Here is a 54898-nt window from a genome sequence, read left to right on the forward strand (position 1 = left end):
GGCTCGGCGGTGAGCTCCTTGTTCGTACGGAAGGTGCCGTCGCCGTTCACCGCGCAGTAGCCGCCGCCGTAGCACCAGACGTAGCCCGCCCAGCCGGAGCTGTAGCGGCCGAGCGAGACCATGGCCTCGCGGTAGAAGCGGTTCATGTTCGGGAGGGAGTTGTTGAGCGGGCCCCATTCGCCCACGACCACCGGGACCTTGTACTCCTTGGGGTACTGGGTCACCGCCTGCTCGTAGCTCTCGATCCAGCCGGCGGCCGGGTCGTAGTCCGCGCCCGCCTCCATGCCGGTGTTGTAGAAGTGCGGGGCGTACACGACCTTGGGGTCGTCGATCCGGCCGAGGCCGGTGGGCACGCCCTCGCCGACGATCGGGGTCGGCTCGACGAAGACCCAGGCGTCGCGGTCGGCCGAACGGATCGCGTCCGCCAGGCGGTTGTACATCGGGGTGAGCTGCTCGCGCTCGATGCGGCGGGCCGCGGTGGGCAGGTCCTCGCCCTCCCGGAGTTCGCCCATGGGCTCGTTGATGGGGTCGTAGCCGATGACGGCCGGGTGGCCGGCGAAGCGTTCGGCGAGGACGCGCCACATCCGGGCCTGGGCGCGTCGCAGGTCGGCGTCCTCGTAGAGGTGGGTGAAGGCGCGTTGCACGGCGGGCTGGAAGTACTCGGAGAACCAGTCGTCGGGGTTGCGCTCGAAGGGCAGTCCGTCGGTCCGGGTGGCCCACTCGGGGATGCCGCGGTGCCCGAACGCGGGGCCGAAGACGTCCTGGTGGGCGTCGATGAGGACCTTGACGTCGTACTTCTCCGCCCAGTCCAGGATGCGTTCGATCCTGCGGAGGTAGTCCTGGCTGTACTGGCCGGGGCGGGGCTCCAGGTCGTCCCAGAAGACCAGCAGGCGGGCGAAGTTGAAGCCCTTGGCCCGCATGTCGCGGAAGTGCTTCTCGGTGATGGCGGAGAGGGCCTGCTCGCCGCGGTGGGCCTTGTCCTCGACGTTCCAGCCGCGCAGGGTGAGGGCGCGGCCCTTGGCGTCGGTGAGGACGGGGATCGTCCCACCGGTGTCGGCGTGGGCGGCGGCGGTCGGGGCGGCGGTGGGAGCGAGGAGCGCGGCGGCGAGGGCGCCCGCCACGAGAGTGGTACGCAACAAGGGGGACCTCCGGCAAGCGATGTGAGCGTTGTTCACCTTTTCGCGATGCCGGAGATCCCATCAGGACAAGCGTCCTGGTTCAAGAGGTCGGTCAGGAGGTCTTCGGAAGGTCTTCAGTCCGTCTTCAGTCCGTCTTCAGTCCGTCTTCAGTCCGTCTTCAGGACGATCTTTCCGAAGAGCTCGCCGGACGCCATCTTCTCGAAGCCCTCGCGGGCCCGGTCGAGCGGCAGCACCTCGTCGATCACCGGGCGGACGCCGGTGGCCGCGCAGAAGGACAGCAGGTCCTCCAGCTCGTCCTTGGAGCCCATGGTGGAGCCGACCACCTTGAGCTCCAGGAAGAAGATCCGGGTGAGTTCGGCGTGCGCGGGGCGGTCGCCGCTGGTGGCGCCGGAGATGACCAGGGTGCCGCCGGGGCGCAGCGACTTGACGGAGTGGGACCAGGTGGCGGCGCCGACCGTCTCGATGACCGCGTCGACGCGCTGCGGCAGCCGCGCGCCGGGCTCGTAGGCCTCGACGGCGCCGAGCTCGACGGCCCGCTTCCGCTTGGCCTCGTCGCGGCTGGTGGCGTAGACCCGCAGCCCGGCCGCCTTGCCGAGCGCGATCGCGGCGGTCGCGACACCGCCGCCCGCGCCCTGCACGAGCACCGAGTCGCCGGGCCGTACACCGGCGTTGGTGAACAGCATCCGGTACGCGGTGAGCCAGGCGGTCGGCAGACAGGCGGCCTCCTCGAAGGAGAGCTCCTTCGGCTTGGGCAGCACGTTCCAGCTGGGGACGGTGACCCGCTCGGCGAAGGTCCCCTGGTAGCGCTCGGTGAGGATGGAGCGCGGCTCGTCGGGGCCGACGCCGTGGCCGGTCTGGCCGATGACGGAGTGCAGCACGACCTCGTTGCCGTGCTCGTCGATGCCCGCGGCGTCGCAGCCGAGGATCATCGGCAGCTTCTCCTCGGGCAGTCCGACCCCGCGCAGCGACCACAGGTCGTGGTGGTTGAGCGAGGCGGCCTTCACGGTGACGGTGGTCCAACCGGGCCGCGCCTCGGGCTCGGGGCGCTCCCCCAGTTCGAGGCCGTTCAGCGGCTGGTCGCGGTCGATTCGGGCGGCATAGGCAGCGAACATGGCCCCGACCCTAGGCGCGCACCCGGTGATCGCGTAACCACACCCCGCTGTGACGCGCGTCCCTCATCCAGGCCCCGGCACGGCACGTACACGAAAGCCCCACCCACGCGAAAGCCCCGCCCGGTTCGGCCGAACCCGGGCGAGGCTTCCTCTCGACTTGCGCGGCGCACGAGGCGCGGGGCGCGATACGCGCTGCGCGTCAGCGGCGGGCGACGCCCTCCGCGCGGGCGGCGGCGGCGACCGCGGAGGCGACGGCCGGGGCCACGCGCTCGTCGAACGGCGACGGGATCACGCAGTCCGCGGACAGGTCGTCGCCGACCACGCCGGCGATGGCGTCGGCCGCGGCGATCTTCATGCCCTCGGTGATCCGGGAGGCCCGGACCTGGAGCGCGCCGGCGAAGATGCCGGGGAACGCGAGGACGTTGTTGATCTGGTTCGGGTAGTCCGAACGGCCGGTGGCCACGACCGCCGCGTACTTGTGCGCGACGTCGGGGTGCACCTCGGGGTTCGGGTTGGCCATGGCGAACACGAAGGCGTTCGGCGCCATGGCCGCGACGGCCGCCTCGGGCACCGTACCGCCGGAGACGCCGATGAAGACGTCCGCGCCGGCCAGGGCGGTCTCCAGGGAGCCGGAGAGGCCCGCCTTGTTGGTGAGCCCGGCGATCTCGCGCTTGACGTCCGTCAGGTCGGTCCGGTCGCTGCTCACGATGCCCTTGCGGTCGGTCACGGCGACGTCGCCGATGCCCGCCGACAGCAGGAACTTCGCGATGGCCACACCGGCCGCGCCCGCGCCGGAGATGACGGCGCGCAGGTCGCCCAGGGTGCGGCCGGTCAGCTTTGCCGCGTTGCGCAGGGCCGCGAGCGTCACGATCGCGGTGCCGTGCTGGTCGTCGTGGAAGACCGGGATGTCCAGGCGCTCCTGGAGCTTGCGCTCGATCTCGAAGCACCGGGGCGCCGAGATGTCCTCCAGGTTCACGCCGCCGAAGGACGGGGCGAGCCGGACGACGGTCTCGACGATCTCGTCGGCGTCGGTGGTGGCGAGCGCGATCGGAACCGCGTCCACGCCGCCGAACTGCTTGAAGAGGATGGCCTTCCCCTCCATGACCGGGAGGGAGGCCTCCGGGCCGATGTCGCCGAGGCCGAGCACCGCCGTGCCGTCGGTCACGACCGCGACGACCTGGGACTTCCAGGTGTAGTCGTTGACCAGCTCGGGCTGCTCCGCGATTGCCGTGCACACCTTGGCGACGCCGGGCGTGTACGCGAGGGACAGGTCGTCCTTGTCGCGCAGCGGCACCGTGGCCGAAATGGCCATCTTGCCGCCGCGGTGCAGCGCGAACGCCGGGTCGAAGGGCTCCTCGGGAGCCCCTTCCGTACCGGTCTCGCTGCGAGGATTGACGATCTCCGCTGCCATTGGGTTGACCCCTTAAGTCTTCTTCATTTGAGGGTGGCCACTCCCGGTTGAGGAGGGGTGGGTGGGTCCCGCGGCCGCCTTGTCTGGCAGCCGCGCGGGCGCGCCGCACAACGCGCCCTGAGCCCCGGATGAGGGGTGTAAGGATCCTTCTTACCGGACAGACGGGTCCGGAGACGAGTCGATACCTCCTCGGTGACGCGACTCATACCGAGTGCTACCGGCCCTGAACGGAGCACGGATAGAGAATGACTCGTCACTCGATGTCCGATAGGTGCCCCGAGCACCCGAATAGCCGTCTTCGTGTCGTCCGAATGGCGAGATGAACAGGAGAATTTACGGTCCCTTGGGCACCTTCCCGCAGAAGGTTTCGCCTTGGGGGGACTGGCCGCCGCGATTCGGCCACGACCCGTTATCCGATTTTGACATCCGTGGCCGTCGGTTTGAGGCAGTCCGAATGGCAAGATGCCGTAATCACACGAGGTCGCGGCACTCGAAGGTGCGTGCGCGGCCTAAGGCAACTCCCTCACCTGCCGGAGGAACCCGACCATGACCGCACGCTCCACGCGCTCGACGACCGCTGCCAAGACCCGTACGTCCCGTCTTGCCGCGGTCGCCGCCATCGCGGTCGCCGGCTCGATGCTGATGACCGCCTGTGGCGACCAGACCAACGACAGCGGCGCCACCAAGACGGGCGGTTCCTCCGCCCCGGCCGCCGACAAGGCCCCCCTCTTCTCGAAGCTCCCGGCCGACATCCAGAAGGCCGGCGTCATCAAGGTCGGCACGGACGCCTCGTACGCGCCGATGGAGTTCACCGAGGGCGGCAAGATCGTGGGTGTCGACCCCGACATCGCCGAGGCCCTGAGCAAGCAGCTCGGTGTGAAGTTCGAGTTCACCTCGGGCACCTTCGACGGCCTGATCACCTCGATCTACACCGGCCGCCAGGACCTGATCATGTCGTCCATGACGGACAACAAGAAGCGTCAGGAGGGCCTGGACGACAACGGGAAGAAGATCGGCAAGGGCATCGACTTCGTCGACTACTTCAGCTCCGGCGTCTCCCTGCTGGTCAAGAAGGGCAACCCGCAGGGCATCAACTCCCTCGACGACCTGTGTGGCAAGACCGTCGCCGTGCAGCGCGGCACGATCTACGAGGACACCTTCAAGGCCCAGGCGACCAAGTGCGGCGCCAACAAGCTGACGATCCAGGCCTTCGACACCGACGCCGAGGCGCAGACCCGCGTCAAGGCCGGCGGCGCCGTGGCCGACCTGAACGACTACCCGGTCGCCGCGTACATCGCGAAGACCTCGGGCGGCGGCAACGACTTCGAGGTCGTCGGCAGCCAGAGCGACGTCGGCCTCTTCGGCATCGGTGTGTCCAAGGACAAGACGCAGCTGCGCGACGCCGTCAAGGACGCGCTCGACGCGATCATCAAGGACGGGTCCTACGCCGAGGCCCTCAAGAAGTGGAACGTCGAGGGCAGCGCCGTGCAGTCGGCCACCGTCAACGCCGGCAAGTGACCTCCTCGTTCCACTGAAGGGCAGTCGTCGTGACTGACAAGATCTCCAAGGAGCCGTCGGACGCGCGTCCGGCCGGCTCCGGCCCCTCGGGCGTCCCGTACGAGGCGATCAAGGCGATCCCGGTGCGCCACTACGGGCGCTGGGTCAGCGCCGTCGTGGTGGTCGCGCTCCTCGGATGGCTCATCTACGCGTTCTCCCAGGGCAACATCATCTGGGACACCGTGTGGGACAAGGTGTTCGACCCGTCCGTCATCGACGGTCTCGGCAACACCGTGATCATCAGCGTCGCCTCCATGGCGCTGGGCCTCGTGCTCGGCATCCTGTTCGCGGTGATGCGCCTGTCGAAGAACCCGGTCACCGGCGCGGTCGCGTGGCTGTACATCTGGTTCTTCCGGGGCACCCCGGTGTACGTGCAGCTGCTGGTGTGGTTCAACCTGTCGCTGATCTTCCAGTACATCAACCTCGGGCCGATCTACAAGAACGAGACCGTGGACGTCATGACGCCGTTCATGGTGGCCCTGCTCGGCCTCGGCCTGAACGAGGGCGCCTACATGGCGGAGATCGTCCGAGCCGGCATCCAGTCGGTCGACGAGGGCCAGACCGAGGCGGCGCACGCGCTCGGCATGTCGCAGACGAAGACCATGTGGCGGGTCGTGCTGCCGCAGGCCATGCGCGTGATCGTGCCGCCGACGGGCAACGAGTTCATCAACATGCTGAAGACCTCGTCGCTGGTCTCGGCCGTGCAGTACACCGAGCTCCTGCGGGCCTCCTCGAACATCGGTAACACGGCCGGCGCCGTGATGGAGATGCTCTTCGTGGCCTCGATCTGGTACCTCGCGCTGACCAGCGTGTTCAGCGTCGGCCAGTACTACCTGGAGCGCCGCTTCGCCCGCGGTTCGACCCGTAACCTGCCGCCCACCCCGTGGCAGCGCGTCAAGAAGAACGTCATCATCTTCAAGCGTTCCCCGGAGGCAACGGCATGACCGGTCAGCCCATGGTCAAGGCCGAAGGCGTCCACAAGTCCTACGGCGCGGCCCACATCCTTCGCGGCATCGACCTGGAGGTGCAGAACGGCGAGGTCTTCTGCCTCGTCGGCCCCTCCGGCTCCGGGAAGTCCACCTTCCTGCGCTGCATCAACCACCTGGAGCGCATCGACGGCGGCCGGCTCTCGGTCGACGGCGAGCTGGTGGGCTACCGCCAGAAGGGCGACAAGCTCTACGAGCTGAAGGACAGCGAGGTCGCGGTCCAGCGCCGTGACATCGGCATGGTCTTCCAGCGCTTCAACCTGTTCCCGCACATGACGGCCATGGCCAACGTCATGGAGGCGCCGATCCAGGTGAAGGGCGAGTCCAAGGCGGTGGCGCGCGAGCGCGCCGAGCGGCTGCTCGACCGGGTCGGCCTGCGGGACAAGATGGGCAACTACCCGTCGCAGCTCTCCGGCGGCCAGCAGCAGCGCGTCGCCATCGCCCGTGCGCTGGCGATGGAGCCGAAGCTGATGCTCTTCGACGAGCCGACCTCGGCGCTCGACCCGGAGCTCGTGGGTGACGTCCTCGACGTCATGCGCGACCTGGCCGAGTCGGGCATGACGATGATCGTCGTCACGCACGAGATGGGCTTCGCCCGGGAGGTCGGCGACTCGCTGGTCTTCATGGACGGCGGCGTGGTGGTCGAGTCGGGCAACCCGCGGGACGTCCTGACCAACCCGCAGCACGACCGGACGAAGGCGTTCCTGTCGAAGGTGCTGTAGGCGCCGCCTGGCGCTTCGGGCGTACGGGAAGGGGCGGTTACGGGCAAGGCCTCGTACCGCCCCTTCTCGGCGTCCTGGCTCACTTCACGGCGAGGAGCAGGGTGTCGGAGGGCGAGGCCCAGACGGTACGGGCCTCGCCGAAGCCGGCGGCGCGGAGGGTGTCGGCGTGCCAGCGGGGCGCGGGCATGTCGCCGTCGGCGTGCTCGCCGTAGATCTCGAAGCGGCGGGCGGTGGGCTCGGCGAGCACCGGGTCCTTGGCGGCGAGCGCCCACCAGTCGGCCCAGTCGAGCACCCCGGCGGCCTTCTCGCGGTCCATCCGGGCGTGCCGCTGGGCGCGCTCGGCGGCGTTGATGCGGGGCGTGGAGGTGTCGATCATGTGGTCGGCGTTCATCAGGACGCCGCCGTCCCGGACGAGCCCGGCGAGCTGCCCGTAGAGCGCGGCCAGGGGTTCGCTGTGCAGCCAGTGGAGGGCGGTGGCGGTGAGGACGGCGTCGTACGTGTCGTACGGCAGCGCCTCGGTCCAGGCGGGGTCCTTCAAGTCGGCGGTCACGAGGCTGACGCGGGCGTCGCCGGCGAAGGTGCCCTCGGCGATGGCGAGGAGCGCGGGGTCGAGGTCGACGCCGGTGCTGGTCGCCCCGGGGAACCGATCGAGCAGCCGGCTCGTGATACTCCCCGTACCGCAGGCGAGGTCGAGCACGCGGGGCTCCGGTCCCACGAGCGCCTCGACCATGTCGAGCATCACGCGGAAGCGTTCCTCGCGGTCGGGCATGTACCACTCCTGCTGACGGTCCCAGCTGCGCTGCCAGGCCGCCGCCCAGTCGGCCCGGGTCCCGGCCCTGGTCCCGGCCCCGGTTCCGGTCGGGTTCGTGTCCACGGTGTCCGTCATGGCTCTGCCTCCACCCTCTTCGTAATACCCTCGAAGGGAACGCGTCGCTTACCCTTCCCCGCCCCGACCCTAGACTGCCGGAGTAAGGACTACAAGTGGAACTGGCCTATTACTCGGACTACGCCGTACGCCTGGTCAACACCGAGGAGCCGGCCCGCAACAAGGACTCCCTCACCTCGGTCGAGGCCGTCCGGGACCTCTTCGGCGCCGCGTCCCAGATGGCCCGGCGGGCCACCGACGCCGACGTGACGCGCTTCCGCTCGGTGCGCGCCCGGCTGCGCGCCGTCTTCACGGCGGCCGACGAGGGCGACCACACCGGAGCCGTGGACCTGCTGAACTCGCTCCTCCTGGAGTTCCCGGTCAGCCCGCAGATCTCCGGCCACGACTACCTCGACGAGGAGGGCCGGCCGCGGTGGCACATGCACCTCGCCGATCACCCGTCGAACGCGACCGCGGGGTACGCCGCCATCGCGGCGATGGGCCTGGCCTTCCACCTCACCGAGTTCGGCGCCGACCGCCTCGGCCTGTGCCAGGCGGCGCCGTGCCGCAACGCCTACCTGGACACCTCGACCAACCGCTCCCGCCGCTACTGCTCGGACCGCTGCGCGACCCGCGCCAACGTGGCCGCCTACCGCGCCCGCAAGCGTCAGGAGGCCCTCGACGCCGAGCGCACGGGCCTGACGGCGGAGAAGAGCCAGGAGAGCGCCACACCGGCCGACCGCTGACGCCCGGGAGTGACGGGCCGGTACCGCGCCCGCACCCGCCCGAGCACCAGCGGCTCCGGTACGACCCCGAACACCCGGCTGTCCCCCTCGGCGTCCGGATTGTCCCCGAGCACCCACCAGCCGCCGCCGCGCCGCTCGATCAGCCGCTTCACGATGAGCAGATCCTGCTGGAGCGGGTGGCGCAGCACGGCCACGTTCCCGGGCCGCAGCCGCGCCCCGTAATGCACGAACAGCTGATCGCCATGGAGCAGCGTGGGCACCATCGACACCCCCGTCACCTCGGCGATCCCGAACGGGGCCCCGGGCTCCCGCCCCGCCGTACGCCCCGATTCCACCATCCGGCACCTCCCGGTCCGATCGTCCACGAGTCCCATGGTGACCCTGGACTTTTGTCCTAAGCACCAGGGGGCACTCGCGAAAACGCGCTTCTCACCGAGTAATGTCCCACCTGAGAAGACGATCACGAGGAAGGACAGCAGAATGCTCTCCCGCCTGTTTGCCCCCAAGGTCAAGGTCAGCGCCCACTGCGACCTCCCCTGCGGCGTGTACGACCCGGCCCAGGCCCGCATCGAGGCCGAGTCCGTCAAGGCCGTCCAGGAGAAGTACCAGGCGAACGAGGACCCGCACTTCCGCGCGCGCGCCGTCGTCATCAAGGAGCAGCGCGCGGAGCTCGCCAAGCACCACGTCTCGGTCCTGTGGAGCGACTACTTCAAGGCCCCGCACTTCGAGAAGTACCCCGAGCTCAACCAGCTCGTGAACGACACCCTGAAGGCCCTGTCGGCGGCGAAGGCCTCGACGGACCCGAAGACGGGCGAGAAGGCGCTGGAGCTCATCGCCGAGATCGACCGCATCTTCTGGGAGACGAAGAAGGCCTGACCTTCCTCGCACCACCCCAGCAGACCGCACCCGGTCCGCAGTCCGCCGTCACCGGCGTTCACGGCGGCCCGGGTGCGGTCTTGTTCGCCCGGCCACAGGTGCGCGGAGATCCGCAGCGTGATGACGGCGGACGCGTGCCCGAGGACGAGCTGGACCTGCTTGACGCTCGCACCGCCGGCGATGAGCGCGGAGGCGTAGAAGTGCCGCAGGTCGTGAGTGACCATGTGCGGCAGCTCGACGGGCTTGCGGCCCTCATGCTTAGCCGCCGGCCGATGTCCCGCCGCCCGTCGAGCAGCCCTCCTGGCGGGATCTTGACGCCCCCGTCCTGCCCGCGCTGATGAACCGCAAGCGCACGGTGGAGAAGCGCGACCAAGAGAAAACCATCCGCTTCACGCGGACCGCGGTAAGCGTGATCAGCGCCGCCGCTCACCAGCGCGGTCAGAAGTTTGTCGGATTCGTCGGCGACGCCGCCCTGGCCGTCGCCCTCGGCAAGGCAGGGCTGGTCGGCAAACCGGAGGACGACCCGGTCCGCCCGCTGACCGGGACCGTCGAGGCACACCGTCGCGCTGAACCGCTTCGGCAGCAACCTCAACCAGATCACCGCAGCCATCCACCGAGGAACAGTGCCCGAACGTGCCGAGGCCGTGCTGGACCGCGTCGAGCAAGCGGCTCAGAACAGCTACCGACTGATCGACCAGCTCCTGACGGAGGGCACCTCGCATGGTTCCTGACGTCTCCACCGGCTCCGACACCCGCGGATTGATCGTCTACCTCTTCGGCCCCGGCCGCCGCGACGAATACACCGGCCCTCACAGCGTCGCCGCCTGGGACATGGCCGGCGCCCCCGACCCGGCGGCCACCTACACCCAGCTCGCCAAGCGCCTCTACCACCATGTCGACCTGCGCACTCGCGAGCTGGGCGGCAAGAAGCCACCTCGGCACGTCTGGCACTGCCCGGTCCGCACCGCGCCCGGCGACCGCTACCTCACCGACACCGAGTGGGCCGACGTCGCCCGCCGCATCGTCCACGCCACAGGCATCGCCCCCGAAGGCGACGAGAAGGCATGCCGGTGGATCGCGGTACGCCACGCCGACGACCACATCCACATCATGGCCACCACCGTCCGCGCCGACGGGCGCCCCACGCACCCACCACGACGGACAGCGAGCTCAAGCCGAATGCCGCAAGATCGAAGCCGAGTTCGGCCTGCGCCGCCTGAAGCCCGGCGACCTCACCGCGCCCCGCACCCCCACCGGCGCCGAACGCGCCAAGGCCGAGCGCCAGGGCCAGACGGTCACGGCACGGGGCAATGGCTGCGCGAGCAGGCGTCCGCGGTCGCCGCCGCCGTACGCAACGAAGCCGACGGCTTCATCGTGCTGCAGTCCCTCGGCATCAAGGTCAAGACACGTCTCGGCCCCGAGACCGGCGACGTGATCGGCTACAGCCTCGCCGCCCCAGGCGACACCAGCGCGGCCGGCGAACCCGTCTGGGCGGCGGATCGAAACCCGCCCCCGACCTCTCCATCAACCGCCTACGCGAACGCCTCCCCGACCAGAAGGTGGCCGACCACCCGCGTTATGCGGCGGACCCCGCCGCCCCATGGCGCCACACCACCACCGCCATCCAGACGGCACACTCCGTCCTCGCCTCCGGTGAGGATGCCGCCGCCCAAGGCCATCTGGCCGCCTTCGGTGATGTCCTGTACACCATCGCCAGCGCCACGACCGGCCCTCCCCGGGCGGAACTGCGGGCGGCGGCGATGGCGTTCAACCGCGCCCGCCGCTCCGCCACCCGCGCCGATCACCAGGCCGCCACCGCCCTGCGCAAGGCCGCCAAGGAACTCGCCTACGCCTCCAACGAGCCGGGCGGACTCGCCATCGCCCTGCTCTTCGCCACCGTGCACCTGGCCCGCGCCGCCGCCAAGTGGCACGAGCAACGCGGCCACGAGCAGCAGGCCGCAGCGGCCGAAGAAGCCTTCCGCCACCTCCAGGCGGGCTACCAGCAGGCCGCCGTACCCGTCTTGGCTGACCTGACCTGCCGCGCACCACGAGCCGCAACCGCCCGCCGCTTCGAGCAAGACGGGCGCGCCGCCCTCCCCGACCACGCCGACCGGATACTCACCGACCTCACTTGGACCGCCCTGACCACCACCCTCGCCCAAGCCGAGACCACCGGCCACAACCCCCGCCGCCTCCTGGCCGAGCAGGGCACCCAGCGGGAACTCGACAGCGCCGAGCACCCCGCCGAGGTCCTCAACTGGCGCATCACCGCTCAGCCGAACCGGCGGACACAAGCCGCTCGCAGCCGCAGCACCATCAGCGGAACACCGCCCATGTCCGCCACGCCACACCCTCCGGCCACACCAGTGGCTACGAGGCCCAAAGAGCGCAGTCGGCACCGCTGACCCAATCAAATGCCCTTGCACGCATTTTGGCCTGGCGCCGTCCAAGGTGTGCAGCACAAGACCTGTGGCCCAACTCGTTCTGAAACGACCAAGTACAGCACCAGAGGAACCCAAATAGCTCTTCCCTGACGAAAGCTGATCACTTTCGATCAGAAATGAGAAGTTCGGGTATCGGTGACCTTAGGATCAGAGGATGACTAACACCACCACGAAACCGGAAGAGCCGGAGCGAAAACTCGCTTCACGGGTCGTCAAGGTGACCCCCGAGATTGCCGAGATCTTCCTGGCCCAGACTTCGGTCAATAGACGCCTAGATATGGGTCAGGTGAGAGCCCTGGCCGAGACCATTCTCCGTGGCGAATGGAAGTTGACTCATCAGGGAATCGCATTCGACGAAATTGGCACGCTTCTCGATGGTCAACACCGCCTCCGTGCAATTATCGAGGCCAACACTCCAGTAGAGATGCTCGTTTTCGACGGCCTGTCAAGAGATATTTTTCCGGTTCTTGACACTGGAAAGCGCCGGAGTGCAGCAGATACACTGCTGTCGACTGGCGCGAAGTACCTGCCGCTACTTTCCTCCACAATCCGTCACGTGATTCTCTTCAAGACAATGCCGAACACTCCCTGGAGTGGTGTCCGCGCCCAGCTATCGAACGACCGGATCCTGGCCGCATACAATAGTGATAAAGACAGGTACGAGGAAGCGGTGGCCATCGGTCGCGAGCTTTCCAAGCACCTGTTCGCAAGTCAGACAGCCGTGGCAGTGGGGTTCTTTCTGACCACTGAAGTGGCGCCGGCCGCAGATGTCGACGAGTGGATCTCAGGTCTCAAGTCGGGCGCCAATTTGGATCCTAGCGATGCGAGACTTGCTTTGCGAGAGGTACCGAGGGACACACGGAAGCGGGGTTCCAGACGCAGAACGGGCATGCGAGACCAGGTGTCAATCTACATCAAGGCATGGAACGCCTGGGTTGAGCTGGATAAGGCCAGCGAATTGCGCCTTCGGCGCCTAAGGAAGGGGGAGAAGATGCCAATGCCGGTCGAGGTTAAATTTGAGCGCTAGGAAGGCTCCGGTTAGGGTAGATTGCTGCGAGCAATCACTTCCTCAGCCTCACCCAGCACAACTACTTCCCGACCCAGAGATTTGGCGAGCCGCTCGACAAAATCGCGCGAAATCGACTGCACGGACCCACCTGAACTCAGCGCTGCAATGACTACACTTTCACCCTCCCAGGAGGAGCGAACAGCATCCCATCCGATCTTTGCGAATGAGGACGCAATGAACTTCTCTTCGCTGATCCGGCGAATTTCCCGAGATGGTCGCCTCGGTACCCCGTCTGACCGTAACGCATATCTCTCGATCTCCGCCATACGGTGATCGAGCTGCCGGGAGATGAGAAGGATCTCCTCCGTCATGTCAGCTTCGGATCGCTGCACCTTATTCGAAATGTTGTCCTTCGACGAGATTTCCCCAACGCCCCTAATGCTGTTCTCGAACTCAGGCCAACTTCTCTGGAAGGCGCGCTCCAACCTTTCACGCGGGATTGCCAGGCCGCCCGAGACGTCATTGATGTCGAAGAGAAGCTTCTGCACATCATCCTTACTGCTTCCAATGACGGCCTGGAACTGACTGAGAGGGCTGATGAGATCGGTAGTTTTCATACCGATCAGGAACGGGACAACGTAGCCTCCCTCGACCTGCTTGGAAAGGGCTCCGGCTTCGAAGTTGATCCAGGTGGAAGTTTGATTCTCCGGGGTCACGCAAATGATCCCGAAATTTGTTTCAGAAAGCTCGTCCGTAATCTCTCGTACCCCTCTCCTCCCTGCAGAAATGTCCAGACTGGAAAGCCAGGGGTCGACATATTGGAGAACGTCCGGCAACCAGGACCATAAGGTCTCAGCAGTCTTCTTGGAGCGCTCTCCAGACCAGCTCAGGAATAGCTTGATAGCAGCCTCCGTCCATTTTAACCAGCGCGCCTATTACTGGATCCGATCCGGTTCTCATCGCGAACTGTTTTGAGGAGGAGCGCATGTTCCGCCTTGAGTGAACCGTACGACTCGCGAACGTAAGACAGGAACCTGCTTCCCGGATGGCGGACCAGTGTGGATTTGCTTGGCCCAGCTCCGCCCCAGTTCGCCAGAAGGGCTTCATAGGTCGCCGCGTGCGCACAAAATTCCAGGACCACGGGCGGCATCTCCCCCTCGACGATCAGATCGCCCCGGGTAGTAATAACCTCCCGCATTTTCTGGGCTGCCGGCGCGAACACTGCTTCCACCCACGTGCGCCACCGCGCTTCTTCCAATTCTGACAACGGAACAGCAGCCGGGCCTACACCAGTGGGCGTGATATAGCGTCTACAGTACTCACTCCACGCCTTCTCGTTGGTTTCTGTCAGAACGAGAAGTGGACCGTAGAGATCCCTTAACTGGCTGCTCACCCGGTCGATTCGCGCCTCCCGCTGAGATCTTCGACTCTCACCTTGATGGTTCAACCAGTAGGCAATGATGGCAATCAGGATGCTGGCACAGGCCGTTACGATTGCTGTGATCATCGGAGTCTCCATGACGCTGCTTCGCGTGGTATTGAAGCATGACATAGGAGGATCCTGCCACCCTGCAAGCAGCACCTTCTCAGCACTCAAAGTGGAAATCGCGAAGAATCTCTAATAGCATCTTCCTACTTTTTGCCGCGATGGTTCCATCCGTCGCGACACCGTTGCATATTTGGCAAAGTCCTCTTGGAACTCCGGGAGTACGCCGTCTCAACGCGCCTCATCAGGCAACTACAACCCTCTATGCGGGTTCGCTTCAGGCTGCCTAGGTTTCGTTCGGAGCAGTGGGGTAACAGACCGAGCAGCGAGAAGCCGCGCCGCCCACCGGGCCTCTGCCAAGTGTTCGGCCTGGAGCCCGGCGCAGGGGTCAGGTTGGATCAGGAGAGTCGCGGCCCCGCGGTTGGTCCGCTCTGCGGCCCAACCGTGGTCGAGGCCGGTGAAGTCGTCGTCGATCCAGACGGCGGGGGCGTCGCCCAGCTAGGCGTCGACGTGGTCGCGCTTCCACAGGTAGCCGTTGGGGTGGCTGGTGGTGATCTGCGGACGCGGGAGATCGACGTACAACAGGGTTGGAAGGCCGAGGAGCGGGCCGATGAGGGTGGTGGCGTCCTGGCGCCAGCTGGTGCACCAGACCGGGGTGACCAGGCCGGTGCGGATCACGTCCATGAGCATGGGGCCGTGGGCAGGGTCGAGCCAGACGGTGACCGGGTTGTCGGCGCTCCGGCCGGTGGGGACGACGTCGTGGCGGGCGTGGGTGGCCGGGGCCGAGCCGTCCGCGTTGGGGAAGGGTATGAGGACGCCGTCGATGTCGAGGAGCAGGTAGGGCGGGCGCATCGGTTCCTCCGGGGGAAGCCGGGGCGAATGGCTGGTCAGAGCTTGCGGGCGCGGATCAGCAGGGTGGTGGGCCAGTGGCCCATGCGGGGGTCGTGGAACTCCTGGGCTGAGGTGAGCCAGAAGCCCGCCTGGCTGAGGTGCTTCTCCCACCGGTCCGTGGAGAACTCCCAGCGGGCGATGGGGAGCCGGGTGCGGTCGGGAAGAGTGACGTGGTCGCGGCGGGGCCGGTCGTCGCCGGAGGGGCTTCGACCGCCGCGCTGCGGGTGGGGGACGGAGAAGGCCAGCACCCGTCCGGGCGTGAGGCGCTGGGCGATGGCCGGGAGCAGGAGCTCGGGGGCAACGAGGCCGACGGCGCCGAAGACGGAATAGATCGCGTCGAACTACTCGTCGGACGCGTGCAGGTAGTGCAGGGCGTGGCCGGCGACGAAGGTGAGGTTGTTCAGCCGTCCGTGGTGGGAGCGGGCGCGGCGGACCTGGAGACCGACCAGGTCGACGCCGGTGACATGGGCGCCGTGTCGGGTGGCGAGGTGGGCGGCGTTGTGGCCGGGGCCGCAGCCGAGTTCCAGGAGTCGCTTGCCGCGCAGGTCGGAGCCGAGGACGTCGGCTCCGGGCCCCTGGCCGGGTCTCGTGGTCCATTCCATCTGGGCGGGTACGGACAGGGGTTCGGCGAGTCCGGCTGCGGTGCGCTGAGCGGCGTGGGCGTGCCAAGGGGATGCCTGGGCGAGCACGTCAGATCTCCAGGAGGTGGAGGACGTCGGTGAGGTGGCGGCGGACAGCCTTGATGTAGGCGGGGTCGGTGGCCGGGTCCTGATCCAGCGGACGGACTGCTCCATGAACCACTCGACGGCCCACATGCGGTGCCAGCCCAGGGCCCAGTTCTCGGTGGTCAGTCCGCCGCGCGGGGCGAGGGCGTCCGGGGGTGCCGCCGGCGGTGACGTACTGCTCCAGGAAGACGCACAGGCGCACGGGGTGCGGTGGCTCGATGGTGCCGTGCCAGCCGGCGAGGTCGAGCAGGCCGCGGCCGGTGAAGGCGCGGGCGAAGTCGAGCAGCCGCCAGCCGCGCTCGCCGATGTGGAGGCTGGTGGGGTGGAACTCGGAGTGCACCCAGCCGAACGGTTCCAGCGTCGCTCCGGCCGAGCGGGCCTCGGCGGCCTTGGCGATACGGTCGAGCGCGTCCTCGACGTCGTCGGCGTCCTGCCACCGGTCGGCCCTGCGCAGCCGTTCGAGGTGCTCCAGCGCCCTGGCCGGAAGTGCGCGCAGGCACTCCTGGCCGAGGACGGGCAAGGGTGGAGCCGAACGGGTGCCGTGCAGGATCAGGGCCGCGGCGACGCCGTCGAGGTCGTCGGCCTCGCGGACGGAGGGTCCGAGGTCCTCCATGAGCATGCCGAGCCAGCCGTCCAGGACGGCGGAGGCGTGGACCTGGGGGACGGGTACGCCGAGGGTGCGGGCCAGGCGGAGGGCCTGGTCCTCGCTGTCGAAGGGCTTCTTGGCGTACTTGAAGATGGCCGTGGAGCCGTCGGGGAAGGTCACGCGCTCGACACCAGACATGGACCACACGCGTACCTCCTCCCGTACGGCGGTGGTCTGGCCGGTCGCGGTGAGCAGGTTGTCGAGGAGTTCGGCGCTGAGGTTCGTGGTCACGTGGGGCTCCGGGGGATGGTGGCGTCCGGGGCGGGCGAGGGATGCTGGCCCGCCCCGGAGCCTGATCGGGTGGGGTTACGCGGCGGGGTTCACGCGGTGGGCGTAGACCTGCTCGATCCAGCCGGCCTTGAACGTGGCGAGGTCGTCGCGGAAGTTCGCCATCGAGGCACCGTAGGGCGCGACCACGCCGCCGGACTGGTCCGGCACGGACTGGCACCCGTGCACGAGCCGGCCGCCGAGGGCGGCGTGGGCCTTGATGGACTCGATCCGGCGGTGCTCGTTGAACCAGCCGCCGTGGTAGACCTCGTCGAGCATCCCGCCCGTCTCGTCGTCCAGGTCGAAGACGACGGACGTGGTGGCGGGGAAGAACCAGCACGGGCCGACGTTGGAGATGTGCCCGTCCAGCTCGACCTTGTTGAGCGCCATGAGCGTGGCCGCCTCGCGGAGCATCCGCAGGTGGTCGGCGGTGATCTGCGGCAGGCCGAGGCTGGCCAGGTGCTCGTCGCGGAAGAGGTACGCGTACACCTCGTACGCGTAGGCCAGGACGCGGGACGCGTCGGACGTGGACTCGCTGTGCTGCTTGATGAAGTCGAGCGTGAGCTGCTCGACCGCGCTCTCGGTCGTCTCGTCCACGTCCAGGAGCTGGGACTTGACCAGCTCCCAGTCGGCGACGAGCCAGGTGTTCGACTCGAAGCGGAAGAAGTACTCGGCCGGGTCGATGGTGATGCGCCCGCCGTCGACCTGGATGCCGGGCAGGCGGCTCCGGCGCGGGTCGAACGCCTCGGGCAGCTCGACCGTGATGGCCGTGGTGTTGATGGTGGTCACCGTATCTCCGTCTCTGATCGGCCGGGTTCGGGCACAGGAATGCCCGAGCCCGGTGTGGGCGTACGGAACTTCGGGGTGCCGCCCGGACCAAGGGGGAGCCTGGATCACGGTCGCGCCGTCCCGGGCGGCTGCTGATAAGTGAACCCGCGGTCACGCTCAGTGGGTACGGTGAAAGGCAGTTGAAGCGGTATACACGGTTTACAGCTCCAGAGCGGAGGCGATCGTGTCGGCGCTGAGAGACCCCAACTCCCGTCTACGCGACGTCATCGCGGCGGTCGGCTGTACCTACGAGGCCCTCGCCAGAGACGTGCGGCGCATCGCCGCCGAGAACGGCGAGCTCCTCCAGACCAACATGTCAGCCATCTTGCACTGGGTGAACGGCACCCGCGCCCCGTCCGGCCGGGTAGGCCAGTACCTGACCGAAGCACTGTCCCGCCGAGCGGGACACACGATCACCCAGACCGAGATCGGCCTCCAGGCCAGCGATGACGAAGCGCCGGCGGAACCCGACCCCGTCCTCGCCGCCACCGACCGGGGCCGCGCCGACATCGAACGCGGCCGCTTCCTCGCCATCGCGGCCTTCACCACCGACGGCGTCGCCATACCCCTCGGCTACGACCACGAAGCCACCACCCGCATGCTCCGCGCCCGCACCGGCACGTCCCTGATCGGGGCCGAGGACGTGGACGTTGTACGGCAGATCACCGCAGCCTTCAGCGCCGCCGACGAGCGCCTCGGCGGCGGGCACGGCCTGACCACCGTCACCGCATACCTCGCCGACACCGCTGCCCCCATGCTGCGCGGGTGCTTCCTCAGCGAGGCCTTACGCCGGGCCGCCTTCGGCGCCGTCGCCGAGCTGGCCTACCTCGTAGGGTGGAAGCACCACGGCCTCGGCCAGGAAGGCGCCGCCCAGCGCTTCTACCAGGTCGGCTACAGACTCGCTTGCGAAGCCGACCCCCACGGCCACGCCGCCTGGATGATGCGTGCCCTCGCCCACCAGGCCCTCAGCCTCAAACAGCCCCACCACTGCGTAGACCTCGTCGAAGGCGTCCTACGCACAGGTCTCGACCACGTCGGCGGCCAGACCGAGGCCCTCCTCCACATCACCCACGCCCGCGCCTACGCCGCTACCGACAAGAACCCCCAGGCCGCACGCGCCCTGCTCGCCGCCGAAGACGCCCTCCTACGAGACGACGGCCCCCAGCCCAGCTACTCCCGCGTGAGCGGCCCCGCCGCCGGCACCGTGGCCAGCCACACCGCCCGCACCCTGACCGATCTCGCCGACCACATCGGTACCGAGCAGCAGCACCGCGACGCCCTCACTCGCTGGGACCCTGCGAAGTACAAGCGCGTCCACGCCCTCACCCACGCCGACCTCGGCGACAGCCTCGCAGCCCAGGCCCGCGCCGACGAAGCCGTCGCCGCCTGGACCCAGGCCCTCGTCCTCATGGAGGGCATGACCTCCGACCGCACCCGCAAGGCGATCACGTCGATCCGCTCCACGCTCGCGGTCTACCAGCGCCGCCGCGTTCCCGGCGCCGCCGATCTCGCCCGTCGCGCTCGCGAGGCCCTCGCCTAACATGCCCAACAACTCGCCCGACGAAGGGAACACCGTGGCCCAGCAGACCAACGACCAGCCGAAGGCCCTCAAGCCGGCGCTCGAATCGATGACCCTGCTGGTCGCCGCCGTCATCGTCCACGACAAGGCCACCAACCGCGTCGTCCTCCTCCAGCGCAGCGAGAACGCCAAGTTCGCCCGCGGGATGTGGGACCTCCCGGTCGGCAAGAGCGAGCCGGGCGAGCCCATCACCGAAACCGCGGTCCGCGAGCTCTATGAGGAGACTGGCCTCATGGTGAAGCCCGAGTCTCTCAAGGTCGCCCACATCATCCACGGCGCCTGGGGCGTCGAAGCTCCCAACGGCTTCCTCACGGTCGTCTTCGCCGCCCACGAATGGACCGGCGAACCCGAAAACCGCGAACCCCGCAAGCATTCCCAGGTCCGCTGGGTCGACGCCGACGCCATCCCCGAGGAATTCGTGGAGACCACCGCCAGCGCCCTCGACCGCTATATCGGAGGCGGGCCGCAGGTCTCCCTGAACGGCTGGGCCTAGATCAGCGATCACTGCCAACCCCCTGACATCGATCACCCCCGCTGCCAGGAACCTCTGTCTCAACCGTCGAACCGGCGCCATGGCAGCTGAAGTTGGGAAAGCGGCCGCAGCGCGCTGCGGTGCAGGGCGCCGATCCAGACGTCGGACTCATTGCTGCTGTTCAGCTCGGGCGAGATATGAGCGACCAGGCCCGGTCCGACGAGAAAATTCGTCGGACCGATGGGCGCCAGAAATGGCCGTAGCGGCACGCGGTGCAGGCAGGTTTCCAGCTCTGACAGCAGTTGCTCGGGCAGATTGCGGAGGAATGCCTGGTACGGGGCGGTCATCGAAGCCTCGTACAACGAGAACTGCAGCAGGAACCGGCTTAGCGGCTCCTCCTCCCGGGCCGGTGCGTCGTCTTCGGTCAGCCAGACGTCCGGATCGGTGCCGGCAGCGTCGAGCTGCCACGGGATGGACCAGTCCCAGCAGCCCTGATTCTCGATGGCGACGACCAGGCGCTCACCGCGGATGTCGGTCGAGAGCCTTGTGAGCGGTTGGATGAAGTTTTGGCCTCCGAGGATGGCCGGACGCTCCTCAGCGAGACGGTAAAAGTCGGCCAAGGCATAAGGGACGGAGCCGGGTATCGCGATGTTAGTGGGCCGGGTTTCAGTTTGGGCGGGATACCAGCCGGTGACGAAGGATTCCAAGGCCAGGCCGGGGTCCGTGCGGACACTGCCGAGCCAGTCCAGGCCGGGCAAAAGGGGCGCAGCTGTTGGCGGCCGAACCGTGTCGAGCAATTCCCGACTCAATGGCGGGTCGATGCGCAGGTGGCAACTATTGAGTTCGCCGTTGGTCCAAGCGCTCCGCGAGTGGCGGACGGGACCAATGTAGACGGCTAGACCGTCGACCCGGACGAACAAGTGCACCGGCCGGTCCAGATCCGGTTCCGATCCCGCGAACGGCTCTCGACCAGTGAGCCTGGATGCGGCTACTGCAGGCGTAAGACCTCGTAGACGGAACTCCTGGTCGTTCCACACGCCGCCTGCCGCCGGATCGTCCGCTGCATCCCCAATGATCACAACAGCCGCAGCCCCGACCACGACCGTAGACCTGCCTACGGCGAACACCTCGGGCTCTGCACCCGCGAGATCAAGTGCCACGCCCACGTCTACGGTGGCCGAACGCGTCAGCGACATTCGGCGAGTCTATCCGGGAAACGATCACCACGGCGTCGGGAAATGATCTCCGGCGGTCTTGATCACGACACGTCAAGACCCAGTCGCGAACGCCTGTGGGCAGGCATGTTACAGACTTTCCGGTGATCATTCTGCAGCCTGTCCCGGAGGTCTACGCCTCCGGCGACTTCGCCCTCTCGCCAGTCGCCGAGTCCACGCGGTACGGCTTCCTGCCACTCAGCGGCGCACTCGATCCTGCCGAGGTCGGCACGGCGGTGGTGCACATCGCCGACTGCAACAACATCTAGACACTGAACAGCAGGCCGCGACGCCCTCACCGGTGGGACCGAGGGGACCAGGTGTCCCCTCTACCAGCGCAATGAGACTCGCCGCTGGCAGCCCGTGATCCAGAGCCGCGCTCGCAGTCCGCACACAGTCCGCAGGACACCCGATCAGGACCGTCGCACCCCATCGCCAGCCATCAGCAAAAGGCCAGGTCAGCGACCCACAGGGGAGATCCCCGCAGGTCACCGACCCGCCCCATTACTAGGAGACGAAGAAGGCCTGACCTTCCTCGCACCACCCCAGCAGACCGCACCCGGTCCGCAGTCCGCCGTCACCGGCGTTCACGGCGGCCCGGGTGCGGTCTTGTTCGCCCGGCCACAGGTGCGCGGAGATCCGCAGCGTGCCGATGTACGCGATGAGCGCAGCTCTACTCGTAGAGGGTGGCCGCACGGAGGGCTCGGGCCATGAAGGTCCAATCCCCGTCGGACGGGATGTCTTCTCCTGCGTGGCGATATGCGCCTGGAGAGTCGTGCACCCATGCGGCGAGCGCCTCAAGGAAGCCGTCCAGCGTGTTGTTCTCCCACTCGTCGCCGCGAGCACGGAACTCCTGATGCAGGTCCTGGAGGAAGGAGACCAGCTCTTCACGGCTGCGCGGTTCAAGAGACATCACGCCAACGTACCCGGAGTGATTTCGTGGGATCCAGGTCCGTCACTGTGAGCGATGGCCGGCTCCGGGTTGCGGACCGTGATGTCCCCAGCAGTTCGGCGATCTCCACCCGTCCGAACCCCTCGCCGAGCAAGGCCGGGGACCTTCTCCATGGAGTTCGCCGAGCGTTCGCATCACGCTCCAGACCGGTCCCCAGTCGCTCTCGTTCCCCGCAACACCGTCGCGGCTACGAGTTCCGGAACGGTCCGTCTCGCTCCAGCCGGCGGCGGCGAGCTCGGACCAGGTGATCCACGTTGTGCCGTGTACGTCAGGAGGGCCGCCATAGGTCGCGTACTCGGTTCGCAGGGTCTCGGACGCATCGGCCGGAAAGCCGCGACCCTCGGCCGGCGGACGGAAGCCGAAGGACTCAAGCTCGCCGGCATCCGCACGATCTACGGTCCCGAATGGGGCACTGCCCGTGGGTCACCATGGCCAAGGCCCGGTATGCGCCTGTGGAGCGACCGTTGTCAGTAGCGGAATGCAGACTGCCGACATGAGAGCCTCCTCGTCCTCCGCACCCGATTCTTCCCGGACTCCCCCTGTCTGGGTGGAGTCAATGGGTGGCCCCTTGATCGCCATCCCCGTCTCCGCGCTGGACGCGTGGCACGGATGCACAGAGGACGGGATGGTCCTGTCGGACGGACCCGACCCGGACGACTACGACAGGGCCTGCGCTGTGGACGAACTGGCCGGCACAATCACGGTCGGTGAAGAGGGAACGGAGGCTCTGGTGCTGGGGGACGAGCCGGCCACCACCTGCTACATCCCTGAGCATCGCGTCTTCCTGCGCTGGCTCGCCGCCGGCTCCGAGGCCGAGCTCAAGGCCGCGGCAGAAGCCGTGCTCACCGATCCTGCCACCCCGTGGGAGGAATGCGGAACGTGGACCACAGACGGCCCCGCTGTGCTCATGGACTCCGCCGAAGCGGGGACTGATCTGAGCGTGGAGTATCCGGATGGAGGATTCCCCGCACAGGCGACGGTGTCACTGCCCCCAGGCCGCTGGAGGGTCCGCGCCGCCCACACCAAGGCCGACGAGGGGAACCGGGTCGGCCTGGTGCAGCTCCAGGCCGGCGCACCGAGCCCCTGGGCACCCGCTCCTGCCGTGGGCTAGAGGCGGGTCGCGGTGCGGACGAGGGCGGCGACGGGTTGGGATCTGCGGTGGGGTGGCCAGGCGATGACGGTCGTGACGGCCGGTGCGTCCGGCACCGGCACCGTCGCGTGAGTGTCGCGCAGGTGGGCGCGGAGGGACTCGGGTACGAGCGCGCAGGCGCGGCCGAGGGCGATCAGCTGGAACAGCTGGGTGTGGTCGCGCACCTGGGGGCCGGGGCCGTCCGGGTAGCTTCCGTCCCGTCGGGGCCAGCGTGGCAGGGGCAGGTCCGTCAGGGTGGTGACCTCGGCCATCGACAGATGGGGGCGGTCGGCCAAGGGGTGCCCCGCGGGCAGGACCACGATCTGCTGTTCGGTGTGCAGGTCCTCGGTGTCGAGTCCGGCCGTCGTGTCGAAGGGCCGATGGAGCAGAGCGACGTCGGCACGCCCGTCGCGCAGCAGCCCTTCCTGCTCGCCGGGCCCGCACAGCATCACCTCGACGGCGACCGCGCCGGGCTCGGCGGCGTAGGCGTCCAGCAGCTTCGACAGCAGTTCGCCGGCCGCTCCGGCTTTCGTGGCAAGGACCACACCGGACGGTTGGGCGGCTGCGCGGCGGGTGCGCCGCTCGGCGGCCGCGACCGCGTCGAGTGCGGCCCGGGCCTCCCGCAGAAGCACCGACCCGGCCTCGGTCAGGGCGACCGAGCGAGCGGTGCGGTGCAGCAGAACCACTCCGAGCCGCCGTTCGAGCTGCTGGATCGCCCGCGACAGCGGTGGTTGCGCCATGGCGAGCCGCTGCGCCGCCCGCCCGAAGTGCAACTCCTCCGCGACGGCGACGAAGTACCGCAACTCCCGCGTCTCCACCGCGTCATCGTATCCGGGCCTCACCAGGACCGATATCCGTGCGGTATCGCCGCCCACCCAGTCGGTCTTGGACGTCCCGCCCGTGCCCGCACCACGCTTGAGGACATGAGTGAACAGACGATCGCGCTGGTGACCGGTGCGAACAAGGGGATCGGATACGAGATCGCGGCCGGCCTGGGCGGCCTCGGCTGGCGGATCGGCGTGGGTGCGCGGGATCGACAGCGCCGCGACACCGCGGTGGAGCAGCTGCGCGCGGCCGGGACCGACGCGTTCGGCGTTCCGCTCGACGTGGCGGACGACGCGAGCGTGGCCGCCGCGGCCGAGCTGATCGCCGACCGCGCCGGCGGGCTCGACGTCCTGGTCAACAACGCCGCGATCACCGGGGGGATGCCGCAGACGCCCACCACGGTCGATCCCACGACCGTACGGGTCGTCGTGGAGACCAACGTGATCGGGGTCATCCGCGTCACCAACGCGATGCTGCCCATGCTGCGCGGCTCGGCATCGCCGCGGATCGTGAACATGTCCAGCAGCGTCGGCTCGCTCACCCTGCAGACCACGCCCGGCGTCGACATCGGCCGGGTTCCCGCTGCGTACTTGGCGTCCAAGACCTTCCTCAACGCGGTCACCGTCCAGTACGCCAAGGAACTGAGCGACACCCGCATCCTGATCAACTCCGGCTGTCCCGGCTACACCGCCACCGACCTCAACGCCTTCCAGGGCGTCCGCACTGCCGAACAGGGCGCGGCGATCGCGATCCGCCTCGCGACCCTGCCCGACGACGGACCGACCGGCGGATTCTTCGACGACGGTGGATCAGTGCCCTGGTGACCGGTTCATTCGGCGGCCTGGAGGGTGTAGCGGGCCTTCGGTTTCGAGGTGGCGCCCGCGCGGTCGTAGAAGCGCATCGCCGAGGTGTTCCAGGCGGGGGTCTGCCATTCGACGTGAGGGAGGCCCAGGGCGCGGGCCTCGGCGCGGACGGCGGAGAGGAGGAGGGCGCCGAGGCCGTGGCCGCGGGAGGACTCGGTGAGGTAGAGGCAGTCCATGTGGAGGTACTCGGTGGCGGACCAGGTGGAGAGTTCGGGGGCGCAGGTGGCGTAGCCGGCGAGGGTGCCGTCGGGGAGTTCGGCGACCAGGCAGCGCAGGCGCGGGGCGGGGGTGGCGAAGAGGAGCCGGTGGAGGGCCGCGGCCAGGTCGGGGCGGGGCGGGGCGGCCTGCTCGTACGCGGCGTGCTCGGCGGCGAGTTCGGCGACCCGCGCCAGGTCCTCGGGGCGCGCGTGGCGGACGGTCACCGGACCTCGCCCTCCAGGGTGTCGGCGGCCCAGGCGGCCACCCGGGCGGGGGCCGGGCCGGTGCCGTCGAGGAGGTGGCGGACGAAGGCCTCGCGCTCGTGGGCGAGGACGGCGGCCTCCCAGACGCACGGGGCGAGTCCGGCGCGGCCCGGGCGCAGTTCGGCCGGCCGGCCGGCCGGGCCGGTCCAGACGGCCAGGTCCGACATGTGGCCCTCGATCCAGCTGTGCGCGAGCACGTAGTCGCCGTCGGCGCCCGCGTGCACCAGCAGCACCGCGAGCCCGAGCGAGCCCCGGTGCCGGCCGAGCGCCAGGTGGTCGGCGGCCAGCGCGAGCGCCGGGCCGGCCTCCGCCTCGCCGACCGTACGGCCGGGCGCCTCGATCCCGTACACCTTCAGGAGGTGACCGGACACCTCCCGGGCGCCCAACGCCCGTACCGTCCGCGCGTGGTGGCCCTCGGCGAGCGCCATGACCGCGCCCCATTCCCCGTGTTCGCTCATGCGGACATCATGCACGGTCCCGCCGTCCCGCCCGCATGGAGCCAGCGGCGGTACGGGGCCGCCCGGAGGGCCGCCTCGCGGTAGGCGGCGGTGAGGTCGGCGTAGGGGCCGTCCAGGGGGACGCCGGGGGCCGCGAAGAGGAGGAGGCGGACGGCGAGGGGGTCGCCGCGGAGGGGGCGGACGGCCATGTCCTCGCGCGGGTGCGAGGTGGGCTGGCAGGGGGCGACGGCCTCGCCGAGGGCGATCAGCGAGGCGGCCGTGTGATAGTCGGCGTGCAGCAGCGGCGGGTCGAGGCCCGCCGCGCCCAGGACCCGGCGCAGGCCGTCCCACTCGCCGTCGACGGCCGGGTCGACCGTCCAGCGGTCGTGGGCGAGGTCGGCGAGGTCGACGACCTCGTGGCCGGCCGCCGGGTGGTCGCTCGCCATGGAGACGAACTGCGGCTCGCGCTCGACCAGGACCCGCCCGGTCAGACCGGCCGGAACCCGCAGCGGGCAGCCCTCCACCTGGTGGACGAACGCCAGGTCGAGCCGGCCAGCCGCCACCGTGCGCAGCAGGGTGTGGGCCGAGACGTCGACCCGGAGCTCGATGTCGGTGCCCGGCCGGCCCTGGCGGAGCCGGCGCAGCCAGCCGGGCAGGGCGCGGCTGGCGGTGGAGCCGACCCGGAGGACCGGGCCGTCGGCGGACCGGGCGGCGGCCGCGCGGGTCTCGGTGACCAGGGCGGTCATGCCGTCGACCAGCGGGCGGGCCCGGCTGAGGACGGAGCGGCCCAGCGGGGTGGGCAGACAGCCGGTGCGGCCGCGGGTGAAGAGTTCGGCGCCGAGGGCGTTCTCGATCCGGCGCAGCTGGGTGGTCAGCGAGGGCTGGCTGACGCCGAGCCGGCGGGCCGCCTTGTGCAGGCTGCCGGTGTCCGCGATGGCGCAGAGCGCCCGCAGGTGCCTCACCTCCAGCTCCATGGGTCCGAGGTTAGGGCGGCTCCGGGGCGCGCACCAGAGCACGCCGCCCGCCCCCGTACACCCCGGTGCGAATGTGTCAACTCCCCTGCGATAGCGCGGTGTTATCGGCGGATGGCATCATTCCCCGCCCGCACCCGGCTCCCCCACACTCTCCTCAACCCCACAGGAGGAGCCCCCCATGCGACACCCGAAGGTCCTCACGTCCTTACTCACCGCCGCCCTCGGTGCCGGTCTCACCCTCTCCCTCGGCGCCGCCCCGGCCTCCGCCGCGCCCATCCCCACCGCCGACCGCGCCGGCTACGCGAGCTACGCCGGTTCGGCCGAGGAGGCCAGGGCCAACCAGGCGTTCTTCGACGCCGTCGTGAAGTCGGTCGCGAAGAAGCGGGCCGCCACGCCTGGTGCCACCGCCGTCACCGTGGTCTACAGCACCGCCAACGCACCCAGTTTCCGTACCCAGATCTCCCGTTCGGCGCAGATCTGGAACAGCTCCGTCGCCAACGTCCGGCTCGTCGAGGGCTCCAACCCCGACTTCGCGTACTACGAGGGGAACGACTCCCGCGGTTCGTACGCGAGCACGGACGGGCACGGCAGCGGCTACATATTCCTCGACTACCGGCAGAACCAGCAGTACAACTCCACCCGCGTCACCGCCCACGAGACCGGGCACGTGCTCGGCCTCCCCGACCACTACAGCGGCCCGTGCAGCGAGCTGATGTCCGGCGGCGGGCCCGGCACGTCCTGCCAGAACGCCTACCCGAACTCCCAGGAACGGTCCCGCGTGGACCAGTTGTGGCGATACGGGCTCGCCACCGCCCTCAAGGCCGGCTGACGGGCCGGGGACGACCTGAAGGGCGGGGGCGCGCACCCGCGCCCCCGCCCTCCGTGCGCGTCCCCGGTCAGGCCGCCTGGAGCAGCCCCCGGCCGAACTCGGTGCCGGGCGGCAGCTGCCGGCGCACCCGGCCGAGCGCCTCCTCGAAGTCCCCGCCGGCGATGCCGGACTCGTAGGCGGCGCCCCCGTAGTGCAGCGTGAGGCTGAGGTCGGCGCGCTCGCCGAGGGTCAACAGGCAGCTGAGCGTGGCCTGCCGGCTGACGCCTTCCGCGACGACGGGGAGCGGCAGGTCCCACTCCAGAACGCACCCGGTGAGGGCCTGCCCGCCCTCGCCCGCGGCGCTGAGCACGGCAAAGCTCGCGCCCGTGTACTCGATTCCCCTGATCCGGGTGGCCACCTGGCTCCCGGCGGCCGTGATGACGATCGCTTCCGCACCACGGCGGTCCCGGTACCAGCCGGTCCAGACTTCTGTCGACTCCGATGACATGCGGCGGACTGTAGCGGTATGACCGGCTCCGGCGCGCGGCCGGTCACCCAGGGGCCGGACTTCTCCCGGTCTCGCCGTTCTTGCCGGTCACGTGCGTGGTAGTGGCTTCCGCGCCGGGTTCCGTTCCGGGTTCTGTGCCGGGTTCCGTGCCTGATCTCGTGCCGCCTCCGCGGGAGCGCGGCGGTGCGCCGTCCGCCGCCGCGTCGCCCTCCGGCTCGTACAGCTCGCAGTCCGGATTGCGGCACGGCTGCACGACCCACTCCGGCACCCAGGCCCCGAGGACCTTGTGCCGTTCGGCCAGCACCTGACGGGGCTCCCCGCAGGCCGGGCACGGGTGCTCGGCGCTGGGGTCCCGCGTGGTGTGCGGCGTCTCCTCCGCCATGGTTCCAGCCTAGGCCGGGCCGGGCGTCACCGCTTCCTGGCGTACCAGCGCACGACGACGCCGTTGCCGAAGCTGCGGACGTTCTCCAGGACGTAGTCGTGGACGGCGAACTCCGCGCCGAACAGCGGCATGCCGGAGCCGTAAATCTGCGGGTAGGACTTGATGACCAGTTCGTCGACCTCGTCCACGAGCTGTCGCGCGACCTGACCGCCGCCGCAGAGCCAGATGTCCAGCGGGCCGTCCTCGGCCTTGAGCTCGCGGACCCGGGCGGCGAGGTCGCCGGCGAAGAGTTCGACGTTGGGGTCGGGCGACTCGGTCAGCGAGCGGGTCGCGACGATCTCCCGGAGGTGGCCGTACGGGCTGGGCATCCCGGCCTCCAGGCCGAGACGGTACGAGCCCATGCCCTGGATGACCGTGTCGAACCGCTTGTTGGGCACGCCGGTGAGGCCGGCGGCCTCCCGGAAGGCGGTGGGGACGGTCTCCGGGAACTCGGTGTTCATCCAGGAGGCGTACTCCTCGTCCATGAACTGGAACATGGACGAGGCGTCGCCGTTCGGGTCGCCGATGAAGCCGTCGAGGGAGCAGGCGACGTAGTACGTGAGCTTGCGCAAGCCGGAATCTCTTTCCGTAGGAGGCACGATCAGCGGCCGTAACCACTGCGCCTATAGTGCTCCAGACGTAGTGGTTGTGCAAGCCCCTATTTCACGACCTCCTCGAAGACTCGGCAGGATCAGCGACTGCGCCGCGTCACGAACTCCGCGAGCGCCAGCAGATCCCCCGCCGCCGACAAGTCCGGGACCGCCCGCGAGAGTTGCTCGACCGCGCGGGCCATCCGCTCGGCCGCCTGGCTCTGCGCCCAGTCCCGGCCGCCGGCCCGCTCGACCGCGTCGGCCGCCGCCCGGACCGCGGCGGCGTCCAGGACCGGGCGCGCGTACAGCTCGGCCAGCTCGTCGCCCGCCGGGGTCCCGGAGGTGAGCGCGGCCACCACCGGCAGCGACTTCTTGTGGGCGACGAGATCGGCGCCGGCCGGCTTGCCGGTGCGCCCCGGGTCGCCCCAGATCCCGATCAGGTCGTCGATCAGCTGGAACGCGAGGCCCGCCTCCCGGCCGAACGCGTCCAGGGCCGCGACCGCCTCCTCGTCCGCCCCCGCGTACAGCGCGCCGAGCGCGCAGGAACAGCCGAGCAGGGCCCCGGTCTTGGCGGTGGCCATCGCCACCACCTCGTCCAGGGACACCTCGCGGGGGTCGCGCTGCTCGAAGGCGCAGTCCGCCTGCTGGCCGGCGCACAGCTCGATCACGCAGGCGGCGAGCCGGGCCGCGCCGGGGACGGCGGCCGGGTGCGGGTCCTCGGCGAGCAGTCGCAGCGCGAGCGCGTTCATGGCGTCGCCGGCGAGCAGCGCGTCCGGGATGCCGAACACCTTCCAGGCGGTGGGCCGGTGACGGCGGGTCGGGTCCTCGTCGACGATGTCGTCGTGGAGCAGGGTGAAGTTGTGGGCCAGCTCCACCGCCGCGGCGGCCTTGACCGCCGGGGCCGGGTCCGCGCCGAGCGCGCGGGTCGCGGCGAGCACCAGGGCCGGTCGGATGGCCTTGCCGCTCTGGCCGCCCCCGGCCGGGGAGCCGTCGGCCTCCTCCCAGCCGAAGTGGTAGGCGGCGATGCGTCGTATGGAGCCGGGCAGGGACTCGACGGTCGTCCGGAGCTGGGGGTCGACGACGCTGCGCGTCCGGTCCAGGAGCAGCGCGGCGCTGCGTCCCCCGGCCGCCCCGGCCGCCCCGGTCGTCCCGGTCTCGGCGTCCGCGCTGATCGCGCTCATCTTCTCGGTCACTTTCCTCATGGCGTGGCGTGGCGTGGCGTGGCATGGCCTGGCCTCCCCTGGCCTCGCCTGGTGGATGGCGTGCACCGGGGGCGGGGACCTGTCGGCCTGGCCCCCGACCCCGGTGGTCAGTGGCGGCGGGCGATCTCGACGTTCTCCAGGACGCCCAGCGCGTCGGGGACGAGCACGGCCGCCGAGTAGTAGGCGGTGACCAGGTAGGAGGTGATCGCCTGGTCGTCGATGCCCATGAAGCGGCAGGACAGGCCGGGTTCGACCTCGTCCGGGAGGCCGGCCTGGCGCAGGCCGATCACGCCCTGGTCGGACTCGCCCGTGCGCATGCAGATGATCGAGCTGGTACGGGCGTCGGTGACCGGGATCTTGTCGCACGGGTAGAGCGGGACCCCGCGCCAGGTCATGATCCGCGTGCCGTCGACGTCAACCGTGTCCGGCACCAGACCGCGCCGGTTGAGCTCGCGCCCGAACGCGGCGATGGCCTGCGGGTGGGCCAGGAACAGCTTGGAGCCGCGCCGCCGGGACAGCAGCTCGTCCAGGTCGTCGGGGCCGGGCGCGCCGTCCTGCGGCTGGATCCGCTCCCCGTAGTCGCAGTTGGCGAGCAGGCCGAACTCCCGGTGGTTGACCAGCTCGTGCTCCTGGCGCTCGCGCAGCGCCTCGACCGTCAGCCGCAGCTGGTGCTCGGTCTGGTCCATCGGGTGGTTGTAGAGGTCGGCCACGCGGGTGTGGACCTTGAGCACGGTCTGGGCGACGCTCAGCTCGTACTCGCGCGGGGAGAGCTCGTAGTCCACGAAGGTGTGCGGGACGACCGGTTCGCCGACGTGGCCGGCGGAGAGGTCGATGGCCGCCTCGCCCAGCCGGTTGACGGGGTGCGGGGGCAGGACCGCGAACTCGGCGAGGTGTCCGGCGAGCGCACCGGCCCGCTCGGCGAGGGCGAGCACATCGGCCCTGGTCAGCTCCAGGACCGTACAGGTGGTGGCGGCGCGGGCGGTCCACTCCCACGAGGCGTCGGCGGCGGCCAGCGCGTCCTCGCCGAAGTAGGCGCCGTCGGCGAGGACGCCGAGGACGGTCTCGTCGCCGTACGGCCCCACGCCGAGCCGCTCGACCCGGCCGTGCGCGAGCAGATGGACCCGGTCGGTGCTCGTGCCGCGAGCGGTGATGACCTCGCCCGCCGCGTACTCCCGCTGGACGCAGCGGGCGGCCAGCTCGGCGAGGACGTCCGGCTCGTCGAAGCCGCGCAGGGCGGGGAGCTCGCCCAGCTCGGCCGGGATCACCGCGACCCGTCCGCCGGTCTGCACGAAGGTGACCCGGCCGTCCCCCACGGCGAAGCTGAGCCTCCGGTTCACCCGGTAGACACCACCCCGGACGTCCACCCAGGGCAGCGCGCGCAGCAGCCACCGTGAGGTGATCTCCTGCATCTGCGGGGCGGACTTGGTGGTGCTCGCGAGGTTCCGCGCGGCGGCGGTGCCGAGACTCTGCTGCGCGGGCGCCCCGCCCTCGCGCACCTCGCCGTCAACCGAACCAACGGACATGGAACTCCCTCTCGATACGACAGACCTGCGAAGGGAAGCCTTCCAGCACGGAGCGTGTCCGCGCCATTACACAAAAGAGTGGGTGTCGATCACCGCGGGGCTGGGCATGGCGCACGATTTCCCCCGCCGCCCTCCGCCGCGAAGTCGACGTACAGCGCCGCCCCGATTCGTCCGGATCGGCTCGCACACGAACCGAACGCATGGCAGCGGAGCGGACGGCTCCGGTACCCCGGTAGGGCAGGAGGAACCGGAAGAACCGGAACCCCCGTCCCGAAAGGAGCCGGTCATGGCCACACCCATGTCCGCGAGCCGTTTCCTCGACGCGCTGCGCGACGAAGGTCTGAAGGTCGTCGAGGTCGGCAACTGGCGCACCCACAACCGCAACCACAAGGGCCCCTGGGGTCCCGTGCACGGCGTGATGATCCACCACACCGTCACCCGGGGCACCAGCAACACCGTCCGCATCTGCCGGGACGGCTACGAGTCCCTGCCCGGACCGCTCTGCCACGGCGTGATCGCCAAGGACGGCACCGTCCACCTGGTCGGCTACGGCCGGGCCAACCACGCCGGTCTCGGCGACGACGAGGTGCTGCGGGCGGTGATCGCCGAGAAGCGCCTGCCGCCGGACGACGAGGCCACCACCGACGGCAACCGGCACTTCTACGGCTTCGAGTGCGAGAACCTCGGCAACGGCACCGACCCGTGGCCGAAGGTCCAGCTGGAGGCCATCGCCAAGGCCGCGGCCGCGGTGTGCCGGGCGCACGGCTGGACCCAGCGCTCGGTCATCGGCCACCTGGAGTGGCAGCCCGGCAAGGTCGACCCGCGCGGCTTCACCATGGCGTCGATGCGGGAGCGGATCGCCGACCGGCTCCGGTAGGACCCGCCCGCGGGCGCGGCGAGAATGGCCGGGTGAACGCGCTCGATCTCTCCCGTCTGCGGCCCCGGCTCCCCTCGCCCCTGGAGCCGGTGGCGGACGAGCGCTTCGCCCGGCACGGGCTGACCCTGCTGCTGAAGCGCGACGACCTCATCCATCCCGACCTGCCCGGCAACAAGTGGCGCAAGCTCGCGCTCAACCTGCGCGAGGCGGCCGGCCGGCCCGTGCTCACCTTCGGCGGCGCGTACTCCAACCATCTGCGGGCGACGGCCGCGGCCGGCCGGCTGCTCGGTTTCCCGACGGTGGGGGTGGTCCGGGGCGACGAGCTGGCCGGGCGCCCGCTGAACCCCTCGCTTGCGCGGTGCGCGGCGGACGGGATGCGGCTCGAGTTCGTGGACCGGGCCACGTACCGCGCGAAGAGCGACCCGGCGACCCTGGCGACGCTCCTGGAGCGGGCTCCGGCGGGCGCGTACGTGGTGCCGGAGGGCGGCAGCAACGCGCTCGCCGTCCACGGGTGCGTGGAGCTGGGCCGCGAGCTCGCCGGACGCGCCGACGTGGCCGCGGTGGCCTGCGGCACGGGCGGCACCCTGGCGGGCCTGGCGGCCGGCTTCGAGGGCCGGACCCTCGGCGTCCCGGTCCTCAAGGGCGGCTTCCTCGGCGGGGAGGTCCGTGCCCTCCAGGAGGCGGCCTTCGGCGGCCCGCGCGGGGACTGGTCCCTGGACGAGCGCTTCCACGGCGGGGGCTACGCGCGCGTGCCGCCCGCCCTGACCGCGTTCGCACAGGATTTCGAGGCGCGGCACGGACTCGCCATCGAGCGACTGTATGTCGCCAAAATGCTCTACGGACTGATGACCCTCGCGGACGAGGGCGCCTTCGCGCCCGGCACCCGCATCGCCGCCGTGGTCACCGGCTCGCCCGAGGGCACCGCCTGACCGACCGGGAAGACCCGGCCAAGATCCGCCGGACAGGCCCTAGTCGGTCTCCCGGTAGGCCGCGGCCTCCTCCAGGTCGAGCCGGCGCAGCAGGGTGCGCATCATCTCGTCGTCGATGCGGCGGGCGTCGCGGAGCTGGACGAAGACCTCGCGCTCGGCGTCGATCATCTCGCGCGAGAGCCGGCGGTAGGTGTCGTCGGCGGTCTCGCCGGTGGCCTCGTTGACGGTGCCGAGCCGCTCCCAGACGGCGTTGCGGCGGCGCTCCATGACCGTGCGGAGCCGGTCGGCGAGCGGGCCCGGGAGGGCGTTGCGCTCGTCGGCGAGGAGTTCGTCGAGCCGGGCCTCGGCGGCCCGGGAGGCCTCGCTCTGGGCCTGGGCCTCGGCGAGGGTGTCCTGGACGCGGTCGCGGCCGGGCAGCTTCAGGAGGCGGATGAGCGGCGGCAGGGTGAGGCCCTGGACGACGAGGGTGCCGATGACGGTGGTGAAGGTGAGGAAGAGGACCAGGTTGCGGGCGGGGAAGGGGACGCCGTCGGTGGCGATCGGGATGGAGAAGGCGATGGCGAGGGAGACCACGCCGCGCATGCCGGCCCAGCCGACGATCAGCGGCGCCCGCCAGTCCACCCCCACCTCGCGGGTGCGGACCCGCGGGGACAGCCAGCGGGGCAGGAAGGTCGCGGGGAAGACCCAGACGAAGCGCACGACGACCACGAAGACGAAGACCCCGACCGCGTACCAGGCGGCCTCCCCGATCCCGTAGGGGCCGAGGCCCTGCACCACGAAGGGCAGCTGGAGGCCGATCAGCGCGAAGACGGCGGACTCCAGGACGAAGGCGACCATCTTCCAGACCGCCTCCTCCTGGAGGCGGGTGGCGAAGTCGACCTTCCAGTTCTTGTGGCCGAGGAAGAGGCCGACCACGACGACGGCGAGCACCCCGGAGGCGTGCACCTGCTCGGCGGCGGCGTAGGCGATGAACGGGATGAGCAGGGAGAGGGTGTTCTGCAACAGGGCCTCGCGCAGATGGGTGCGGAGCCAGTGGATGGGGACCATGAGGATCAGGCCGACGCCGACGCCGCCGACGGCGGCGAGCGCGAACTCCCGCAGGCCGCCGGCCCAGCTGATGCCCTCCCCCACGGCGGCGGCGAGCGCGACCTTGTAGGCGGTGATCGCGGTGGCGTCGTTCACCAGGGACTCGCCCTGCAGGATGGTGGTGATCCGGCCCGGCAGGCCGAGCTTGCGGGCGATGGCGGTGGCGGCGACCGCGTCCGGTGGGGCCACGACGGCGCCGAGGACGAGGGCCGCGGTGAGCGGCAGGTCGGGCACCAGGACGTAGGCGAGCCAGCCGACCGCGACGGTCGCGAAGAGCACGTACCCGACGGAGAGCAGCGCGACCGGCCGGATGTTGGCCCGCAGGTCGAGGTACGAGGAGTCGACGGCGGCCGTGTAGAGCAGCGGCGGCAGCACGAGCGGCAGCACGACGTGCGGGTCGAGGGTGTAGTCGGGCACCCCGGGCAGATAGGCGGCGACGAGACCGACGGCGACCAGGAGGAGGGGGGCGGGTACCGGGCTCCGGCGGGCGAAGCCCGCCACCGCGGTGCTCGCCGCGACCAGCGCCACCAGTTGCAGTGCGTCCATGCCGGTCCCTGTCTGTGCCCGTCCGTCACTCCCGCCACAACGTAACCTGGCCATCATGAGTGAGTGCCCGCACGTTGCCGATATGCCGCGCCCCGAACCGGCGCCGCTGAACGACACCTGTCCGGAGTGCCTGGCGGACGGCACGCACCCCGTCCAGCTGCGGCTCTGCCTGAGCTGCGGGCACGTGGGCTGCTGCGACTCGTCGGTGGGGCGGCACGCGACGGCGCACTTCCACACCTCGGGGCACCCGGTGATGCGCACCTTCGAGCCGAACGAGCGCTGGCGCTGGTGCTTCGTGGACGGTTCGATCGTCTGACGGCGCGATCGTCTGACGGCGCGATCGTCTGACGGCGCGGGGCGACGGACCGCCGGCGGACGGTTCGATCGTCCGGCGGCTGGGTACGTCACCCCTCCGCGGGTTCTCCGCGGCCGCCGGTGGCGTACGGCGGGTCCTTCCGGACCGGACCCCGCGGGGGCGGTCCTGCCGGGCCCCCGGCGACACGGCGGGACGGATCGCGATAGCGTCTCGGCGGACTGCAGAACCGACTGCGTACCGCCAGGTCCGGGGCTTTCCGCCCCGGATCCCGAAAGAGCTTGTGCCACCTTGGAGGTGAGGGTGTCCCAGATCGCAGGCGAGCCCGGGACCCAGGACTTCGTGGAAGTCCGGCTGCCCGCTGCGGGTGCCTACCTGTCCGTGCTGCGTACGGCCACGGCCGGTCTCGCGGCGCGCTTGGACTTCACCCTCGACGAGATCGAGGACCTGCGGATCGCGGTCGACGAGGCATGCGCGATCCTGCTCCAGCAGGCGGTGCCGGGCTCGGTGCTGAGCTGTGTGTTCCGCCTGATCGACGACTCGCTCGACGTCACGGTGTCCGCCCCGACCACGGACGGCCGGGCGCCGGAGCGGGACACCTTCGCGTGGACGGTGCTCTCGGCGCTGGCCGGGAAGGTGGAGTCGTCGGTCGCCGAGGACCGGACGGTCTCCATCAGCCTGTACAAACAGCGCGGCGCGGGGCCAGGCCCGGCGTGAGGAGCGGGGACGCGACGGCCGGCATCCCTGAACAGCAGCGGGCCCGGCCGCAGGGGGCGGCCGGTGTCGAGGTCGAGGTCGAGGTCGCTACGGAGCAGGCGGACCAGATGAGCGAGCACGAGCAGCACGAACAGGCCCCGGGCGCGGGCGGGCCGCGGGAGGCCCACGGCCGGGTCCCCGACCGGGCGGCCGGCCAGACCCCCGAGCCGGCTCCTGAGGCGACGTCCGGACCGACTTCCGGACCGGCCTCCGAAACGGCGTCCGAAACGGCGTCCGAGCAGCCGCACGACCGCAGCGGCGCGCGGGCGCTCTTCGTCGAGCTGCGCGGTCTCCCGGAGGGTTCGCCGGAGAAGGCGGCGCTGCGCGACCGGCTGGTGCGGATGCACCTGCCGCTGGTGGAGCACCTGGCCCGGCGCTTCCGCAATCGCGGCGAGCCGCTGGACGACCTGACGCAGGTGGCGACGATCGGCCTGATCAAGTCGGTGGACCGGTTCGACCCGGACCGCGGGGTGGAGTTCTCCACGTACGCGACGCCGACGGTGGTGGGCGAGATCAAGCGCCACTTCCGTGACAAGGGCTGGGCGGTACGGGTCCCCCGCCGCCTCCAGGAGTTGCGGCTCTCGCTGACGACGGCGACGGCCGAGCTGTCCCAGCAGCACGGGCGCTCGCCGACGGTGCACGAGCTGGCCGAGCGGCTCGGGATCTCCGAGGAGGAGGTCCTGGAGGGCCTGGAGTCGGCGAACGCCTACTCGACGCTCTCGCTCGACGTACCGGACACGGACGACGAGTCGCCGGCGGTGGCGGACACCCTGGGCGCGGAGGACGAGGCGCTGGAGGGCGTCGAGTACCGGGAGTCGCTCAAGCCGCTCCTGGAGGACCTGCCGCCGCGGGAGAAGCGGATCCTGCTCCTTCGCTTCTTCGGCAACATGACCCAGTCGCAGATCGCGCAGGAGGTCGGCATCTCGCAGATGCACGTCTCGCGCCTGCTCGCGCGCACGCTGGCGCAGCTGCGGGACAAGCTCCTCGTGGAGGAGTGAGCGCCGGTGTACGGCGGAGGGGCCGGGGGTGATCCCCCGGCCCCTCCGTCATGCGCGACCCGTGCGTTACGAGGCGTCCTGGCCCGGGCGCCGGATGCCGAGCGCCGCCGTGGTGGACGGGCTCACCAGGAGGACCAGGCCGGTCACGGCGAGCACCGCGAGGGCGATGCCGGCCGGGATCATGACGCTGTTCGCCTGGAGGAGCTGCCAGGCGACGGGCAGCGCCAGGATCTGGGTGATCACGGCCGGGCCGCGGCTCCAGGAGCGGCGCAGCCACAGGCCACGGGCGGCGACCAGCGGGATGAGGCCCAGGGCGACCAGGGTGACCGCGCCCATGAGGGCCGAGGTGAGGTCGTCGGGCCGGTCGCCGAGGCTGGTGACCAGGAGGACGAGGCCGCCGACGACGAGGGCCAGGCCCTCGACCGCGGCCACCACCGCGGCGGCGGTGAGCCGCCCGGGCCGGGCGACCGGCTCCCTCGGCTGCTCGGGACTGCTCGTGTCGTCGGCGCTGCTCGCCCTGCTCGCACTGCTCATGCAAGGCAGGGTAGCCGGGGCGGGTACGGGACGGGGCGGCCAGGCCGTGCGCGGTGCCGCGCGACGGCATCCGGCGGGGGCCGCGCACGGCCGCCGTGCCGCAGGCCGTCGCCGACCCGGCCGAGATCGACAGGCCGCGTCCAGGGCTCGTCGGGGCGGCCAGACCGCGACCGGCGCCGCGCGCACGGCCGGCCCGTCGCGGACCCGCCTCCGGCCCGGCCACGTTCGACAGGCCGCGCCCAGGGCGCGGCCGAGGCGAACCCAAGGCCTGCTCAAGCCGTGCCCTCGGGCCTGTCCGGGTCCCGTCCGGGAGGCCGGGACTGGGCCCGGTACCGCCGGGTAGGTACGCTGGCGGACATGCGCGCGCTTCTCGTGGTCAATCCGGCAGCAACCACCACCAGTGCGCGCACACGGGACGTGCTGATCCACGCGCTCGCCAGCGAGATGAAGCTGGAGGCGGTGACGACCGAGTATCGCGGCCATGCCCGTGACCTGGGGCGCAGGGCCGCCGACTCGGACGACATCGACCTCGTGGTGGCGCTCGGCGGGGACGGCACGGTCAACGAGGTGGTCAACGGGCTGCTGCACGCGGGGCCCGATCCGGACCGGCTGCCTGGGCTCGCCGTGGTGCCGGGCGGCTCGACCAATGTCTTCGCGCGGGCGCTCGGTCTGCCGAACGACGCGGTGGAGGCGACCGGCGCGCTGCTCGACGCGCTGCGCGAGCGGCGGGCGCGGACGGTCAGCCTCGGACTGGCGTCCGGGACGCCGGGCACGGACGACGAGGCGGTTCCCGAACGCTGGTTCACTTTCTGCGCCGGTTTCGGCTTCGACGCGAGCGTGATCGGCCGGGTCGAACAGCAGCGCGAGCGCGGCAAGCGTTCGACGCACGCGCTCTATCTGCGTCAGGTGGTGCGCCAGTTCCTGGGCGAGCAGAACCGGCGGCACGGCACGATCACCCTGGAGCGGCCCGGCGAGGATCCCGTAAAGGATCTCGTGCTCTCCATAATCTGCAACACGTCCCCCTGGACCTACCTGGGGAATCGTCCGGTGTACGCGTCGCCGGAGGCCTCCTTCGAGACGGCCCTGGACGTGCTCGGACTGAGCCGGCTGTCGGCTCCTTCGGTGGCCCGGTACGCCACTCAGCTGCTCACTTCGACCCCCGAACGGGGGCCCCGCGGCAAGCATGCGGTGACCCTGCACGATCTCACCGACTTCACCTTGCATTCGAAGGTGCCGCTGCCGCTCCAGATGGACGGTGACCACCTCGGGCTGCGTACGAGCGTGACGTTCACAGGCGTACGCCGTGCACTGCGTGTGATTGTGTGACCAGAAGGACCGAAAGTCCTTCTACTCGAACGTTTAGGCTGCCCTCCACCCCCTAGAAGTACGGCTGTGACGGAGCCGACACCGAGGAATCAAAAAAAACTTTCCAGAAGGGGTTGTATCCGTTGCTGGGGTTTGGGAGTCTCTTCTTGGCGATCGGGACGGCCCGCAGGACCGGCCTCCACTGAGAGCCAGAACCCCACCCCAGTGACAAGGACCACGCCAGTTCACCTGGCAGTCGGCCCTTCCCCTGCGGGGGGATTCGTGAAAGCGTTCACATTCACAAGCAACTTGCACGTAACACCTGAGAGAGGTAGCAGCCATGGACTGGCGTCACAACGCCGTTTGTCGTGAGGAAGACCCCGAGCTGTTCTTCCCCATCGGCAACACCGGTCCTGCGCTGCTGCAGATCGAGGAAGCCAAGGCCGTCTGCCGCCGCTGCCCCGTCATGGAGCAGTGCCTGCAGTGGGCGCTCGAGTCCGGCCAGGACTCCGGCGTCTGGGGTGGCCTCAGCGAGGACGAGCGCCGCGCGATGAAGCGCCGCGCCGCCCGCAACCGGGCGCGCAACGCCAGCGCCTGAGCCACCTGCACAGTCTGAGGCAAGCGGCGCGTACACCGTGTACGCATTCACCGCCCCCGAGCCGCAGCGCGCGCAGTAACCCACAGCATTCGAGCCCCGGACCGATTCCTTTCGGTCCGGGGCTCGCTGCTCTTCCACCCGTGACAGCGGCAGGAACTGCCCTCCCCCGGAAGGCAGTTCGCCGCATAAGAATTCCGATCCGGGTATTACTTCTGCGGCTGTACGGGAATGTCGAGCACGACCCGGGTGCCGCGTTCCGCACCCGGCTGCATGTCGAAACTGCCGCCGAGCTCGCCCTCGACCAGGGTCCGTACGATCTGCAGGCCGAGGTTGCCCGCCCGCTGCGGGTCGAACCCCTCGGGCAGGCCGCGGCCGTCGTCCTTGACCGTGATCAGCAGCCGGGCGTCGGCGCGGGGCTCGCCGCGGACCGCGGTGACCTCGACCGTGCCCTGCTCCCCCGGCGCGAAGGCGTGTTCCAGGGCGTTCTGCAGGACCTCGGTGAGGACCATGGAGAGCGGGGTGGCGACCTCGGCGTCGAGGATGCCGAAGCGTCCGTTGCGCCGGCAGGTGACCTTGCCCGGGGAGATCTCGGCGACCATCGCGATCACCCGGTCGGCGATCTCGTCGAACTCGACCCGCTCGTCCAGGTTCTGGGACAGCGTCTCGTGCACGATGGCGATCGAACCGACCCGCCGCACCGCCTCGTTGAGCGCCTCGCGGCCCCGGTCGGAGTCCATCCGGCGGGCCTGCAGGCGCAGCAGCGCGGCCACCGTCTGGAGGTTGTTCTTCACCCGGTGGTGGATCTCCCGGATGGTGGCGTCCTTGGTGATCAACTCGCGCTCACGGCGGCGCAGTTCGGTGACGTCGCGGAGCAGGACGAGGGAGCCGATCCGGGTGCCCTTGGGGCTGAGCGGGATGGCCCGCAGCTGGATCACCCCGCCGCTGCCCTCGATCTCGAACTCGCGCGGGGCGTAGCCGGAGGCCATCTTGACCAGCGCCTCGTCCACCGGTCCCCGGGAGGGGGCGAGTTCCGCGGTGACCTGGCCGAGTTCCTGGCCGACCAGGTCGGCGGCGAGGCCGAGCCGGTGGTAGGCGGAGAGCGCGTTGGGCGAGGCGTACTGGACGACGCCGTCGGCGTCGAGCCGCATCAGTCCGTCGCCGGCCCGGGGGGAGGAGTCCATGTCGACCTGTTCCCCGGGGAAGGGGAAGGAGCCGGCCGCGATCATCTGGGCCAGGTCCGAGGCGGACTGGAGATAGGTGAGCTCCAGGCGGGACGGGGTCCGCACGGTGAGCAGATTGGTGTTGCGGGCGATGACGCCGAGGACGCGGCCCTCGCGCCGTACGGGGATGGACTCGACCCGTACGGGGACCTCCTCGCGCCACTCGGGGTCGCCCTCGCGCACGATCCGGCCCTCGTCGAGGGCGGCGTCCAGGAGCGGGCGGCGGCCGCGCGGGACCAGGTGGCCGACCATGTCGTCCTGGTAGGAGGTGGGGCCGGTGTTGGGCCGCATCTGGGCGACGGAGACATAGCGGGTGCCGTCCAGGGTGGGGACCCACAGGACCAGGTCGGCGAAGGAGAGGTCGGAGAGCAGCTGCCACTCCGAGACCAGCAGGTGGAGCCAGTCGAGGTCGGACTCGCTCAGCGCGGTGTGCTGGCGGACGAGGTCGTTCATGGAGGGCACGTGTGCGAGCGTACCCGTGGAATTCCCGGGCAGTGAACCTGGAGTTCCCGGCGTCCGTGTTGGAGGATGGGCCGGGCACGACCAGGCTCGCATGGATGGACAGACAAGAATGGTCTAGTCCACAATGCTTCCATAGAGCCTCCGTCCTCCCCGCACAGGAGGACGGACGAGGTACCCGGCGCTCTCTGCCCTGACTGCGCCGAGACCTCCCACACGGCCGAGGGACCGCACATCCCCGGCCGGGCAAGCTCCGGGCTGCGGTGCCGGACGGGTTGAGGGTCCCGTCCCGGCGCCGCGGCCCGCGGGTGTTTCCGGGCCCGTTTCCGGGGCCCCTCCCCCTTCCCCTTTCCGGGCCCCTTCCCCAGCCCCTTCGAGTGGCCGCCGGGTCGGGCGCGGCCGACCATGAAATGAGCCCGTCCGCGGGGCGGGACGGCATGGGCCGAGGGCCTGCGCTCTGCTAGATTTGGGGCTAGATTGGTCTATACCACCGGCTCCTTTCAAGCCCCTCACCAGATCGGCAGGCACAGCGTGGAAGTTGTCATCGTCAAGGACGCCACGGCGGGCGGCGAGCTCATCGCGGACGGCATCGCCGGCCTCCTGCGCCGCAAGCCCGACGCGCTGCTCGGCGTGGCCACCGGCTCGACCCCGCTGCCCATCTACGACGCCCTGACCGCCAAGGTCCGGGCCGGCGCCGTGGACGTCTCCCGGGCGCGGATCGCCCAGCTCGACGAGTACGTGGGCCTGCCCGCCGGGCACCCCGAGTCGTACCGGGCGACGGTGCTGCGCCAGGTCGTCGAGCCGCTCGGGCTCTCGGCGGAGGCCTTCATGGGCCCCGACGGCTCGGCCGAGGACGTCCAGGCGGCCTGCGAGGCGTACGACAAGGCGCTCGTCGACGCCGGCGGCGTCGACCTGCAGATCCTCGGCATCGGCACCGACGGGCACATCGGCTTCAACGAGCCCTGCTCCTCGCTCGCCTCCCGGACCCGGATCAAGACGCTCACCGAGCAGACCCGGGTCGACAACGCGCGCTTCTTCGACAACGACATCGAGCAGGTGCCGCACCACGTCATCACCCAGGGCATCGGCACCATCCTGGAAGCCCGCCACCTGGTGCTGCTCGCCACCGGCGAGGGCAAGGCCGAGGCCGTGGCGCAGACCGTCGAGGGCCCGGTCGCCGCGCTCGTACCGGCCTCCGCGCTCCAGCTGCACCCGCACGCGACCGTGGTCGTGGACGAGGCCGCCGCCTCCAAGCTGAAGCTCGCGGACTACTTCCGCCACACCTACGCGAACAAGCCCTCCTGGCAGGGCATCTGAACGCCCCACGCATCCGCGGGTACGTGAAGGGGCCCGGCACCTGATCCAGGTGCCGGGCCCCTCCGCGTACTCCTCAGAGCCCTCGCGCTCCCGCGATGACCTCCGCCGCGGCCCGGCCGCAGACGCGGGCGGCGCCGTGGGTGGCGATGTGCAGGGCGCCGCGCGGGGACGACTCGTTCAGGCCCATCTCCACCACCACGGTGTCGGGGCGGGCGGCGAGCAGGGCGTCCAGGGTGCCGGCCATCCACGGGTGCCGGTGGGCGTCGCGGACGACCGCGACCACGCGCCGCTCCCCGGCGGCGGCGAGCACCGCGTCGGCCGAGGCCTCCACCCCGTACGAGCCGGTCGTGGTGCCCGGCAGCAGGCGCTGCAGCTCGGCGGCGATGCCCCAGGGCGTCTCGTCGCCGACGGCGAAGTTCGCGACGGGGGTGAAGGAGGCCACGTACGGCGCGGCGGTCAGCGGCTCGAAGGGCCGCTCCCCCGAGGTCACCCGCAGGGCCCGGCGGGCGGCGACGAGTCCGACCTCGGTGCCGGGCGCGGTCCCCTCCTGTGACGCCGCGCCCGGCCCCGATACAGCCCCCCTGGCCCGGTGCGCCTGGGTCCAGGCCGCCAGGGCGCGTACCCGCGCCGCGGCGTCTGCCAGCCGCTCCTCGGGCAGTTCACCGGTCCGTACCGCCTCGACCAGCGCGTCGCGCAGCCGCAGTACGGTGTCCTCGTCGGCCAGCCCGCCGCCGACGCAGATGGCGTCGGCGCCCGCGGCGATCGCGAGGACGGATCCGCGCTCGATGCCGTACGTCGACGCGATGGCCTGCATCTCCATCCCGTCGGTGACGATCAGCCCCTCGAAGCCCAGCTCCCGGCGCAGCAGTCCGGTGAGGATCCGCGGGCTCAGGGTGGCCGGCCGCTCGGGGTCGAGCGCGGGAAGCAGGATATGCGCGCTCATCACCGCTTTGGAACCCGCGGCGATGGCCGCGCGGAAAGGTGCCAGCTCACGGGCGTGCAGTGTGGCGAGGTCCACATCGATCCGGGGCATCGCGTCGTGCGAGTCCACACTGGTGTCGCCGTGCCCCGGGAAGTGCTTGGTGCAGGCGGCGACGCCCACGGCCTGGAGGCCGTCGACGTAGGCCACGGTGTGCCGGGCGACCAGGTCGGGGTCGGCGCCGAAGGAGCGCACCCCGATGACCGGGTTGTCGGCGTTGGAGTTGACGTCGGCGGACGGCGCCCAGTTGAGGTCGATCCCGCACTCGGCGAGCCGGCGGCCGAGCTCGCGGGCCACGGCCCGGGTGAGCTCGACGTCGTCGACGCTGCCGAGGGCGTAGTTGCCGGGGAAGGAGGAGCCCTCCCGCACCTCCAGGCGGGTGACGTCGCCGCCCTCCTCGTCGATGGCGACCAGGACGTCCTCGCGCTCGGCGCGCAGCCGGGCGGTGAGGGCGGCCAGCTGGTCGGGGGCGACGACGTTGCGGCCGAAGAGGCCGACCGAGGACAGTCCCTCGCCGATCCGGCGGAGCAGCCAGTCGGGGGCGGTGGTGCCGACGAAGCCCGGCTGGAGGACGGTGAGCGCGTCCCGGGTCAGGGTGTCCGAGCCGGTTGCGAGCGTGGTCATGGGGCTCCGTTATCCCTTCACCGCGCCGGCGGTCATGCCGCCGACGGCCTTGCGCTGGAGGAAGAGGAAGACGATCAGGACGGGGAGCGCGAAGAGGGTCGAGGCGGCCATGGTGGCGCCCCAGTCGCTGCCGAACGCGGTCTGGAACTGGGTCAGCCAGAGCGTCAGGGTCTGCGACTCCTTGTCCTTGTTGAGCATGAGGATCATCGCGAACTCGTTCCAGGCCGTGATGAAGCCGAAGATCGAGGTCGACATCAGACCCGGGGCGAGCAGCGGGAAGATGACCTTGCGGAAGGCCTGGCCGCGGGTGCAGCCGTCGATCTGGGCGGCCTCCTCCAGCTCCACCGGGACGGCGGCGATGAAGCCGCGCAGCGTCCAGATGGTGAAGGGCAGGACCATCACGAAGTAGATGAGCGTGAGGACCGGGATGCTGTTCAGCATGTCGTTCTCGCGCGAGATCATGTACATCGCGATGACCATGACCTCCCAGGGGGCCATCTGGGCCATCATCACGACGAGGACGATGCCCTTGCGGCCGCGAAACCTCATCCGGGCGAGCGCGAAGCTCGCGAGCAGGGCCACGAGCAGGGCGAGGAGCACCGCGCCGAGGGTCACCACGAGGCTGTTGGTGACATAGGTCCAGAACAGGTCGACGCCGGTGGCGGTGGTGTAGTTCTCGAGCGTGGGCGAGAAGAGGAAGACCGGGTCCTTGGTCATGATCTCGTGCTGCGGCTTCAGCGAGGACGAGAGCATCCAGTAGACGGGGAAGACGAAGACCACCGCGATCACGAGCGCGGAGAGGTTCTTGACGACGCCGCCGACCGTGATCCGCTTGCGGGTGCGGTACTTCACCGGTGCGGCCGGGGTGGTGGTGCTCACAGCTCCTCCTCCTGCTTCAGGATCAGGCGGAAGTAGAAGGACATGATCGCGACGAGCATCACGATCGTGAGGACGGAGATCGCCGCGGCGACGCCGTAGTGGAACTGGCCCTGGCCCTCGATGTACGCGAAGACGGGCAGCGTCTCGGACTCGCGGTTCGGGCCGCCCTTGTTCATCGCGTAGATCTGGGTGAACGCCTTGAAGACCCAGATGATCTCCAGGAACGTGGTGATCAGGAAGAACGGCTTGAGGTTCGGGAAGACCACCGCCCAGAAGGTGCGCCAGCCGTTCGCGCCGTCCATCTTGGCGGCCTCGTACAGCTCGGTGCCGATGGTGGTGAGGCCGGCGTACATGTTGAGGGCGACGAAGGGGATGGAGCCCCAGGCGATGAGGACGGTGGAGATGGCGAGGGCGGAGAAGCCGGTCTCGAACCAGTTGTGCTGGTCGTAGCCGGAGAAGCCCATGGTGCGCATCAGCCAGTTGGCGACGCCGAACTGCTCGTCGAAGAGCCACTGGAAGACGGTGACGGAGGCGACGATCGGCATGGCCCAGGCGAAGACCAGGGCGAGCGAGAGCAGCAGCCGCATCTTCTTGCCGAGGCGGTTGAGCAGCAGGCCGATGCCGGTGCCGATGGCCATGATCGCCACGACGTTGACGGCGGTGAAGACGACCGAGCGGAGGACGACGGTCCAGAAGTCCGCCTTGGTGAGCAGATCGGCGTAGTTGTCGAAGCCGACCCACACCGTCTCGCGGGTGATGAACTCCTTGCGGCCCAGCTGCTGGAAGGAGAGCATCACATTGCGGATCAGCGGGTAGAGCAGCAGCGCCGCCATCGACAGCAGGGCCGGGGTGACGAGCAGGTACGGCAGCAGCCCGCCGGGCAGGGAGCGTCTCCCCCGCGAGGGCTGACGGACGTCCTTCGGGCCGGTCGCGGCCGGCGGGGTCGGTGACTTCCCTGCCGCCCTCCCGGGCGCGTCCTGGGGACCGGCGGTCGCCGCCCCCGGGGAGTCCACGGTCATGATCTTCTTCCTCGCGGTTCTAGGAACAGGCCCTGGGGCTCCCGGCCCACCGGGACGCGGCCCGGGGGAGCGGGCCGCTCGCACACTGCGGAGACGAACTACGGAGAACAACTGCGGAGCACCGGCGGTGCGGCCCGCGTGACCGGGCCGCACCGCCGGGCGGTGATCACTGCTGGTTGATGCGCTCGCCGATGACCTTGTCGGCGGCCTCGCCGGCGGCCTTGGCGTCCTCGCCCTTCAGGACCTTGGTCATGTAGTCCTTGATCGGGTTCGGGGCGGTCTCGACGTTCGCCCAGCCCGGGGTCACCGGGGTGATCTTGCCGACGGGCGCGGCCTGGGCCATGGCCTCCGCGAAGGAGCCGGCGGCCGGCTTGAACTGCGCGGCGTCGTTGTTCGGGAGCAGGGCGCCCTCGGTGGCGGCGGCGTACTTGGTCATGTACTCCTGGCCGGCGGCCAGGGCCAGCCACTCCTTGGCGAGGTCCTTGTTCTGGGAGCGCTCGGCCACGGCGAGGTTGGAGCCGCCGAAGAAGACGGAGCCCGGCTTGTCGGCGGTCTTGCCCGGGATCGGGAAGTAGCCGAAGTCGGCGGTCTTGCCGGCCTTCTTCATGGCGTCGATCGCGCCGCCGGCCTCCCAGCCGAGGCCGATCCAGGACGCCACGCCGCCCTTGGGGACGATGTCGGTGGACTGCTGCGGGGTCGCCTCGTCCTTGTCCTTCGGAGCGGTGGAGTAGGACGCCAGCTCCTTGTAGAAGTTCATGGCGGCCGTGGCCTCAGGGGAGGACAGGTTGCCCTTCCACTTGTCGCCGTCCTTGACGGCGAGGTCGCTGCCCTCGTCCCAGATGAAGCCGGCGAGCACGTACCAGCTCTGGCCCGGCAGGTAGATGGCCTGGGACTTCGGGTCGGCGGCCTTGAGCTTCTTCAGGCCCTCGATCCACTCGGCGCGGGTCTTCGGCGGGGTCACCTTGGCCTTGGCGAAGGCGGCCTTGTCGTAGACGACAACACGGTTGGCGGCGTACCAGGGGGCGGAGTACAGCTTGCCGTCCAGCTCGTTGGAGGCGAGCATGCCCTTGTTCCAGCCGTCGTAGCCGAGCTTGGCCTTGTCGCCGGAGAGGTCGGCGAGGCCGCCGGTGACCGCGTAGCCGGCGGTCTGGGTGTTGCCGAGCTCCAGGACGTCCGGCGGGGTGTCCTCGGAGAGGGCCGTGGTGACCTTCTCCTGGATGCCGTTCCACTGCTGCTTCTCGACCTTGACCTTGACGCCCGGGTGCTTGGCCTCGAACGTCTTGTTGACCTCGGCCATCCAGGCGTCGGGCGCGGAGCCGTCCATCACCCAGACGGTGATGGTCTTGTTGCCGCCCTCGGCCTTGCCCTTGTCCCCCTTGTCACCGCTCTCGCTGCCACAAGCGGCAATGCTGACCATCATGCCCGCGACGCCGATCGCCGCGATGAGCTTGCGCTTCACGCCATCCTCCTCAAGGGATGCCTGCTCCCCCCTCCCACGGCGCGAAGACATACGTCGAGTGATGCTGTGGGGCTGGGACCTGGTCTTTAATGGTTTAGACCAGTACCCGGAGCTTGGCCTAGACCTTTAGGGGTGTCAAGGGTGTATAAGAAGGGCAGTCGCGTCCGTTATCGGACCGACACCTGAGGGAGGGCGACGACCCGTGACCGGTCCGTGCCACCATGTGAGCCGCGACAGACGGAGGAGCCGGTGACGGCAGCAGCACAGGAGTCGGAAAGGCAGGCCATGGCCACGGACGCGGGGAACACCGAGACAGACAGCGGGGTCGCCACCCGTACCGCGCGCGTGCCCAAGTACTACCGGCTCAAGCGTCATTTGCTCGACATGACCGAGACCCAGGCGCCCGGCACGCCCGTGCCGCCGGAGCGGACCCTCGCCGCGGAGTTCGACACCTCGCGCACGACGGTCCGCCAGGCCCTGCAGGAGCTGGTCGTCGAGGGCCGCCTGGAGCGGATCCAGGGCAAGGGCACCTTCGTGGCCAAGCCCAAGGTCTCCCAGGCCCTGCAGCTCACCTCGTACACCGAGGACATGCGGGCCCAGGGCCTGGAGCCCACCTCGCAGCTGCTCGACATCGGCTATGTGACGGCCGACGACACGCTCGCCGGGCTGCTCGACATCTCGACCGGCGGCCGGGTGCTGCGCATCGAGCGGCTGCGCCTCGCCAGCGGCGAGCCGATGGCCATCGAGACCACCCATCTGTCCGCCAAGCGCTTCCCCGCGCTGCGGCGTTCGCTGGTGAAGTACACCTCGCTCTACACCGCGCTCGCCGAGGTGTACGACGTGCATCTCGCCGAGGCCGAGGAGACCATCGAGACCTCGCTGGCCACCCCGCGCGAGGCCGGCCTGCTCGGCACGGACGTGGGCCTGCCGATGCTGATGCTCTCCCGCCACTCGCTGGACGCCGACGGCGAGCCGGTCGAATGGGTGCGTTCGGTCTACCGCGGCGACCGCTACAAGTTCGTGGCCCGCCTCCAGCGCCCCAACGGCTGACCCCGGGACCACCGGAGCCGGACGGCCGCACCCCCTGAGCGGGGTGCGGCCGTTCCGCGTCTCCGGACCTTCCCGGCTCCCGTCCAGGCTTTTTCCGGACTTTTGTACGAAGCGGGCGGGGCCGCTCCGCGGGCGAACCGGAGCCGGGCAGCTACTCCGAGGGCCCCGAGCGCACCGCCCGCCGCGACCTGGTCGACCGAATCCAACTCGCCCTGGAACGCGGGGTCGGGATCCGGTCGATCTACCAGGACGGATTCCGGAACGATCCGCCCACCGTCATCGACCCGACCGCCGGCCGGGCGGGCGCCCTGGAGGTGCGCAGCCCCGGCCTGGTGCACGCCCTGGTCGTCCTCTTCGACGGGATCTGGGCGTCCGGCACTCCGTTCGGCGAGGCCCCGCGCGGCCGAGGAAGGCTGGTTGTGAACCACCACGGGAACACATCCGTGATACGGACAGGGGTTCCGAGAATGCGAACGGTCCCCTAGATTTCCTCGGCATTACCAGGTCATCGGCACGTGGGACGGGATCGCCATGTCACAAGCGGCACAAGGGAACCAAGGGAACCAATCGGTCATCACCCCCATCAGGGTGGTGATCGCGCTCTGCCTCTTCGCACCGTTCGTCGCGATGCTGTGGGTGAGCTCCTACGCGAAGGTGGACCCCACCTTCATCGGCGTCCCGTTCTTCTACTGGTACCAGATGCTCTGGGTGCTCATCTCGACCGTGCTCACCATGGTCGCCTACAAGCTGTGGCAGCGTGACCAGCGCGCCCGCAAGGGAGGTGACGCGCGATGAAGGACGGCGTGAACGGCGTCGCGCTCGGCGTCTTCATCTTCTTCTTCCTGGCCGTCACGGTCATGGGCTTCCTGGCGGCCAGGTGGCGCCGGGCCGAGAACGAGCACAGCCTCGACGAATGGGGCCTGGGCGGCCGCTCGTTCGGCACCTGGATCACCTGGTTCCTGCTGGGCGGCGACCTCTACACCGCGTACACCTTCGTCGCCGTCCCGGCGGCGATCTACGCGGCGGGCGCGGCCGGCTTCTTCGCGGTGCCCTACACCATTCTGGTCTACCCGCTGATCTTCACCTTCCTGCCGCGCCTGTGGTCGGTGTCGCACAAGCACGGGTACGTGACCACCTCGGACTTCGTCCGCGGGCGCTTCGACTCCAAGGGCCTCTCGCTGGCGGTCGCGGTCACCGGCATCCTCGCCACCATGCCGTACATCGCGCTCCAGCTGGTCGGCATCCAGGCCGTCCTGGACGTGATGGGCGTCGGCGGCGGCGAGAACACCAACTGGTTCGTCAAGGACCTGCCGCTGCTCATCGCCTTCGGCGTGCTCGCCGCGTACACCTACTCGTCCGGACTGCGCGCGCCCGCGCTCATCGCGTTCGTCAAGGACACGCTCATCTACATCGTCATCGCGGTGGCGATCATCTACATCCCGATCAAGCTGGGCGGCTTCGACGAGATCTTCGGCAAGGCCGGCGAGGCCTTCGCCCAGGTCAACCCGGCCACCGGCAAGCCCAAGGGCGCGCTCGTGCCCGGCGAGGCGAGCCAGTGGACGTACGCGACCCTGGCGCTCGGCTCGGCGCTCGCGCTGTTCATGTACCCGCACTCGATCACGGCGACGCTGTCGTCGAAGAGCCGCGAGGTGATCCGCCGCAACACCACCATCCTGCCGCTGTACTCGCTGATGCTGGGCCTGCTCGCGCTGCTCGGCTTCATGGCCATCGCGGCCGGCGTCAAGGTGCAGAACGGCCAGCTCGCCATCCCGCAGCTCTTCGAGAACATGTTCCCGGACTGGTTCGCGGGCGTGGCCTTCGCCGCCATCGGCATCGGCGCCCTCGTGCCGGCCGCGATCATGTCGATCGCCGCGGCCAACCTCTTCACCCGCAACATCTACAAGGACTTCATCAAGCGCGACGCGACCCCCGCCCAGGAGACCAAGGTCTCCAAGCTGGTCTCGCTCCTGGTGAAGGTCGGCGCGCTGGTCTTCGTCCTCACCATGGACAAGACCGTCGCGATCAACTTCCAGCTGCTCGGCGGCATCTGGATCCTGCAGACCTTCCCGGCCCTGGTCGGCGGTCTGTTCACCCGCTGGATGCACCGCTGGGCGCTGCTCGCCGGCTGGGCGGTCGGCATGATCTACGGCACGGTCGCCGCGTACGGCGTCGCGAGCCCGACCCAGAAGCACTTCGGCGGCTCCTCCGCCGAGATCCCGGGCATCGGCGAGATGGGCTACATCGCCCTCACCGCCTTCGTGCTCAACGTGCTCGTCACCGTGGTCCTCACCTTCGTCCTCAAGGCCGTCAAGGCCCCCGAGGGCGTGGACGAGACCTCGCCGGCGGACTACACGGCCGACGCGGGTGACGCGGGCGTCGCCGCCGACCTGCCGAAGGTCGGCGCCGCCGGTCACTGACCCCGGACCCGCTCCGTACGGAACCTCCGCCCGTCCCCGGAATCCCGGGGGCGGGCGGAGCCGCGTCCGGGGCAGACTGCGTGCCATGGACTTCACGATCAGACCTGTACGGCCGGAGGAGTACGAGGCCCTCGGCGAGCTCACCGGCCGGGCCTACCTCGACGACGGCTTCCTCCTGCACGGCGCGGACGACTGGTACTACGGGCATCTGCGGAACGTGGCCGGGCGGGCCGAACTGGCCGAGGTGCTCGCCGCCGTGGACGCGGACGGCACCGTCCTGGGCGGCGTGACCTTCGTCCCGGCCCCCGGCGTGATGGGCGACCGCGCCCGGCCCGGCGAGACCGAGATCCGGATGCTGGCCGTCGACCGCGCGGCCCGCGGCCGGGGCGTCGGCGAGGCCCTCGTCCGGGCCTGTGTCGAGCGCGCGCGGACCGTCCTGGGCTGCTGGGGGTCCCCCCGCCGAAGGCAGGGGGCGATCGTGCTGTCCACCCAGCCCGAGATGCGCACCGCGCACCGCATATACGAGCGCCTGGGCTTCCGCCGCGTCCCGGAACGGGACTGGGCCCCCATCCCGGAGAAGCCCGATTTCCTGCTGCTCTGCTACGCCCTGGAGTTGTAGGAATCCAGACGGCTCGTCAGGCGACACACAACATGTGGGGGGTTCCACGATCGGCGCCCCCCACATGTATGCTCATCCTCGCTGTCGCCGCAGGGGAATCCGGTGGAAGTCCGGAACTGTCCCGCAACGGTGTACTAAGTGCGTTTCCGTACGACGTGAGTCCGAGGACCTGCCGACAGCACGCCCGGTCCGTCCGTTCCGGGTGCCACAGACGTCCGGGCCTCGCGGAGTGGGCCGGTGGACGCGGCGCCGCCGTGTGCGTACGTACGCCACGAAAGGCCCGTCGTTTCCCGCCTCCCCCGTCCTGGCCCCGAGCCGAGCGAGGGAGAGCCCCCACGTGACCATCGCGCCCGCCGATCCGGCTTCGGCCCAGGCTTCCGCCGTCGACGGCGACGGTCCCGGGACCGCGCTGCTGCGGACCCTGACCGAGCTGACCGCCGACCTCCCGGACACCGACCCCGGCCGGGTCGCCGCCGCCGCGCTGCGCGGCCGGCACGCCGGCTCGGACGCGGCGGAACTGCGCGAGCTGGCCACCGAGGCCGCCGCCGGCCTGATCGCCGAGGACCCGGCGTACTCCCGGCTGGCCGCCCGGCTCCTGACCCTCACGATCGCCGAGGAGGCGGCCGGCCAGGGCGCCGTGTCCTTCTCCGGCTCCGTCGCCGTCGGCCACCGCGAGGGCCTGATCGCCGACCGCACCGCCGCCTTCGTCGCGCTGCACGCGGAGCGCCTCGACGCGGCGATCGACCCGGCCGCCGACGACCGCTTCGGCTACTTCGGCCTGCGGACCCTTTACTCGCGCTATCTGCTCCGGCACCCGATCACCCGCAAGGTGATCGAGACCCCGCAGCACTTCATGCTGCGCGTCGCCGCCGGTCTGGCCGAGGACGAGAGCACCCGCGCCCTGGACGAGGTCACGGCGCTGTACGGGCTGATGAGCCGGCTCGACTACCTGCCGTCCTCCCCCACCCTCTTCAACTCCGGCACCCGGCACCCGCAGATGTCGTCCTGCTATCTGCTCGACTCCCCGCTGGACGAGCTGGACTCCATCTACGACCGCTACCACCAGGTCGCGCGCCTCTCCAAGCACGCCGGCGGCATCGGCCTCGCCTACTCCCGCATCCGCGCCCGCGGTTCGCTGATCCGCGGCACCAACGGGCACTCCAACGGCATCGTCCCGTTCCTGAAGACCCTCGACGCCTCCGTCGCCGCCGTGAACCAGGGCGGCCGCCGCAAGGGCGCCGCCGCGGTCTACCTGGAGACCTGGCACGCGGACATCGAGGAGTTCCTGGAGCTCCGCGACAACACCGGCGAGGACGCCCGCCGCACCCACAACCTCAACCTGGCGCACTGGATCCCGGACGAGTTCATGCGCCGGGTCAACGCGGACGCCGAGTGGTCGCTGTTCTCCCCGTCCGACGTGCCCGAGCTGGTCGACCTGTACGGCGCGGAGTTCGACGCCGCCTACCGCAAGGCCGAGGCGGCCGGCCTGGCCCGCAAGACCATGCCGGCCCGCGACCTCTACGGCCGGATGATGCGCACCCTCGCGCAGACCGGCAACGGCTGGATGACCTTCAAGGACGCCTCCAACCGCACCGCCAACCAGACCGCCGAGCCCGGCACGGTCGTGCACTCCTCGAACCTCTGCACCGAGATCATCGAGGTCACCGACGACGGCGAGACCGCCGTGTGCAACCTCGGCTCGGTCAACCTCGGCGCCTTCGTGCTCGCGGAGACCGGCGACCTCGACTGGGCGCGGCTCGACGCGACCGTCCGTACCGCCGTCACCTTCCTCGACCGGGTCGTCGACATCAACTTCTACCCGACCGAGCAGGCCGGCCGCTCCAACGCCAAGTGGCGCCCGGTGGGCCTGGGCGCGATGGGCCTCCAGGACGTCTTCTTCAAGCTGAAGCTGCCCTTCGACTCGGCCGAGGCGCGCGCCCTGTCGACCCGGATCGCCGAGCGGATCATGCTCGCCGCGTACGAGGCCTCCGCCGACCTCGCCGAGCGCAACGGCCCGCTGCCCGCCTGGGAGCAGACCCGCACGGCCCGTGGCGTGCTGCACCCCGACCACTACGACGTCGAGCTCACCTGGCCCGAGCGCTGGGCCGCGCTGCGCGCGCGGATCGCGTCGACCGGCCTGCGCAACTCGCTGCTCCTCGCCATCGCCCCGACCGCGACCATCGCCTCGATCGCCGGCGTGTACGAGTGCATCGAGCCGCAGGTCTCCAACCTGTTCAAGCGCGAGACCCTGTCCGGCGAGTTCCTGCAGGTCAACTCGTACCTGGTGGACGAGCTGAAGCGGCTCGGCGTGTGGGACGCGCAGACCCGCGAGGCGCTGCGCGAGGCCAACGGCTCGGTGGCCGGCTTCGGCTGGGTGCCGGACGAGGTGCGCGAGCTGTACCGGACGGCGTGGGAGATCCCGCAGCGCGGCCTGATCGACATGGCCGCCGCCCGCACCCCGTTCCTGGACCAGTCGCAGTCCCTGAACCTGTTCATGGAGACGCCGACCATCGGCAAGCTGTCGTCGATGTACGCGTACGCCTGGAAGCAGGGTCTGAAGACCACGTACTACCTGCGCTCGCGCCCGGCGACCCGGATCGCCCGCGCTGCCCAGGCCACCACCATTCCCGTCCAGCAGGCCACGCCCGACGCGGACGCCGTCGCCTGCTCCCTCGAAAACCCCGAGTCCTGCGAGGCCTGCCAGTAATGAGCACCACCCGTAAGCACAACCTGCTCGACCCGGGCTTCGAACTGACCCTGCGTCCGATGCGCTACCCGGACTTCTACGAGCGCTACCGCGACGCGATCAAGAACACCTGGACCGTGGAGGAGGTCGACCTCCACTCGGACGTCGCCGACCTCGCCAAGCTGTCCCCGGGCGAGCAGCACATGATCGGCCGCCTGGTCGCCTTCTTCGCGACCGGCGACTCGATCGTGGCCAACAACCTGGTGCTGACCCTCTACAAGCACATCAACTCCCCGGAGGCGCGGCTGTATCTGAGCCGTCAGCTCTTCGAGGAGGCCGTGCACGTCCAGTTCTATCTGACGCTGCTCGACACCTATCTGCCCGACCCGGACGACCGCGCCGCCGCGTTCGCCGCCGTCGAGAACATCCCCTCCATCCGCGAGAAGGCGCAGTTCTGCTTCAAGTGGATGGACTCCGTCGAGAAGATCGACCAGCTGGAGACGGCCGCCGACCGCCGCCGCTTCCTGCTGAACCTGATCTGCTTCGCCGCCTGCATCGAG

52 protein-coding genes, 6 pseudogenes and 1 riboswitch (2 of these 59 only partly in view) are annotated in these 54898 nt (G+C 70.1%); of the genes and pseudogenes, 28 read left to right on the plus strand and 30 right to left on the minus strand.

Annotated features, from left to right (window positions below; genetic code table 11):
- From KV205_RS23445 to KV205_RS23455, 3 genes are all read right to left on the minus strand, one after another.
- Positions 1-1139, minus strand: partial view of a cellulase family glycosylhydrolase gene (locus tag KV205_RS23445; protein ID WP_265866541.1) — the 5' portion only. Its footprint begins 253 nt before the window's first position; 1139 of the gene's 1392 nt are visible here — the first part of the coding sequence; it begins with the start codon at positions 1137-1139; the stop codon falls past the left edge of the window.
- Positions 1140-1285: 146 nt separating this feature from the next.
- Positions 1286-2251 (minus strand): zinc-binding dehydrogenase, encoded by a 966-nt coding sequence (locus KV205_RS23450; RefSeq protein ID WP_265866542.1) that lies wholly within the window; start codon positions 2249-2251, stop codon positions 1286-1288.
- Positions 2252-2450: 199 nt separating this feature from the next.
- Positions 2451-3662, minus strand: coding sequence for an NADP-dependent malic enzyme (locus KV205_RS23455; RefSeq protein WP_265866543.1), 1212 nt, complete (start codon positions 3660-3662; stop codon positions 2451-2453).
- 546 nt (positions 3663-4208) lie between these two features.
- Between KV205_RS23455 and KV205_RS23460 the strand changes: the two genes are divergently transcribed.
- The 3 genes from KV205_RS23460 to KV205_RS23470 are packed head-to-tail and all read left to right on the plus strand — an operon-like array spanning position 4209 to position 6927.
- Positions 4209-5180, plus strand: a complete 972-nt coding sequence (locus KV205_RS23460) for an ABC transporter substrate-binding protein (protein ID WP_265866544.1) — start codon at positions 4209-4211, stop codon at positions 5178-5180.
- Positions 5181-5209: 29 nt separating this feature from the next.
- A complete protein-coding gene (locus KV205_RS23465) occupies positions 5210-6163 on the plus strand; it encodes an amino acid ABC transporter permease (protein ID WP_265866545.1) in 954 nt (317 codons plus the stop codon).
- Entirely contained in the window at positions 6160-6927 is a 768-nt protein-coding gene (locus KV205_RS23470; protein WP_274710772.1) for an amino acid ABC transporter ATP-binding protein, read from the plus strand. Before KV205_RS23465 ends, KV205_RS23470 begins: the two co-directional genes overlap by 4 nt.
- Positions 6928-7006: 79 nt before the next feature.
- Here the strand turns inward: KV205_RS23470 and KV205_RS23475 are convergent, their stop codons facing one another.
- Positions 7007-7813, minus strand: coding sequence for a trans-aconitate 2-methyltransferase (locus KV205_RS23475; protein ID WP_265866546.1), 807 nt, complete (start codon positions 7811-7813; stop codon positions 7007-7009).
- Between the two features lie 95 nt (positions 7814-7908).
- Between KV205_RS23475 and KV205_RS23480 the strand changes: the two genes are divergently transcribed.
- Positions 7909-8538, plus strand: coding sequence for a CGNR zinc finger domain-containing protein (locus tag KV205_RS23480; RefSeq protein ID WP_265866547.1), 630 nt, complete (start codon positions 7909-7911; stop codon positions 8536-8538).
- Here KV205_RS23480 and sodX read toward each other — a convergent pair.
- A complete protein-coding gene (gene sodX / locus KV205_RS23485) occupies positions 8460-8876 on the minus strand; it encodes a nickel-type superoxide dismutase maturation protease (protein WP_265866709.1) in 417 nt (138 codons plus the stop codon). The two genes, KV205_RS23480 and sodX, sit on opposite strands and share 79 nt — an antisense overlap.
- A 142-nt stretch (positions 8877-9018) precedes the next feature.
- Between sodX and sodN the strand changes: the two genes are divergently transcribed.
- Positions 9019-9414 (plus strand): superoxide dismutase, Ni, encoded by a 396-nt coding sequence (gene sodN, locus KV205_RS23490; protein WP_265866548.1) that lies wholly within the window; start codon positions 9019-9021, stop codon positions 9412-9414.
- A gap of 23 nt (positions 9415-9437) precedes the next feature.
- On the opposite strand, the pseudogene KV205_RS23495 reads toward sodN, so the two are convergent.
- Positions 9438-9707: pseudogene (locus KV205_RS23495) on the minus strand (tyrosine-type recombinase/integrase); the annotation flags it as partial.
- Between KV205_RS23495 and KV205_RS23500 the strand changes: the two are divergent.
- From KV205_RS23500 to KV205_RS23510, 3 genes and pseudogenes are all read left to right on the plus strand, one after another.
- A pseudogene (locus KV205_RS23500) lies at positions 9680-10145 on the plus strand (hypothetical protein); the annotation flags it as partial. The pseudogenes KV205_RS23495 and KV205_RS23500 overlap by 28 nt on opposite strands.
- Positions 10135-11819 (plus strand): annotated as a pseudogene (locus tag KV205_RS23505) (relaxase/mobilization nuclease domain-containing protein). The pseudogenes KV205_RS23500 and KV205_RS23505, both read left to right, overlap by 11 nt.
- A 193-nt stretch (positions 11820-12012) precedes the next feature.
- Positions 12013-12885 carry a hypothetical protein gene (locus tag KV205_RS23510; protein ID WP_265866549.1) on the plus strand — a complete coding sequence of 291 codons (873 nt, stop codon included), beginning with the start codon at positions 12013-12015 and terminating at the stop codon, positions 12883-12885.
- Positions 12886-12896: 11 nt separating this feature from the next.
- On the opposite strand, the gene KV205_RS23515 is transcribed toward KV205_RS23510, so the two are convergent.
- The 6 genes and pseudogenes from KV205_RS23515 to KV205_RS23540 all read right to left on the minus strand — a co-directional run bounded on the left by KV205_RS23515 (position 12897) and on the right by KV205_RS23540 (position 17671).
- Complete coding sequence (locus KV205_RS23515; RefSeq protein WP_308404095.1) at positions 12897-13769, minus strand: TIR domain-containing protein; 873 nt, start codon at positions 13767-13769, stop codon at positions 12897-12899.
- A gap of 17 nt (positions 13770-13786) precedes the next feature.
- Positions 13787-14374, minus strand: a complete 588-nt coding sequence (locus KV205_RS23520) for a hypothetical protein (RefSeq protein ID WP_265866550.1) — start codon at positions 14372-14374, stop codon at positions 13787-13789.
- A gap of 231 nt (positions 14375-14605) precedes the next feature.
- A pseudogene (locus KV205_RS23525) lies at positions 14606-15205 on the minus strand (hypothetical protein).
- Positions 15206-15240: 35 nt separating this feature from the next.
- Positions 15241-15933: pseudogene (locus KV205_RS23530) on the minus strand (class I SAM-dependent methyltransferase).
- A 1-nt stretch (position 15934) separates the two neighbouring features.
- Positions 15935-16846: pseudogene (locus KV205_RS23535) on the minus strand (phosphotransferase family protein).
- Positions 16847-16921: 75 nt separating this feature from the next.
- On the minus strand, positions 16922-17671 hold the full coding sequence (locus KV205_RS23540) for a hypothetical protein (RefSeq protein ID WP_265866551.1): 750 nt from the start codon (positions 17669-17671) through the stop codon (positions 16922-16924).
- A gap of 223 nt (positions 17672-17894) precedes the next feature.
- Here KV205_RS23540 and KV205_RS23545 point away from each other — a divergent pair, with 223 nt between their 5' ends.
- Complete coding sequence (locus KV205_RS23545) at positions 17895-19250, plus strand: tetratricopeptide repeat protein (protein WP_265866552.1); 1356 nt, start codon at positions 17895-17897, stop codon at positions 19248-19250.
- Between the two features lies 1 nt (position 19251).
- On the plus strand, positions 19252-19782 hold the full coding sequence (locus KV205_RS23550) for an NUDIX domain-containing protein (RefSeq protein WP_265866553.1): 531 nt from the start codon (positions 19252-19254) through the stop codon (positions 19780-19782).
- A gap of 59 nt (positions 19783-19841) precedes the next feature.
- Here the strand turns inward: KV205_RS23550 and KV205_RS23555 are convergent, their stop codons facing one another.
- A complete protein-coding gene (locus KV205_RS23555) occupies positions 19842-20957 on the minus strand; it encodes a hypothetical protein (protein ID WP_265866554.1) in 1116 nt (371 codons plus the stop codon).
- Between the two features lie 122 nt (positions 20958-21079).
- On the opposite strand from KV205_RS23555, the gene KV205_RS23560 reads away from it, so the two are divergent.
- Positions 21080-21244, plus strand: coding sequence for a hypothetical protein (locus tag KV205_RS23560; protein WP_265866555.1), 165 nt, complete (start codon positions 21080-21082; stop codon positions 21242-21244).
- A 404-nt stretch (positions 21245-21648) separates the two neighbouring features.
- Here KV205_RS23560 and KV205_RS23565 read toward each other — a convergent pair whose 3' ends face one another.
- Positions 21649-21888, minus strand: a complete 240-nt coding sequence (locus tag KV205_RS23565; protein ID WP_265866556.1) for a hypothetical protein — start codon at positions 21886-21888, stop codon at positions 21649-21651.
- Positions 21889-22420: 532 nt separating this feature from the next.
- On the opposite strand from KV205_RS23565, the gene KV205_RS23570 reads away from it, so the two are divergent.
- On the plus strand, positions 22421-23038 hold the full coding sequence (locus KV205_RS23570; protein WP_265866557.1) for an Imm21 family immunity protein: 618 nt from the start codon (positions 22421-22423) through the stop codon (positions 23036-23038).
- Here the strand turns inward: KV205_RS23570 and KV205_RS23575 are convergent.
- Complete coding sequence (locus KV205_RS23575) at positions 23035-23874, minus strand: LysR family transcriptional regulator (protein WP_265866558.1); 840 nt, start codon at positions 23872-23874, stop codon at positions 23035-23037. The two genes, KV205_RS23570 and KV205_RS23575, sit on opposite strands and share 4 nt — an antisense overlap.
- 105 nt (positions 23875-23979) lie before the next feature.
- Here KV205_RS23575 and KV205_RS23580 point away from each other — a divergent pair, with 105 nt between their 5' ends.
- Positions 23980-24705, plus strand: a complete 726-nt coding sequence (locus KV205_RS23580) for an SDR family NAD(P)-dependent oxidoreductase (protein ID WP_265866559.1) — start codon at positions 23980-23982, stop codon at positions 24703-24705.
- Positions 24706-24710: 5 nt separating this feature from the next.
- On the opposite strand, the gene KV205_RS23585 is transcribed toward KV205_RS23580, so the two are convergent.
- The 3 genes from KV205_RS23585 to KV205_RS23595 are packed head-to-tail and all read right to left on the minus strand — an operon-like array spanning position 24711 to position 26616.
- Positions 24711-25166, minus strand: coding sequence for a GNAT family N-acetyltransferase (locus KV205_RS23585; RefSeq protein WP_265866560.1), 456 nt, complete (start codon positions 25164-25166; stop codon positions 24711-24713).
- The gene (locus KV205_RS23590; protein ID WP_265866561.1) at positions 25163-25663 is read right to left on the minus strand and encodes a hypothetical protein; all 501 of its coding nucleotides are present in this window, start codon (positions 25661-25663) and stop codon (positions 25163-25165) included. Before KV205_RS23590 ends, KV205_RS23585 begins: the two co-directional genes overlap by 4 nt.
- Positions 25660-26616, minus strand: a complete 957-nt coding sequence (locus KV205_RS23595; protein WP_265866562.1) for a LysR family transcriptional regulator — start codon at positions 26614-26616, stop codon at positions 25660-25662. Before KV205_RS23595 ends, KV205_RS23590 begins: the two co-directional genes overlap by 4 nt.
- A gap of 178 nt (positions 26617-26794) precedes the next feature.
- On the opposite strand from KV205_RS23595, the gene snpA reads away from it, so the two are divergent.
- Positions 26795-27445, plus strand: coding sequence for a snapalysin (snpA, locus tag KV205_RS23600; protein WP_265866563.1), 651 nt, complete (start codon positions 26795-26797; stop codon positions 27443-27445).
- Between the two features lie 67 nt (positions 27446-27512).
- On the opposite strand, the gene KV205_RS23605 is transcribed toward snpA, so the two are convergent.
- From KV205_RS23605 to KV205_RS23625, 5 genes are all read right to left on the minus strand, one after another.
- Entirely contained in the window at positions 27513-27932 is a 420-nt protein-coding gene (locus KV205_RS23605; protein WP_265866564.1) for a DUF6304 family protein, read from the minus strand.
- Positions 27933-27975: 43 nt separating this feature from the next.
- Positions 27976-28314: a hypothetical protein gene (locus tag KV205_RS23610; protein WP_265866565.1), complete on the minus strand. Its 339-nt coding sequence runs from the start codon at positions 28312-28314 to the stop codon at positions 27976-27978.
- 26 nt (positions 28315-28340) lie between these two features.
- Positions 28341-28925, minus strand: a complete 585-nt coding sequence (locus KV205_RS23615; protein WP_265866566.1) for a dihydrofolate reductase family protein — start codon at positions 28923-28925, stop codon at positions 28341-28343.
- Positions 28926-29044: 119 nt separating this feature from the next.
- Positions 29045-30124, minus strand: coding sequence for a family 2 encapsulin nanocompartment cargo protein polyprenyl transferase (locus KV205_RS23620; protein WP_265866711.1), 1080 nt, complete (start codon positions 30122-30124; stop codon positions 29045-29047).
- Between the two features lie 128 nt (positions 30125-30252).
- A complete protein-coding gene (locus tag KV205_RS23625; protein ID WP_265866567.1) occupies positions 30253-31668 on the minus strand; it encodes a family 2B encapsulin nanocompartment shell protein in 1416 nt (471 codons plus the stop codon).
- Positions 31669-31954: 286 nt separating this feature from the next.
- On the opposite strand from KV205_RS23625, the gene KV205_RS23630 reads away from it, so the two are divergent.
- Positions 31955-32545 carry an N-acetylmuramoyl-L-alanine amidase gene (locus tag KV205_RS23630; RefSeq protein WP_265866568.1) on the plus strand — a complete coding sequence of 197 codons (591 nt, stop codon included), beginning with the start codon at positions 31955-31957 and terminating at the stop codon, positions 32543-32545.
- 32 nt (positions 32546-32577) lie between these two features.
- A complete protein-coding gene (locus tag KV205_RS23635) occupies positions 32578-33474 on the plus strand; it encodes a 1-aminocyclopropane-1-carboxylate deaminase/D-cysteine desulfhydrase (protein ID WP_265866569.1) in 897 nt (298 codons plus the stop codon).
- 39 nt (positions 33475-33513) lie between these two features.
- Here KV205_RS23635 and KV205_RS23640 read toward each other — a convergent pair whose 3' ends face one another.
- Complete coding sequence (locus KV205_RS23640; protein ID WP_265866570.1) at positions 33514-35106, minus strand: Na+/H+ antiporter; 1593 nt, start codon at positions 35104-35106, stop codon at positions 33514-33516.
- Positions 35107-35161: 55 nt separating this feature from the next.
- Here KV205_RS23640 and KV205_RS23645 point away from each other — a divergent pair, with 55 nt between their 5' ends.
- The 3 genes from KV205_RS23645 to KV205_RS23655 all read left to right on the plus strand — a co-directional run bounded on the left by KV205_RS23645 (position 35162) and on the right by KV205_RS23655 (position 37173).
- Positions 35162-35422 (plus strand): UBP-type zinc finger domain-containing protein, encoded by a 261-nt coding sequence (locus KV205_RS23645; RefSeq protein WP_265866571.1) that lies wholly within the window; start codon positions 35162-35164, stop codon positions 35420-35422.
- Positions 35423-35722: 300 nt separating this feature from the next.
- A complete protein-coding gene (locus KV205_RS23650; RefSeq protein WP_123457481.1) occupies positions 35723-36136 on the plus strand; it encodes an anti-sigma regulatory factor in 414 nt (137 codons plus the stop codon).
- Positions 36133-37173, plus strand: coding sequence for an RNA polymerase sigma factor SigF (locus tag KV205_RS23655; RefSeq protein ID WP_265866572.1), 1041 nt, complete (start codon positions 36133-36135; stop codon positions 37171-37173). The genes KV205_RS23650 and KV205_RS23655 overlap by 4 nt, the downstream gene beginning before the upstream one ends.
- Positions 37174-37239: 66 nt before the next feature.
- Here KV205_RS23655 and KV205_RS23660 read toward each other — a convergent pair whose 3' ends face one another.
- Entirely contained in the window at positions 37240-37707 is a 468-nt protein-coding gene (locus tag KV205_RS23660) for a hypothetical protein (protein WP_265866573.1), read from the minus strand.
- Positions 37708-38064: 357 nt separating this feature from the next.
- Between KV205_RS23660 and KV205_RS23665 the strand changes: the two genes are divergently transcribed.
- Together KV205_RS23665 and KV205_RS23670 are read left to right on the plus strand one after the other, a co-directional pair.
- Positions 38065-39033 carry a diacylglycerol kinase family protein gene (locus KV205_RS23665; protein ID WP_265866574.1) on the plus strand — a complete coding sequence of 323 codons (969 nt, stop codon included), beginning with the start codon at positions 38065-38067 and terminating at the stop codon, positions 39031-39033.
- A gap of 319 nt (positions 39034-39352) precedes the next feature.
- Positions 39353-39610 (plus strand): WhiB family transcriptional regulator, encoded by a 258-nt coding sequence (locus KV205_RS23670; protein ID WP_003953983.1) that lies wholly within the window; start codon positions 39353-39355, stop codon positions 39608-39610.
- A 206-nt stretch (positions 39611-39816) separates the two neighbouring features.
- On the opposite strand, the gene KV205_RS23675 is transcribed toward KV205_RS23670, so the two are convergent.
- On the minus strand, positions 39817-41283 hold the full coding sequence (locus tag KV205_RS23675) for a sensor histidine kinase (RefSeq protein ID WP_265866712.1): 1467 nt from the start codon (positions 41281-41283) through the stop codon (positions 39817-39819).
- A gap of 537 nt (positions 41284-41820) precedes the next feature.
- On the opposite strand from KV205_RS23675, the gene nagB reads away from it, so the two are divergent.
- Positions 41821-42606 (plus strand): glucosamine-6-phosphate deaminase, encoded by a 786-nt coding sequence (gene nagB / locus KV205_RS23680; RefSeq protein WP_265866575.1) that lies wholly within the window; start codon positions 41821-41823, stop codon positions 42604-42606.
- Between the two features lie 73 nt (positions 42607-42679).
- On the opposite strand, the gene KV205_RS23685 is transcribed toward nagB, so the two are convergent.
- The 4 genes from KV205_RS23685 to KV205_RS23700 all read right to left on the minus strand — a co-directional run bounded on the left by KV205_RS23685 (position 42680) and on the right by KV205_RS23700 (position 47566).
- Positions 42680-44209 carry a glycoside hydrolase family 3 protein gene (locus tag KV205_RS23685; protein ID WP_265866576.1) on the minus strand — a complete coding sequence of 510 codons (1530 nt, stop codon included), beginning with the start codon at positions 44207-44209 and terminating at the stop codon, positions 42680-42682.
- Positions 44210-44218: 9 nt separating this feature from the next.
- Positions 44219-45088, minus strand: coding sequence for a carbohydrate ABC transporter permease (locus KV205_RS23690; protein ID WP_374214716.1), 870 nt, complete (start codon positions 45086-45088; stop codon positions 44219-44221).
- Positions 45085-46107 carry a carbohydrate ABC transporter permease gene (locus KV205_RS23695; RefSeq protein ID WP_265866577.1) on the minus strand — a complete coding sequence of 341 codons (1023 nt, stop codon included), beginning with the start codon at positions 46105-46107 and terminating at the stop codon, positions 45085-45087. The genes KV205_RS23690 and KV205_RS23695 overlap by 4 nt, the downstream gene beginning before the upstream one ends.
- A 166-nt stretch (positions 46108-46273) precedes the next feature.
- Positions 46274-47566, minus strand: a complete 1293-nt coding sequence (locus tag KV205_RS23700) for an extracellular solute-binding protein (RefSeq protein ID WP_265866578.1) — start codon at positions 47564-47566, stop codon at positions 46274-46276.
- A 285-nt stretch (positions 47567-47851) separates the two neighbouring features.
- Between KV205_RS23700 and KV205_RS23705 the strand changes: the two genes are divergently transcribed.
- The 6 genes from KV205_RS23705 to KV205_RS23730 form a co-directional block, all read left to right on the plus strand.
- Positions 47852-48616 carry a GntR family transcriptional regulator gene (locus KV205_RS23705; RefSeq protein WP_265866714.1) on the plus strand — a complete coding sequence of 255 codons (765 nt, stop codon included), beginning with the start codon at positions 47852-47854 and terminating at the stop codon, positions 48614-48616.
- A gap of 531 nt (positions 48617-49147) precedes the next feature.
- Positions 49148-49411 (plus strand): DUF3311 domain-containing protein, encoded by a 264-nt coding sequence (locus KV205_RS23710; protein WP_265866579.1) that lies wholly within the window; start codon positions 49148-49150, stop codon positions 49409-49411.
- Complete coding sequence (gene mctP / locus KV205_RS23715) at positions 49408-51033, plus strand: monocarboxylate uptake permease MctP (RefSeq protein WP_265866580.1); 1626 nt, start codon at positions 49408-49410, stop codon at positions 51031-51033. The genes KV205_RS23710 and mctP overlap by 4 nt, the downstream gene beginning before the upstream one ends.
- Positions 51034-51118: 85 nt before the next feature.
- The gene (locus KV205_RS23720) at positions 51119-51652 is read left to right on the plus strand and encodes a GNAT family N-acetyltransferase (RefSeq protein ID WP_265866581.1); all 534 of its coding nucleotides are present in this window, start codon (positions 51119-51121) and stop codon (positions 51650-51652) included.
- A 34-nt stretch (positions 51653-51686) separates the two neighbouring features.
- A riboswitch (cobalamin riboswitch) is annotated at positions 51687-51844 on the plus strand.
- Positions 51845-51989: 145 nt separating this feature from the next.
- On the plus strand, positions 51990-54359 hold the full coding sequence (locus KV205_RS23725) for a ribonucleoside-diphosphate reductase subunit alpha (RefSeq protein WP_265866582.1): 2370 nt from the start codon (positions 51990-51992) through the stop codon (positions 54357-54359).
- Positions 54359-54898, plus strand: the 5' portion of a protein-coding gene (locus KV205_RS23730; RefSeq protein ID WP_265866583.1) for a ribonucleotide-diphosphate reductase subunit beta. It continues 477 nt past the right edge of the window; only the first 540 of its 1017 coding nucleotides appear in the window; its start codon is at positions 54359-54361; its stop codon lies beyond the right edge, outside the window. The genes KV205_RS23725 and KV205_RS23730 overlap by 1 nt, the downstream gene beginning before the upstream one ends.

This window comes from Streptomyces sp. SKN60, from assembly GCF_026236535.1.
GTDB lineage: Bacteria > Actinomycetota > Actinomycetes > Streptomycetales > Streptomycetaceae > Streptomyces.

What these genes read in the sequence shown, in the direction of transcription:
- KV205_RS23710 (WP_265866579.1), top strand. Translation starts at nt 49,148, where the DNA reads ATGTCACAAGCGGCACAAGGGAACCAAGGGAACCAATCGGTCATCACC.
- KV205_RS23550 (WP_265866553.1), top strand. Translation starts at nt 19,252, where the DNA reads ATGCCCAACAACTCGCCCGACGAAGGGAACACCGTGGCCCAGCAGACC.
- KV205_RS23665 (WP_265866574.1), top strand. Translation starts at nt 38,065, where the DNA reads ATGCGCGCGCTTCTCGTGGTCAATCCGGCAGCAACCACCACCAGTGCG.
- KV205_RS23720 (WP_265866581.1), top strand. Translation starts at nt 51,119, where the DNA reads ATGGACTTCACGATCAGACCTGTACGGCCGGAGGAGTACGAGGCCCTC.
- KV205_RS23510 (WP_265866549.1), top strand. Translation starts at nt 12,013, where the DNA reads ATGACTAACACCACCACGAAACCGGAAGAGCCGGAGCGAAAACTCGCT.
- KV205_RS23565 (WP_265866556.1), bottom strand. Translation starts at nt 21,888, where the DNA reads ATGTCTCTTGAACCGCGCAGCCGTGAAGAGCTGGTCTCCTTCCTCCAG.
- KV205_RS23590 (WP_265866561.1), bottom strand. Translation starts at nt 25,663, where the DNA reads ATGAGCGAACACGGGGAATGGGGCGCGGTCATGGCGCTCGCCGAGGGC.
- KV205_RS23630 (WP_265866568.1), top strand. Translation starts at nt 31,955, where the DNA reads ATGGCCACACCCATGTCCGCGAGCCGTTTCCTCGACGCGCTGCGCGAC.
- sodX (WP_265866709.1), bottom strand. Translation starts at nt 8,876, where the DNA reads ATGGTGGAATCGGGGCGTACGGCGGGGCGGGAGCCCGGGGCCCCGTTC.
- KV205_RS23455 (WP_265866543.1), bottom strand. Translation starts at nt 3,662, where the DNA reads ATGGCAGCGGAGATCGTCAATCCTCGCAGCGAGACCGGTACGGAAGGG.
- KV205_RS23695 (WP_265866577.1), bottom strand. Translation starts at nt 46,107, where the DNA reads ATGACCGTGGACTCCCCGGGGGCGGCGACCGCCGGTCCCCAGGACGCG.
- KV205_RS23605 (WP_265866564.1), bottom strand. Translation starts at nt 27,932, where the DNA reads ATGTCATCGGAGTCGACAGAAGTCTGGACCGGCTGGTACCGGGACCGC.
- KV205_RS23460 (WP_265866544.1), top strand. Translation starts at nt 4,209, where the DNA reads ATGACCGCACGCTCCACGCGCTCGACGACCGCTGCCAAGACCCGTACG.
- KV205_RS23580 (WP_265866559.1), top strand. Translation starts at nt 23,980, where the DNA reads ATGAGTGAACAGACGATCGCGCTGGTGACCGGTGCGAACAAGGGGATC.
- KV205_RS23470 (WP_274710772.1), top strand. Translation starts at nt 6,160, where the DNA reads ATGACCGGTCAGCCCATGGTCAAGGCCGAAGGCGTCCACAAGTCCTAC.
- KV205_RS23685 (WP_265866576.1), bottom strand. Translation starts at nt 44,209, where the DNA reads ATGACCACGCTCGCAACCGGCTCGGACACCCTGACCCGGGACGCGCTC.
- KV205_RS23645 (WP_265866571.1), top strand. Translation starts at nt 35,162, where the DNA reads ATGAGTGAGTGCCCGCACGTTGCCGATATGCCGCGCCCCGAACCGGCG.
- KV205_RS23620 (WP_265866711.1), bottom strand. Translation starts at nt 30,124, where the DNA reads ATGAGCGCGATCAGCGCGGACGCCGAGACCGGGACGACCGGGGCGGCC.
- snpA (WP_265866563.1), top strand. Translation starts at nt 26,795, where the DNA reads ATGCGACACCCGAAGGTCCTCACGTCCTTACTCACCGCCGCCCTCGGT.
- KV205_RS23570 (WP_265866557.1), top strand. Translation starts at nt 22,421, where the DNA reads ATGAGAGCCTCCTCGTCCTCCGCACCCGATTCTTCCCGGACTCCCCCT.
- KV205_RS23675 (WP_265866712.1), bottom strand. Translation starts at nt 41,283, where the DNA reads ATGAACGACCTCGTCCGCCAGCACACCGCGCTGAGCGAGTCCGACCTC.
- KV205_RS23610 (WP_265866565.1), bottom strand. Translation starts at nt 28,314, where the DNA reads ATGGCGGAGGAGACGCCGCACACCACGCGGGACCCCAGCGCCGAGCAC.
- KV205_RS23555 (WP_265866554.1), bottom strand. Translation starts at nt 20,957, where the DNA reads ATGTCGCTGACGCGTTCGGCCACCGTAGACGTGGGCGTGGCACTTGAT.
- KV205_RS23450 (WP_265866542.1), bottom strand. Translation starts at nt 2,251, where the DNA reads ATGTTCGCTGCCTATGCCGCCCGAATCGACCGCGACCAGCCGCTGAAC.
- KV205_RS23705 (WP_265866714.1), top strand. Translation starts at nt 47,852, where the DNA reads ATGGCCACGGACGCGGGGAACACCGAGACAGACAGCGGGGTCGCCACC.
- KV205_RS23475 (WP_265866546.1), bottom strand. Translation starts at nt 7,813, where the DNA reads ATGACGGACACCGTGGACACGAACCCGACCGGAACCGGGGCCGGGACC.
- KV205_RS23625 (WP_265866567.1), bottom strand. Translation starts at nt 31,668, where the DNA reads ATGTCCGTTGGTTCGGTTGACGGCGAGGTGCGCGAGGGCGGGGCGCCC.
- KV205_RS23595 (WP_265866562.1), bottom strand. Translation starts at nt 26,616, where the DNA reads ATGGAGCTGGAGGTGAGGCACCTGCGGGCGCTCTGCGCCATCGCGGAC.
- KV205_RS23520 (WP_265866550.1), bottom strand. Translation starts at nt 14,374, where the DNA reads ATGATCACAGCAATCGTAACGGCCTGTGCCAGCATCCTGATTGCCATC.
- KV205_RS23640 (WP_265866570.1), bottom strand. Translation starts at nt 35,106, where the DNA reads ATGGACGCACTGCAACTGGTGGCGCTGGTCGCGGCGAGCACCGCGGTG.
- sodN (WP_265866548.1), top strand. Translation starts at nt 9,019, where the DNA reads ATGCTCTCCCGCCTGTTTGCCCCCAAGGTCAAGGTCAGCGCCCACTGC.
- mctP (WP_265866580.1), top strand. Translation starts at nt 49,408, where the DNA reads ATGAAGGACGGCGTGAACGGCGTCGCGCTCGGCGTCTTCATCTTCTTC.
- KV205_RS23660 (WP_265866573.1), bottom strand. Translation starts at nt 37,707, where the DNA reads ATGAGCAGTGCGAGCAGGGCGAGCAGCGCCGACGACACGAGCAGTCCC.
- KV205_RS23670 (WP_003953983.1), top strand. Translation starts at nt 39,353, where the DNA reads ATGGACTGGCGTCACAACGCCGTTTGTCGTGAGGAAGACCCCGAGCTG.